Origin of the sequence: Paenibacillus monticola (assembly GCF_009664975.1) — a bacterium.
In the GTDB taxonomy this organism is placed as follows: domain Bacteria; phylum Bacillota; class Bacilli; order Paenibacillales; family Paenibacillaceae; genus Paenibacillus_AQ; species Paenibacillus_AQ monticola.
The window spans coordinates 288,357-346,027 of sequence record NZ_WJXB01000007.1; the positions used below are offsets into that span (position 1 = coordinate 288,357).

Annotated in this window: 56 protein-coding genes (2 of these 56 cut by a window edge); 11 read left to right on the top strand and 45 right to left on the bottom strand. The window is 45.6% G+C overall.

Annotated elements, in window-relative coordinates:
• A protein-coding gene (locus tag GJB61_RS19120) for an SDR family oxidoreductase (RefSeq protein ID WP_154120615.1) crosses the window boundary here: on the top strand, nt 1-392 show its 3' end. 463 nt of this gene lie to the left of the window's left edge; the window shows 392 of its 855 coding nt (coding positions 464-855); its start codon lies off the left edge, out of view; its stop codon occupies nt 390-392.
• A gap of 10 nt (nt 393-402) precedes the next feature.
• Here the strand turns inward: GJB61_RS19120 and GJB61_RS19125 are convergent, their stop codons facing one another.
• Nucleotides 403-1,296 (bottom strand): hypothetical protein, encoded by an 894-nt coding sequence (locus GJB61_RS19125; RefSeq protein ID WP_154120616.1) that lies wholly within the window; start codon nt 1,294-1,296, stop codon nt 403-405.
• Between the two features lie 111 nt (nt 1,297-1,407).
• A complete protein-coding gene (locus GJB61_RS19130; protein WP_420819758.1) occupies nt 1,408-2,442 on the bottom strand; it encodes a YeiH family protein in 1,035 nt (344 codons plus the stop codon).
• Between the two features lie 200 nt (nt 2,443-2,642).
• Between GJB61_RS19130 and GJB61_RS19135 the strand changes: the two genes are divergently transcribed.
• The gene (locus GJB61_RS19135; RefSeq protein WP_154120618.1) at nt 2,643-3,542 is read left to right on the top strand and encodes a LysR family transcriptional regulator; all 900 of its coding nucleotides are present in this window, start codon (nt 2,643-2,645) and stop codon (nt 3,540-3,542) included.
• A 14-nt stretch (nt 3,543-3,556) separates the two neighbouring features.
• On the opposite strand, the gene GJB61_RS19140 is transcribed toward GJB61_RS19135, so the two are convergent.
• On the bottom strand, nt 3,557-4,255 hold the full coding sequence (locus tag GJB61_RS19140) for an ABC transporter ATP-binding protein (RefSeq protein ID WP_154120619.1): 699 nt from the start codon (nt 4,253-4,255) through the stop codon (nt 3,557-3,559).
• Nucleotides 4,252-5,370: an ABC transporter permease gene (locus GJB61_RS19145; protein ID WP_154120620.1), complete on the bottom strand. Its 1,119-nt coding sequence runs from the start codon at nt 5,368-5,370 to the stop codon at nt 4,252-4,254. Before GJB61_RS19145 ends, GJB61_RS19140 begins: the two co-directional genes overlap by 4 nt.
• A gap of 238 nt (nt 5,371-5,608) precedes the next feature.
• Here GJB61_RS19145 and GJB61_RS19150 point away from each other — a divergent pair, with 238 nt between their 5' ends.
• Both GJB61_RS19150 and GJB61_RS19155 read left to right on the top strand, forming a co-directional pair.
• On the top strand, nt 5,609-8,338 hold the full coding sequence (locus tag GJB61_RS19150) for a response regulator (protein ID WP_154120621.1): 2,730 nt from the start codon (nt 5,609-5,611) through the stop codon (nt 8,336-8,338).
• Nucleotides 8,320-9,150: a CheR family methyltransferase gene (locus tag GJB61_RS19155; RefSeq protein ID WP_154120622.1), complete on the top strand. Its 831-nt coding sequence runs from the start codon at nt 8,320-8,322 to the stop codon at nt 9,148-9,150. The genes GJB61_RS19150 and GJB61_RS19155 overlap by 19 nt, the downstream gene beginning before the upstream one ends.
• Here the strand turns inward: GJB61_RS19155 and GJB61_RS19160 are convergent, their stop codons facing one another.
• The 17 genes from GJB61_RS19160 to GJB61_RS31275 all read right to left on the bottom strand — a co-directional run bounded on the left by GJB61_RS19160 (nt 9,151) and on the right by GJB61_RS31275 (nt 23,460).
• Complete coding sequence (locus tag GJB61_RS19160) at nt 9,151-10,527, bottom strand: sensor histidine kinase (RefSeq protein ID WP_154120623.1); 1,377 nt, start codon at nt 10,525-10,527, stop codon at nt 9,151-9,153.
• Complete coding sequence (locus GJB61_RS19165; protein WP_154120624.1) at nt 10,524-11,201, bottom strand: response regulator transcription factor; 678 nt, start codon at nt 11,199-11,201, stop codon at nt 10,524-10,526. The genes GJB61_RS19160 and GJB61_RS19165 overlap by 4 nt, the downstream gene beginning before the upstream one ends.
• Nucleotides 11,202-11,213: 12 nt before the next feature.
• Nucleotides 11,214-11,597 carry a MerR family transcriptional regulator gene (locus GJB61_RS19170; RefSeq protein ID WP_154120625.1) on the bottom strand — a complete coding sequence of 128 codons (384 nt, stop codon included), beginning with the start codon at nt 11,595-11,597 and terminating at the stop codon, nt 11,214-11,216.
• A gap of 40 nt (nt 11,598-11,637) precedes the next feature.
• The gene (locus GJB61_RS19175) at nt 11,638-12,483 is read right to left on the bottom strand and encodes an SDR family NAD(P)-dependent oxidoreductase (RefSeq protein WP_154120626.1); all 846 of its coding nucleotides are present in this window, start codon (nt 12,481-12,483) and stop codon (nt 11,638-11,640) included.
• A gap of 90 nt (nt 12,484-12,573) precedes the next feature.
• Nucleotides 12,574-13,392 carry an SDR family oxidoreductase gene (locus GJB61_RS19180; RefSeq protein ID WP_154120627.1) on the bottom strand — a complete coding sequence of 273 codons (819 nt, stop codon included), beginning with the start codon at nt 13,390-13,392 and terminating at the stop codon, nt 12,574-12,576.
• A gap of 87 nt (nt 13,393-13,479) precedes the next feature.
• A complete protein-coding gene (locus GJB61_RS19185) occupies nt 13,480-13,926 on the bottom strand; it encodes a MarR family winged helix-turn-helix transcriptional regulator (protein WP_154120628.1) in 447 nt (148 codons plus the stop codon).
• A gap of 124 nt (nt 13,927-14,050) precedes the next feature.
• A complete protein-coding gene (locus tag GJB61_RS19190) occupies nt 14,051-14,548 on the bottom strand; it encodes a GNAT family N-acetyltransferase (RefSeq protein WP_154120629.1) in 498 nt (165 codons plus the stop codon).
• 331 nt (nt 14,549-14,879) lie between these two features.
• Nucleotides 14,880-16,073 carry a metallophosphoesterase gene (locus GJB61_RS19195; protein ID WP_154120630.1) on the bottom strand — a complete coding sequence of 398 codons (1,194 nt, stop codon included), beginning with the start codon at nt 16,071-16,073 and terminating at the stop codon, nt 14,880-14,882.
• 213 nt (nt 16,074-16,286) lie between these two features.
• A complete protein-coding gene (locus GJB61_RS19200; RefSeq protein WP_154120631.1) occupies nt 16,287-17,147 on the bottom strand; it encodes a hypothetical protein in 861 nt (286 codons plus the stop codon).
• Between the two features lie 179 nt (nt 17,148-17,326).
• Nucleotides 17,327-17,737, bottom strand: coding sequence for a bacteriohemerythrin (locus GJB61_RS19205; RefSeq protein WP_154120632.1), 411 nt, complete (start codon nt 17,735-17,737; stop codon nt 17,327-17,329).
• 121 nt (nt 17,738-17,858) lie between these two features.
• A complete protein-coding gene (locus tag GJB61_RS19210; RefSeq protein WP_154120633.1) occupies nt 17,859-18,338 on the bottom strand; it encodes an NADAR family protein in 480 nt (159 codons plus the stop codon).
• 21 nt (nt 18,339-18,359) lie between these two features.
• Nucleotides 18,360-19,271, bottom strand: a complete 912-nt coding sequence (locus GJB61_RS19215) for an NUDIX hydrolase (protein WP_154120634.1) — start codon at nt 19,269-19,271, stop codon at nt 18,360-18,362.
• A gap of 192 nt (nt 19,272-19,463) precedes the next feature.
• Nucleotides 19,464-20,726, bottom strand: a complete 1,263-nt coding sequence (locus tag GJB61_RS19220) for an MFS transporter (RefSeq protein WP_154120635.1) — start codon at nt 20,724-20,726, stop codon at nt 19,464-19,466.
• Nucleotides 20,727-20,883: 157 nt separating this feature from the next.
• Nucleotides 20,884-21,468: a TetR/AcrR family transcriptional regulator gene (locus GJB61_RS19225; protein ID WP_154120636.1), complete on the bottom strand. Its 585-nt coding sequence runs from the start codon at nt 21,466-21,468 to the stop codon at nt 20,884-20,886.
• 44 nt (nt 21,469-21,512) lie between these two features.
• On the bottom strand, nt 21,513-22,376 hold the full coding sequence (locus GJB61_RS19230; protein ID WP_154120637.1) for a cation diffusion facilitator family transporter: 864 nt from the start codon (nt 22,374-22,376) through the stop codon (nt 21,513-21,515).
• Nucleotides 22,377-22,677: 301 nt separating this feature from the next.
• On the bottom strand, nt 22,678-23,181 hold the full coding sequence (locus tag GJB61_RS19235) for a ferritin (protein WP_154120638.1): 504 nt from the start codon (nt 23,179-23,181) through the stop codon (nt 22,678-22,680).
• 111 nt (nt 23,182-23,292) lie between these two features.
• Nucleotides 23,293-23,460, bottom strand: a complete 168-nt coding sequence (locus tag GJB61_RS31275; protein WP_195724398.1) for a hypothetical protein — start codon at nt 23,458-23,460, stop codon at nt 23,293-23,295.
• A gap of 208 nt (nt 23,461-23,668) precedes the next feature.
• Between GJB61_RS31275 and nagZ the strand changes: the two genes are divergently transcribed.
• Nucleotides 23,669-25,012, top strand: coding sequence for a beta-N-acetylhexosaminidase (nagZ, locus tag GJB61_RS19240; RefSeq protein ID WP_154120639.1), 1,344 nt, complete (start codon nt 23,669-23,671; stop codon nt 25,010-25,012).
• Nucleotides 25,013-25,058: 46 nt separating this feature from the next.
• On the opposite strand, the gene GJB61_RS19245 is transcribed toward nagZ, so the two are convergent.
• From GJB61_RS19245 to GJB61_RS19265, 5 genes are all read right to left on the bottom strand, one after another.
• Entirely contained in the window at nt 25,059-26,147 is a 1,089-nt protein-coding gene (locus tag GJB61_RS19245; RefSeq protein ID WP_154120640.1) for an efflux RND transporter periplasmic adaptor subunit, read from the bottom strand.
• A 30-nt stretch (nt 26,148-26,177) separates the two neighbouring features.
• Nucleotides 26,178-27,560 carry an ABC transporter permease gene (locus GJB61_RS19250; RefSeq protein ID WP_338115950.1) on the bottom strand — a complete coding sequence of 461 codons (1,383 nt, stop codon included), beginning with the start codon at nt 27,558-27,560 and terminating at the stop codon, nt 26,178-26,180.
• On the bottom strand, nt 27,557-28,270 hold the full coding sequence (locus GJB61_RS19255) for an ABC transporter ATP-binding protein (protein ID WP_154120641.1): 714 nt from the start codon (nt 28,268-28,270) through the stop codon (nt 27,557-27,559). The genes GJB61_RS19250 and GJB61_RS19255 overlap by 4 nt, the downstream gene beginning before the upstream one ends.
• 37 nt (nt 28,271-28,307) lie before the next feature.
• Nucleotides 28,308-30,926, bottom strand: coding sequence for a hypothetical protein (locus GJB61_RS19260; RefSeq protein ID WP_154120642.1), 2,619 nt, complete (start codon nt 30,924-30,926; stop codon nt 28,308-28,310).
• Between the two features lie 146 nt (nt 30,927-31,072).
• Complete coding sequence (locus tag GJB61_RS19265; protein ID WP_154120643.1) at nt 31,073-31,909, bottom strand: helix-turn-helix transcriptional regulator; 837 nt, start codon at nt 31,907-31,909, stop codon at nt 31,073-31,075.
• A gap of 144 nt (nt 31,910-32,053) precedes the next feature.
• Here GJB61_RS19265 and GJB61_RS19270 point away from each other — a divergent pair, with 144 nt between their 5' ends.
• The 3 genes from GJB61_RS19270 to GJB61_RS19280 all read left to right on the top strand — a co-directional run bounded on the left by GJB61_RS19270 (nt 32,054) and on the right by GJB61_RS19280 (nt 35,341).
• Nucleotides 32,054-34,108, top strand: a complete 2,055-nt coding sequence (locus GJB61_RS19270; RefSeq protein ID WP_154120644.1) for a beta-galactosidase — start codon at nt 32,054-32,056, stop codon at nt 34,106-34,108.
• A gap of 241 nt (nt 34,109-34,349) precedes the next feature.
• On the top strand, nt 34,350-35,024 hold the full coding sequence (locus GJB61_RS19275) for an AzlC family ABC transporter permease (protein ID WP_154120767.1): 675 nt from the start codon (nt 34,350-34,352) through the stop codon (nt 35,022-35,024).
• A complete protein-coding gene (locus GJB61_RS19280) occupies nt 35,015-35,341 on the top strand; it encodes an AzlD domain-containing protein (RefSeq protein WP_154120645.1) in 327 nt (108 codons plus the stop codon). Before GJB61_RS19275 ends, GJB61_RS19280 begins: the two co-directional genes overlap by 10 nt.
• A 10-nt stretch (nt 35,342-35,351) precedes the next feature.
• On the opposite strand, the gene GJB61_RS19285 is transcribed toward GJB61_RS19280, so the two are convergent.
• The 8 genes from GJB61_RS19285 to GJB61_RS19320 all read right to left on the bottom strand — a co-directional run bounded on the left by GJB61_RS19285 (nt 35,352) and on the right by GJB61_RS19320 (nt 44,644).
• Nucleotides 35,352-36,683 (bottom strand): hypothetical protein, encoded by a 1,332-nt coding sequence (locus GJB61_RS19285; RefSeq protein ID WP_154120646.1) that lies wholly within the window; start codon nt 36,681-36,683, stop codon nt 35,352-35,354.
• Nucleotides 36,680-37,768, bottom strand: coding sequence for a DUF58 domain-containing protein (locus GJB61_RS19290; protein WP_154120647.1), 1,089 nt, complete (start codon nt 37,766-37,768; stop codon nt 36,680-36,682). Before GJB61_RS19290 ends, GJB61_RS19285 begins: the two co-directional genes overlap by 4 nt.
• A 3-nt stretch (nt 37,769-37,771) precedes the next feature.
• Nucleotides 37,772-38,749, bottom strand: coding sequence for an AAA family ATPase (locus GJB61_RS19295; RefSeq protein ID WP_154120648.1), 978 nt, complete (start codon nt 38,747-38,749; stop codon nt 37,772-37,774).
• 104 nt (nt 38,750-38,853) lie between these two features.
• Nucleotides 38,854-39,951, bottom strand: coding sequence for a GerAB/ArcD/ProY family transporter (locus tag GJB61_RS19300; protein WP_154120649.1), 1,098 nt, complete (start codon nt 39,949-39,951; stop codon nt 38,854-38,856).
• Nucleotides 39,952-39,972: 21 nt separating this feature from the next.
• The gene (locus tag GJB61_RS19305) at nt 39,973-41,121 is read right to left on the bottom strand and encodes a Ger(x)C family spore germination protein (RefSeq protein WP_154120650.1); all 1,149 of its coding nucleotides are present in this window, start codon (nt 41,119-41,121) and stop codon (nt 39,973-39,975) included.
• Nucleotides 41,118-42,563 (bottom strand): spore germination protein, encoded by a 1,446-nt coding sequence (locus GJB61_RS19310; protein WP_154120651.1) that lies wholly within the window; start codon nt 42,561-42,563, stop codon nt 41,118-41,120. The genes GJB61_RS19305 and GJB61_RS19310 overlap by 4 nt, the downstream gene beginning before the upstream one ends.
• A 146-nt stretch (nt 42,564-42,709) precedes the next feature.
• Complete coding sequence (locus GJB61_RS19315; RefSeq protein WP_338115952.1) at nt 42,710-43,693, bottom strand: aldo/keto reductase; 984 nt, start codon at nt 43,691-43,693, stop codon at nt 42,710-42,712.
• Between the two features lie 90 nt (nt 43,694-43,783).
• Nucleotides 43,784-44,644 carry a DUF421 domain-containing protein gene (locus GJB61_RS19320; RefSeq protein WP_154120653.1) on the bottom strand — a complete coding sequence of 287 codons (861 nt, stop codon included), beginning with the start codon at nt 44,642-44,644 and terminating at the stop codon, nt 43,784-43,786.
• A 208-nt stretch (nt 44,645-44,852) separates the two neighbouring features.
• On the opposite strand from GJB61_RS19320, the gene GJB61_RS19325 reads away from it, so the two are divergent.
• Nucleotides 44,853-45,059 (top strand): DUF1657 domain-containing protein, encoded by a 207-nt coding sequence (locus GJB61_RS19325; RefSeq protein WP_154120654.1) that lies wholly within the window; start codon nt 44,853-44,855, stop codon nt 45,057-45,059.
• 49 nt (nt 45,060-45,108) lie between these two features.
• Here GJB61_RS19325 and GJB61_RS19330 read toward each other — a convergent pair whose 3' ends face one another.
• From GJB61_RS19330 to GJB61_RS19355, 6 genes are all read right to left on the bottom strand, one after another.
• Entirely contained in the window at nt 45,109-46,902 is a 1,794-nt protein-coding gene (locus GJB61_RS19330) for an ABC transporter ATP-binding protein (RefSeq protein WP_229522016.1), read from the bottom strand.
• 4 nt (nt 46,903-46,906) lie between these two features.
• Nucleotides 46,907-48,637, bottom strand: coding sequence for an ABC transporter ATP-binding protein (locus GJB61_RS19335; protein WP_338115953.1), 1,731 nt, complete (start codon nt 48,635-48,637; stop codon nt 46,907-46,909).
• A 15-nt stretch (nt 48,638-48,652) separates the two neighbouring features.
• Entirely contained in the window at nt 48,653-49,018 is a 366-nt protein-coding gene (locus tag GJB61_RS19340; protein ID WP_154120655.1) for a DMT family transporter, read from the bottom strand.
• Nucleotides 49,018-49,572 (bottom strand): TetR/AcrR family transcriptional regulator, encoded by a 555-nt coding sequence (locus GJB61_RS19345; protein ID WP_154120656.1) that lies wholly within the window; start codon nt 49,570-49,572, stop codon nt 49,018-49,020. Before GJB61_RS19345 ends, GJB61_RS19340 begins: the two co-directional genes overlap by 1 nt.
• 152 nt (nt 49,573-49,724) lie before the next feature.
• The gene (locus GJB61_RS19350; RefSeq protein WP_154120657.1) at nt 49,725-50,792 is read right to left on the bottom strand and encodes a Gfo/Idh/MocA family protein; all 1,068 of its coding nucleotides are present in this window, start codon (nt 50,790-50,792) and stop codon (nt 49,725-49,727) included.
• A 21-nt stretch (nt 50,793-50,813) separates the two neighbouring features.
• Entirely contained in the window at nt 50,814-51,701 is an 888-nt protein-coding gene (locus GJB61_RS19355; RefSeq protein WP_154120658.1) for a sugar phosphate isomerase/epimerase family protein, read from the bottom strand.
• 123 nt (nt 51,702-51,824) lie between these two features.
• On the opposite strand from GJB61_RS19355, the gene GJB61_RS19360 reads away from it, so the two are divergent.
• Nucleotides 51,825-52,709: a helix-turn-helix domain-containing protein gene (locus tag GJB61_RS19360; RefSeq protein ID WP_338115954.1), complete on the top strand. Its 885-nt coding sequence runs from the start codon at nt 51,825-51,827 to the stop codon at nt 52,707-52,709.
• Between the two features lie 454 nt (nt 52,710-53,163).
• Here GJB61_RS19360 and GJB61_RS19365 read toward each other — a convergent pair whose 3' ends face one another.
• From GJB61_RS19365 to GJB61_RS19380, 4 genes are read right to left on the bottom strand one after another with little or no spacing between them, the layout of a single operon-like run.
• Nucleotides 53,164-54,267 carry a Gfo/Idh/MocA family protein gene (locus GJB61_RS19365; RefSeq protein WP_154120660.1) on the bottom strand — a complete coding sequence of 368 codons (1,104 nt, stop codon included), beginning with the start codon at nt 54,265-54,267 and terminating at the stop codon, nt 53,164-53,166.
• A 21-nt stretch (nt 54,268-54,288) separates the two neighbouring features.
• On the bottom strand, nt 54,289-55,020 hold the full coding sequence (locus GJB61_RS19370) for a ThuA domain-containing protein (protein ID WP_154120661.1): 732 nt from the start codon (nt 55,018-55,020) through the stop codon (nt 54,289-54,291).
• Nucleotides 55,021-55,045: 25 nt separating this feature from the next.
• Nucleotides 55,046-56,206, bottom strand: coding sequence for a Gfo/Idh/MocA family protein (locus GJB61_RS19375; protein WP_154120662.1), 1,161 nt, complete (start codon nt 56,204-56,206; stop codon nt 55,046-55,048).
• Nucleotides 56,207-57,250 carry a LacI family DNA-binding transcriptional regulator gene (locus GJB61_RS19380; protein WP_338115972.1) on the bottom strand — a complete coding sequence of 348 codons (1,044 nt, stop codon included), beginning with the start codon at nt 57,248-57,250 and terminating at the stop codon, nt 56,207-56,209.
• Between the two features lie 178 nt (nt 57,251-57,428).
• Between GJB61_RS19380 and GJB61_RS19385 the strand changes: the two genes are divergently transcribed.
• Entirely contained in the window at nt 57,429-57,599 is a 171-nt protein-coding gene (locus GJB61_RS19385; protein ID WP_154120664.1) for a hypothetical protein, read from the top strand.
• Nucleotides 57,600-57,655: 56 nt separating this feature from the next.
• Here the strand turns inward: GJB61_RS19385 and GJB61_RS19390 are convergent, their stop codons facing one another.
• Nucleotides 57,656-57,671: the final stretch of a hypothetical protein gene (locus tag GJB61_RS19390; RefSeq protein ID WP_154120665.1), read on the bottom strand. Its footprint extends 794 nt past the window's final position; 16 of the gene's 810 nt are visible here — the last part of the coding sequence; its start codon lies beyond the right edge, outside the window; the stop codon is at nt 57,656-57,658.

The following is a 57,671-nucleotide window of genomic DNA, read 5'->3' on the forward strand; positions in this document are numbered from 1 at the left end:
TGGGACGCATGGGTACCTCTGTGATCAATATTTCCTCCATGAGTGCAGTCTCGCCGCTGACTAAAGTCCCTGCATACAGCGCCGCGAAAGCAGGTGTAAATAACTTTACACAGTGGTTGGCTGTCCATCTGGCAGAAGCCGATATTCGTGTAAACGCAATTGCCCCTGGATTTTTTCTGACCAAACAAAATGAGAAACTATTGATTCGTGAAGATGGTGAACTGTCGGACCGCTCCCACAAAATTATTTCACAAACCCCAATGCACCGCTTCGGTAAGCCTGAAGATCTGCTCGGCACCTTGCTCTGGTTGGCGGACGAGAGTATGTCCAGCTTCGTTACAGGGATCACGATTCCGGTCGATGGCGGGTTTATGGCCTATTCGGGGGTTTGACACAATATTCCTAGTTACTTAATCTTTGCTGCAGCATCGCTGTTAGCTCCTCGGCGTTCTCCCATACTAGTGGACGGATATCACCTGTCTGCACTTTCAGCTTATCTGCATCGCAGCTTCTTACGGTCCAGATTACCGGAATGTCCCTGCCAAGCGCATAACCCGCTGCAAAATATACCTCAGGTTCCTGACCTGTTAAATCAGCAATCACCAGTTTACTTGCAGAGACAAGCTCTAAGGAGGACAGTTTAACGCTATCTATGTTCCGCAGATTTAACAGCTGGGGAACGTAGCCGTACTGTTCGATCTTTGGCAACACTTTGTCCAGCCATTCCCCACCCATAGCTTCTTCATCTGAGATTAGGACACAACAAGGCTTCAGCTTTCTCCCCCCTGCGCTAAGCGCAGCTTCGCTCCATCCTTTTGTGGTAAGCCTAAAGGTCATGCCCTCTCTGATCATAAACTGTTCTGTCGCTAGCTTATCGATAATAAATACAAGCTCCTGCAGATTGGGTGAATACGTCAAGTTATAGCTGCGCGACAGCGGCTGAATGACCACAGGTTCTTCGGCAGCATCAGAATGCCGGTACAAATATTGTAATAACCGGTTTCCCTTCTCTTCAATGGTCACCGGAATCTTAGGCGAATTAGCAATGGTACTCATATCATCGATCGATAGAGCAACCAAGTCATCACAATCGGTCCGTTCCCGGATATAGGCCGATACTACAGGAAATATATGGCGTTTCTCTTGATAGGATAATGAATTAATAGGTTCGTAGCTTTCGCTTAAGAGACTATAGAATCCATCTGGTGAACAGGCACAACTCATATATTTATCGTAATCCCCTGCGGACTCGATGGGCACGATTTCATCACAGAACAAACAATGTTTTTTTACCATAATCGTTTATCACCTCTACGCTTTTTATTTACATGTTCTCTACACTACCAAATTTTATCTAAAAAGTAGATGAGTAGATATTTCCAGCAAGGTGAATATTTGATCTATTGTCTAAGCTAACCCAAAGGCATGCACCAGCAGGAAACCCAGAACTGAAAGCAATACAGAGCCGATGAGCCCCGCCAGAAAGGGCTTTTTGCCCAGTCGACGGAAAGTAGCAATGTCCACACCGAGTCCAAGTCCCGCCATAGCTATTGCTAGTAGAAAATATGCCAGGACTATGACCCCTTCTGTTACTGGTGCCGGCACTAGCCCTAATGTATTCACGCCGCTCATGAACAGAAATCCGAGAATAAACCAGGGTACCGGAATCTCTCTCCACTTTACTCCTGTAGACTGCCCCGCTTCCTTACGCTGCTTATACCCATGCCAGATTCCGATCACCAGTGCAATCGGAACAAGCATAGCCACGCGCGTCAGTTTAACAATAACCGCCAAATCAACAGCTTGTTGGCCACCTGGAGCAGCCGCAGCAATTACATGCGCGATCTCATGCAAAGTTCCACCGGCAAAGATTCCATATCCCGCAGCACTTAAACCTAAGATTGGATACAGCATGGTGTATATAAGTGTAAATATCGTCCCCAAAATCGCAACAGTAGCCGCACCTACCGCCGTTTCAGCATCACTCGCCTTGATCTGCGGGGAAATCGCCACCACCGCGGCAGCGCCGCAGATCGCTGTTCCGCAAGCTGTTAGCACTCCCAGCTTCTTATCAATCTTAAGCCAGCGGCTTAGTCCATATACTGTGACCAGTGTGAATACAATATTAGTTACCGCAATTGCAAATACCTTAGGTCCTGCCTGAGCGATATCGAATATGTTAAGTTTCATGCCCAGTAGAATAATCCCAAATCTCAATAGCCGTTTACTGGAAAAACTGATGCCTACCCTGGTATATTGAGGCACTCCAATAAATGCCCTAAACAGAATCCCCAGCAGAATCGCCAGTACAAGCTGACCCATAATACTTAGAAAAGGCAGTAGTGCCAGATATTTCGCTGCTATTGCGAGAAGTAAGGTCAAACCTACTCCTTGTCCAAAGCCAATGTTCTTTTGACGATTACTTACGGTTTCAAGTTGAATTCCCATCCTTCTCACTCCTCATCGCTATGCATAACTCGCGTTATTTATAGCTTCACTATAAGAGAAAAAGAGGAGGAAGTGAAATACGACTTCGCTATCTTTATCATTACAAATACTTATGATTAATCATATAAGTATGCTAAAATAACATCATACAGGTCGTATTATAACATAATATCAACTAATAATGAGGGATACTGATGATAGTGGATGCATTGCGAGTGTTCGTTACGGTGGCGGAGCAGCGGCATTTCTCCAAAGCGGGGGTGCTTTTGAATCTGTCTCAACCGGGGGTTAGTCTGCATATTAGAAATCTCGAGCATGAGCTTGGTGCAAAATTGCTGCATCGTTCTCCCAAACAAGTGCGCCTGACTGAAGCCGGAGATATCTTGTACAAACATGCCAAACAAATATTGGCTCATTACCAAGAAGCAAGCCAGGAAATTCAGATGCTGCAGGATGAAGTTACGGGCAGTATACATATTGGAGCCAGCTTTACCATCGGGGAATATATTTTGCCAGGGAAGCTTGCGGAGTTTGCCGGGCAATTTCCGCAAGTTGACCTACAGGTTACTATTGGCAACACTGAAGAGATCATTGCAGCAGTCCGTTCTAACCAACTGGATATCGGGTTTATTGAAGGGGAGACACAGGATGCTGAGCTGAGTGTAATCCCTTATATGAAGGATGAGCTGATCATCGTCGCCCCTTCTAATCATCCGCTGTCGGAGAACGTCGTTGTAGAACAAGAGTTGCTACAGAATCAGATTTGGGTACTGCGGGAGCATGGTTCAGGAACCCGCGCCTTTAGCGATCATTTTATGCAGGCGGCCGGTATTTCCAGCAAACGCTCTTATGTCTTTAACAGCAGCCAAGGCGTCAAAGAAGCGGTAGCTGCTGGTCTTGGTATAGCCATGCTCTCCAGATGGATTGTCCGCAAAGAACTGGCGAGCGGTGAGATTCTTGAGCTGCGGATCAGACACCGCCATCTGGAACGAAACTTTTCCATGATCCGTCATAAAGAAAGTTCATCTTCAATGGCGCTAACTGTATTTATCCAAAAACTGTTTACCCAACCTTCTATTGAGCGTAATAAATGAGGCATGGTTTGGGACTAATGTACAGTTACCAAACTTTTTTTCTCGATTAAGTGACCCTCTTCCAGATATAGCACCCGATCACACCACTCTAACATGCGTTCGTCATGGGTCACCATAACCGCAGCCTTGCCTTCACTTTTCACTTCGTCAGCGATCATGCGTACTACCTCTCGGCCGCGATTGAAATCCAAGCTTGCAGTTGGCTCATCGGCGAATAGAATAGCTGGTTTATTCATCCAAGCTCTGGCGATCGCTACACGCTGTTTCTCGCCACCGGACAGCTGTTCTGGATAACGATCACGCCGCTCCCAAATCTCTAGCCGTTTCAATAAATAAGCAGCCCGCTGCTTGGCTTCCCTCGTATCCAGCTTCGCAAGTCTGGCTACATAGAGCAGCTGTTCTTCTACCTTTAGGTAGGGAAGTAGTTGCGCGCTTTGGAACATAAACCCAATCTTCTCTAGCCGCAGCTTGGTCAACTCACCCTTATCTTTATTCGTTAGCGATTCGCCATCAATGAAAATTTCGCCGCTAGTCGGCGTGAGCAGCGCACCTGCTGCTGACAGAAACGTGCTTTTCCCCGATCCCGAGGGACCCAGAACAGCGACAAATTCGCCTTCATTCACTTGCAGATTCAGGTTACTCAATACAGATAGCGTTGAATCCCCATCACCGTAGGTTTTGGTCACTTGTTTCATTAATAGTTTCGCACTCATGCGCCAGTCCTCCCAATTGCTTCTAATGCATCTACTTTAGCCACTTTGGCAACCGAGATCAGTGCGCCTAGCAGTGACATGGCTACGAACAAACAGCTAGTCAATATAATCGTCGAGGCATCCAGCTGGAACGGCATAGATTCCGGAAGAGCCCTATTCATCCCAAAGGTTAGCAGCAAGCTGATACACAGACTGGCAACAGACAAAATCATAACCTGCCCCACTACGCTCCAGGCCAGATATGACATCTTGGTCCCCATCGCCTTCAGAATCCCGAATTGGCTAGTCTTTTGAATCGTAATGACGTAGAAGAAGACGGCCAATACAAATGCGGCAATTACAAACAGGAACACGATCATCATCAGCAATGAATTCTGCTCTGCCGAATAACCGGGGATACTGGAAATGGCTTGTTTTTGCGTAATCACTTCTACATTATCCAATTGTCCGGTAATCTCCTTCACCTGACCGGTATCAGCATGGAGTGCTATCACATTATAGGGAACAGACTGCGCTTCAGCAGCGCCTTGGCCTACTCCCTGTTTCATTTCCTGCCAGTCTCTGTTATTAATAAACACCACGGGTGTATGGCTGTAGGAGCTATCCTGAACAAAACCAGCAACCTTCCAGCTCATTCCGGAGGCCTGATCACGAATTGTGCTGCCTATAGTAATCCCCGATTGCTCCAGTTTCTGGTCAACGATGACACTGCCTTGCGATTCATTGGAAATCCCTTCACCCTGGATCACTTTAGGCGCCAGCATGCCGTCCATATCGACTGCAAAAAAAGTGATGTCAGCCTTCACATCAGCATCGGCCGCAGTAATTGTGCTCATCTGTACCGCGAGTGGGGTTGCATTCTTATCACCAACGACCGCGCGAGCAGCCTTGAGCTCCGCATCATTTAGCTGGGAACGTCTGAAGGTATGATCCGCATCTCCCTGCACCACATAATAATTCGAGGGCATATTCTCGATGGCTGAGATATTAGCATAGGCTAATCCCCTAGCCAGCCCTGTTACAAACAGGACCAGAAATGAGACCAAGAGCAAAATGACCAGTATCAGCATATATCTCGCTTTGGAATGTCTGATCTCCCTTAAAGCTAAAAACATAAAACCACTCCTCCAAATTTCTGTATAACCATAGTTTAGAGAGCGAACATGAACGGAGTATGAATAATGAATTACAAAAGTTAACTCCTTTTAAATTCATCAATGTTATACTAGTAGTTAAACGGAACATTAGAGAACATTCAGTGTTCGATAATCTAATTCATGCCCGCTAATACTTCGATTAGCGGGCATTTTATGTTGTTACTTTTTAATATTTGTAATCATAGGAGGAAATCAGTTGCCCCGATATAATGCTTGGAGTATTCAGACTAAAATCATTTCCGGATTTCTTATTATTATTGGTTGTCTGGCCATATATACAATGGTTGTACATAGCCAAATATACTCCAAGCAAAATGAAGTAAACGTTATTACGATTCATGACCGTGAGGTTACAAGTCTTACCAACCAGATCGAAAAAAGTGTTCTGGACATGGAGGACGGGGTACGAGGCTATGTGATTACGGGTGATCTACTCTATCTTGAACCGTATACCCGCGGTAAGACACAGTGGCAGGAATACTTTAATCAGTTATATGAAGTCATAGCTACAGATTCATTCGGAATTCAAAGACTGCAAGCGGTTAAACTTAATATAGAAAACTGGATCGCGCAAAATGTTGATCCTATCATTCTGTTAAAAAAAAATAATGATGAGGTAGGGATTGCCAAATCCTTCAGTAACGGCGCGGGTATACAACAGGTCGATCAAATTCGCCAGCAGTTTGACACGTTTAGGCAAGATGAGAATCAATCTACAGACAATCGCATCACAGCGCAGAAGAAAAGCAATAATACTTTAATCGCCTTTTTATATATATTTGCTCTAGTTGTTGCGAGTATTGCCATTCTTATCTCAATAGTTCTTTCTCGTACCATTCTGAATACGCTGCGGAAAGCAACTTCTACGATAAACGGGATAGCCTTATCCAATGACAATTTGGAAGAAAGAATTATTGTGACTACAAAGGACGAAATCGGGGATTTGGCCCATGCGACCAATCTGCTTCTGGATAGTCATCAGCATCAGTATTGGATACAGACACAGACCTCTGAATTTGCCGAGATGTACCAAGGAATTGAGGATACCGTTGAATTGGCCGATCGTTTCCTAACGAAAGTATCCGCTATCTTAAACGGGCAATACGGGGCCATCTATCTTTTTCAGGATAACAAAAGCATATTGATCAAAGCGGCTTCCTATGCGGGTGACGGATCAAATATCGGTAAACAAAGCTTTCGGGTGGGAGACGGCCTGGTTGGACAATGCGCTAAGGAAAAGAAAATCATCCATATCAATCAAATTCCTGAAGAGTATATCAAAATCGAATCTGGACTAGGTGAGTCCAAACCTAGACATATTCTGTTAGTACCTGTAGTACATCAGGGTAACCTACAGGCTGTGCTCGAAATCGCTTCCATGGAAGAGTTCACTGTGCATCAGCTTCGACTGCTTGATAATCTCCTCTTGCCTTTCGCGGCGGCGGCTGAAGTCGTAAGATCCCGCATGGAAATTGACCGTTTATACTCGGAATCCCAAATTCTTAATAATGAATTGCAACTGCATGCCAAAGAAACACAGGAACAAGCAGAAGAACTCCAAGTTCAGTCAGAAGAGCTTAGATTGAAGTCGGAAGAACTCCAGTCTATTAATAGTCAAATGCAAGAGCAACGCAATCATGCTCAAGCGAAGACTGCAGAAGCTGAAGAAGCAAGGGCAGAAATGCAGCTATATGCAGAACAACTTAAGGTCAGCTCCCAATATAAATCTGAATTTCTGGCGAATATGTCGCATGAGTTGCGTACACCACTCAATAGTATGCTCGTCTTCTCTCAATTCCTGAAAGAAAACAACAATCACACCTTAACCGATGATGAATTGCTATATGCAGGATATATCCAGAATTCAGGAAATGATCTATTGTCATTGATTAACGACATTCTTGACCTATCCAAAGTAGAGTCTGGAAAAATGGAGCCTAATATTGACGCTATTAACTTATCTGAAATGCCACAGATCATGGAACAACACTTCTCCGAGCTGGCCGCCCGCAAAGGACTTGAGTTTGCTGTTATCCTCCACCCGGATACACCCAACCTAATGTTTACAGATGAACAGCGCTTGCAGCAAATTCTGAAGAACTTAATCTCTAACGCTATTAAGTTCACAACCATAGGTAAAGTGGAAATAACGATTCGTAAAGCCGTTTTGTCTGCTGAGCATTTGGAGATGCAAATTGACAATTCCAATGAAGTCATTAGTTTTGCCGTGCGGGATACTGGACTCGGAATTCCTAAGGATAAATATGAGCTGATCTTTGAATCTTTTCAACAGGCAGATGGAACCATTGAGCGTAATTACGGAGGAACCGGACTTGGGTTATCCATATCCAACCAATTAACAACTCTATTGGGAGGTTCTCTCCTACTCGAAAGTGAATTAGGCGTTGGGAGTATCTTTACTTTGTATCTTCCTTCCTTATCCAGCGACTTCGAGCCTTTCGAGGCAGCTCCAACGGTGGAGATTTTAAGTTCACCCGTGACTGTGCAACAAGAGATTCAGGAGTTACTCCCTTCCGAAGGAAGCGAAGTATTTCAAGGAAAAAGAGTCCTTATTGTCGATGATGACAAACGTAATGCTATTGCTTTAACGGTGCCTTTGACGCAAAGAGGAATGAAAGTATTTGTCGCCGATTCAGGAAAGGCATGCATCAACATTCTCGAACAGGAAAAAATGGACATTGTCCTTATGGACATCATGATGCCGGAGATGAATGGATATCAAGTGATGGACTGGATTCGCAATACTCTGCAGGATGCGAATCTGCCTATTATTGCTGTCACTGCAAAAGCGATGAATCAGGATAGGGAAAAGAGTCTGGCCGCAGGCGCCTCTGACTATCTAAGTAAGCCGATTCAGATGAATCAACTCTTCTCACTTATGCGTGTATGGTTAAACAAATCATGATTGATCTTATCCTTGAAACGATTCATCGGTTAAGCGGATTTGATTATAGCAACTATAACCGCAATCATATTGAGAGACGTCTGAATTTACGAATGAGTCTGGAAGGATTCACTGATCTTACTGTATTACTAAATGAAATAAACCTTAACCCTCTGCTGTTGAATACAATTTTGAATGATTTTTCGATTCAAGTCACTACCATGTTCAGAGATCCTTTGTTTTTTCTTGATTTCCGTAGAAATGTAATCCCTATATTGAAGCTTTTTCCAGAAATCTACGTGTGGCATGCGGGTTGTTCAACAGGGGAAGAGGCGTATTCCATGGCCATTTTGCTTAAAGAAGAAGGTTTACTGGAGAGAGCCAGAATTTATGCCACAGATATCAGTGAAGAGGCGATTAGCAAAGCCCGAATGGGTAAATTCTCTCTCTATCGCATGAAAAATTACAGCAAAAACTATTCTGCTGCAGGTGGAGAAATAGATTTTTCAGAATACTATAGTACGGATGATAAGTATGCTTATTTCGATCCATCTATAACTAACTCTATTTACTTTCATCAACATAATCTCGTGGTAGATGGTTCAATTAATGAATTCCATGTCATACTGTGCCGAAATGTTTGTATCTACTTTAATTCATCTTTACAAAAGCATGTTCATCAATTATTTCATGCCAGCTTGCACAATGAAGGATTCTTATGTTTGGGTGATCAAGAATCCATAATCTCATTGGAAAGTAAAAAATACTTTCAGGAATTCGACGCTAAGCGCAAAATCTATAAGAAAAATGATCACTTCAGATCTGGTTCATGATTACAACATGGCAAGTGTGACCGTAAAGCTTGTACCTAGTCCCATCGTGCTTGAGACTTCAATGGAGCCATTATGTGCTTCAACGATTTTCTGGGCAATAGCAAGCCCCAGGCCACTGCTGTTACTATCGCTTGTACGCGCCCGGTCGACTTTGTAGAATCGGTCAAAAATCATCGGTAACTCTTCTGCAGGAATGCCTTCACCATCGTCTGTTACCGTTACCACACAGTTCCCATTCGCAAGAATGGAAGTTACAACAATAGATCCGCCAGCAGGCGTATATTTAATAGCATTGGACAATAGATTCATCCACACTTGATACAGCAAATTGGAGTCCCCTTGAAGCGTAAGATCTGTTAGGTTTAAGCGTACGGCCAACTGCTTTTCCGTAAGTCTCCACTCCATAATCTGCACAACCTGGCGCAGCTGTGCCCGCAAATCAAAAGTCTGCTTCTGCAGAGCATTCGCATCATAATCAAGGGATGACAACGTAAGGAGCTGTTTACTAAGCATCGACAGGCGATGGCTTTCCTCGTCAATAATGGAGAGGTATTGCAGCCGCTGCGCTTCAGGTAAATCAGCTTCCTTAAGTGCATGGGCAAAGCCTTGGATAGAGGTGAGCGGAGATTCGATTTCATGAGATACATTGGCAACAAAATCCTGCCGTGCCCGATTCGTCCGTTCCAGCTCCTGACCCATAATCATAAAGTGTGTAGCCAGCTGACCAATCTCATCACTCCGCCGCGTGTTCAGCTTAATATCATATCTACCTTTGGAGATCCGCTTGGTAGCCGCAGTAAGTCTGGTTATCGGTCTAACCACATGCAATACAGCGATCATCACAAAACCTAAGCTGAACAATATAGTAAAACCGATAATTACCGCAAAAAAGACCCGCAATTCACCAAACTGTACCTCAGCATCCGGACGCATAAATAAGGCATAGGTTTGGTTATTAAGATAGATAGGCACACCTATCGTATTGCTCAATTGATTGTCAAAAAAACCGGTGACAAAGGCTTTGCTCGGAAATTCACCAACCCCATGATATACTTCTCCGCTCAGTACCTTTTGCAATTGCAAAGTACTCAAATCCTTTTCACGAAAAGGCATTCCATAGAAACTTTCAATCCCTTGGTCATTTGTTAAATATATCTTGTAGCCCAGCGAAGCTACACTCAATAGATATTCATTCATTGCGTCTGGATGGGCTTCGATAAAGTGCTGCAGCTCTATGGCCATTCCGGTAAGCTTTGCATCGTTCTTAGGCTTGATTTGAGCTTGATAATTCAGGTTGGCTACCAAAAATCCCAGCATGCTGCTGATTATAATCACTGAACAAAAGACAAGACACATTCTTACATATAAGGACTTCATAAGTTGCTCAGCTCTACTTTATAGCCAATCCCCCGAACTGTACGGATCATAAAATCATCCTGGTAATCCAAAAAACGTTGGCGCAAGCGCTTAATATGTACATCAACGGTTCGCTCATCCCCCTCATAATCCGCTCCCCACACCAGTTCAATCAGTTCGCTGCGTGAAAATAGCCGTCCTGGGTATTGGGCCAGCTGGGCCAGCAGTTCAAATTCCTTCACCGGCAGCAGCAGAATTTCGTTACCAACGTTTATCTCATAATTTTTCCGATCAATCACAAGAGATTTCAGTCGGATTTTGTCATTGGAAGCTATGGAGTAACGCCGAAATAAGGCTTTAATGCGGAACAGAAGCTCCTCCGGTTCGAAGGGCTTCGTCAGATAGTCATCCGTTCCTCGCAAGTAGCCTTGTTCTTTATCACTAAGCTGCTGCCGTGCGGTTAAGAGAATAATCGGGATATCATACGTTTCACGAATGTATTGGCACAGCTCCAGACCATCTACATGCGGCATCATTACATCAACTACGGCCAAATCCACTGTGTTTTCCTTCAGCTTATGTATGGCCTCCTGCCCGTCAGCAGCTTCAATGACAAGATATCCATCTCTTGTAAGTACATGCTTTAACAATGTGCGAATATGGGCATCATCATCCGTAATTAGTATGTTTTTCAACAGTTCACACTCCTAGTTATACTCGCCCATTTTTTTACCGCTCTGAAGCTTATGATTAATGAAATCCAGAATTGTTTGCAAATGGATCATTTGCTGCTCGATCTTCTGCTTATGGTCCTTCAGTATTTCATCCCGTTCCGTCACTGTGTTGATATCATCAGCATTCGTCCTCAGAACATACAGTTTCATCTCATCTAGGGACATGCCCGTTTTCTTCAAGCAAGAGATCAGGACCATCCTATTGATATCCTCGGCATCATATATACGATGTCTATTATCCTTACGTTTTACCTCCTGGAGCAAGCCAATCTTCTCATAATAACGGATGGCATCCTCTGTGAAGCCGGTTCGTTCTGAAAATTGTTTGATGGAATAAACCTCACTTGCGACATTCATGGTCACTCTCTCTCCCTATGATTGAATCTTTAAGCTCCGCTTATATAGCAAGGAATTCTTGCTTATAGATAGTATCTATTTTAGCGAATACATTAGAGGTGTGCTGAGAAAATTTCAACGGTGCAGCTTTTCCTTTATGAATAAAGATACCTCCCGTCCCTTTATATTCTCCAAAAGCTGCCTCGTATAAGCGGGCTGCCCCTGCACTGGGATGCTTGAACAACAGATGCCGCACGGGTATCAGCCATTTCGGCATGCCGGAACCGGCTGTTATTGTTGTTTTATTAGGACCTGGGCAAACACTTCGTATTTCGATGCCTTCTTTGACCGCTGCTGCCGAAACCTCCTGTGTCCACATGGAGAGGGCCATTTTGGAAGTGGCATATGAGCCGAATAGTTTTTTGAATTTGGCCGCTTTGCCTAATAGATCAGGCTCAAACTGCTTCAAGGTTAACAAGGAATTAGAAGAGGTGTTGATAACGGTCTTTAACTCCCCCTTAGTGAGTAGATCCTTAAGCTCCATATAGATAATATAAGGGACTACGGCATTCATTTCAAAATCCAGCTCACGCCCTTGAGGTGAATATCGCAGTTCTCCGGTGGAAACGCCAGCATTATTGAATAGCACATCAAGGTGAGGTTCCTGTGCCTTAATAGTCATTAACGCCTTATTCAGGCTATGAAAATCGCTTAGATCAGCTTTATAAACTCTAAGTTGGCCTGCTCGCTGTGATTCCATGATCTGAGATTCACTTTGCGGAAGGTCTGAACGAATGAGGGCGATAACCTGCCAATTCTCAGACAGTAGTTTCTTGGTCAGCTCCAGCCCAACCCCTGAATTTGCGCCGGTAATCAATGCCATTTTGTGTTTTTTGTGTGTAACCATGTTATTACCTCCCCTATTTAGATCAGATCATTCTCATCTGAATAAGGTTATGCTACAACTTGGTGTCAACACCAGGTCAAGGAGTTATTCCTATTTTACTGGATTGATAAAAGGAAGAATGCTGTCCTTCAGCGGAGTAATGGGACATCCCATGAATCTTTCCAGATCCTCCGAGGTTGAAACCGTATCAATCTTGGATAGAAACGCATAGATCCAGTTCTGAATACTGGAATCCTCGCGATGTACAACTGGCTTGCCGGCAAGCTCTGACAGTATAGCAGACAGTTCACTAAAGTCCCAGGGACGCGGGGCAGTCAGTTCATAGATTTGATTCACATGCCCAGAGGTTGTAAGTATCTGTGCGGTGCCAATAGCAAGATCCTGCCGTGTAACGGTGTTGAATTGCCAATTACCCGGATAAGTTATAAACTTCCCGCTGTCTATCGCTTCATTTAGGCCCAATACACCAACAAAGTCTGTATACAGCGCATTTCGCAGAATTGTATAGTCTAGTCCTGATTCAAAGATAACCTGTTCCGTCAGTCTATGCACATGATTAGTTGGAATGGGTCCTTGTCGTGGAAAGGCAAAACTGGTGTAAAGCAATTGCTTCACCCCTGCCTTTTTTGCTGCTGCGATCACATTGCTATGTTGAACAAGACGGACACTGTCATCAGTATGTGAACTGGAGATGAGCAACAATTGGGTGATTCCGCTAAACGCCATTTCAATGGACTCCAGTTGGTCATAATCCCCAAATCGCACTTCAATACCAAGCTTGATATAATGTTCAGCCTTCTCCGTATGCCGGACACAAGCGATAATCTGGCTGGACGGAACCTTTTGCAGAAGCTGCTCAATAATCAAGCTCCCTAATTTCCCTGTAGCACCTGTAATTAGAATTGACATCTTTTTGTTCCTCTCTTTTATAGGGAATAGTTAAGCTATTAACTATATTCTCAAAAAAAACATGTACTCCGGATATTTATACTTCTGTTAACCTCTGTTTAGCTTCTGTAACAACGAAATTAATAGCTGCAGCTCTTGCACATTCAGTCCTTTCATCCCCTCTGCAACGGTCTGCCGATTATTCGGAAGATGCTCCATTAGCAGCTGTTGACCTGCACTAGTGATAGAAATCACGGATTTTCTACCATCCAAAGTGTCGCTAGCCCGGATAATATATCCGTCCTTCTCCAACGGCGTGAGCAATAGACTAATATTTGCTTTGGTAACGCCAATTTTATGAGCCAGAACCGAAGGAAGGATCGTCCCACCCTGCTTCGCGATTTCAACCAGGACTCGAATTCGGGCTCCACTTATCCCTTTCGACTGCCAATATTTCTCGGAAATGGCCACTAAATTCGCAGTTGCTTCAACCAAGGTGAAAAAAGCCTGTGTATGCAGTGGCTGGTCCAATACATATTGTTGCAAATCATCCATAGTTGCGAATCAACTCCAATTAGTTAAGTACTTAACTATATTCAAGATACAATACTTCATCGCACTTGTCAAAGTCTCTCTTGGCTAGGAACCAGTTTAAGCTTTAAAGTCAATATCCGAGACTTTACGTTGTTATGAGATAAGCACATTTCCCATTTTCTGTTTTTTGAAGCCGACCCGAATTTGCTTCAATAACCTTTCTTGACGGCAAATTTAACTCATCACAGGTTAAAAGCAACACACTTATGTCCTTCTGTTTTGCCGCCTTAATTAATTCACTCAGTATCAAACTACCATAACCTTTGCCTCGCTCACTTGGTCTAATGGCATAGCCAATATGTCCGCCTGATTTGCTTAAACTTTCATTTAAAAAGTGACGAAGCTTACCAATTCCAACTGGTTTGGAATCTATCAGTAACCAATAAGTTGTTTGAGGAACATAGTGGGCTGAAAGGTTTACGCCCTCAGCCATATCCATTCTTTCCCTAATGAAACTAGGGAAATGAGCATAGTCAATATCGAAACCAGAGTTCACATAACCGTTCTCACCTGGTCCAATCTCGACAATCATTTCATAAATATCCCTGCCATCATTTTCATTTGCTGGACGCAGCTCAATCATTAATTCCACCTCTTTGTTCGCTAATCTGACACTCAACAGAAACATGCCGTTCGTCTCTCTCACAGTATATGGACAAGAGGTGACCAACATATTCTTCTTATTCGACGTTGTGTTCTCATACTCCTTGCTGTGAGCGCCGATTCCTTCATCCAACTTCGTTGTACAGATGCAACTCCGAATTATAATGTTGCCTAATTATAGAACGACAGCCCGGAACATCAAATATCAAGTATTGGATTTAACATAGCCATCTTTTAACAAAAGGAGTGTCCCCACAGCCAACTATATGGCCTTGGGAACACTCCTCAAGAACGAAAAGAGCTTGATTGAATTAGATCAGCACCGTTTGGGCTGTTAATATCTCATCACTGTATTTCTTGCTGCCTTCCAGCATAACCTCCAGCTTAATAAGCTCCGAGCGGCTGGCCCAGCGTATGGGGGGGCCCCAGGTTCCGTAGCCCGAGGAGACAATGACATGCAGCTTATCCTTGCGAAGATAGCCCCAGTCCAGCTCAAACAGCCGCTTGGTGATCCAGTGATTGGGAGCAATCTGTCCACGGTGCGTATGCCCGGAGAGCAGAATATCTACTCCCGCTTGTGCAGCGGCATCAAAGCCGGTTGGCTGATGATCCATCATAATTACAGGACGCGAAAGATCAAGGCCTTCCAATAAGGATGCGACACTTTTTCTTCCCCCTGCTTCCATGGACTCTGCAGTTTTGTCCTTGCGACCCACAATATAGGTGCCAGCCACTTCCAGCACTTCATCCTGAAGGACTTTGATCCCAATACTGCTCATTAGTTCGGTATATTGACTAATCGATCCTCCATAATACTCATGATTGCCCAAGACAGCATACACACCGTGCCGTGCCTTTAACTGTTTCATCTGATCACTCATATGATTGCGGATAAAGGGCTCAATACTGTCATCCAACACATCACCGGCTAACAGGATCACATCTGGGTGCATGTTGTTGATTTCCTTGACCATTTTTCGAAGATGCCGGTTGCCAACGATATTTCCCAAATGTAGATCAGAAGCTACAGCGATGGTCAGCGGAGTGCTGGTTCCAATCGACTTATCGATGGGTATCGGATGAGTGCGCACGATCGTGCTCCAAGCATTACGCGAACCCCAAATGAGGAATACAGCCAACATTAGCAGCAGTGTAACACCCGCTTCGGAGGTGAACAGGGTCAGGCTATAACCCATTAGTTTCAGCACCCAGTGCAACAGGTCTGTCAAAGGCAGAAAGATTATGGCAAACTCCATACAAGCCAAATAATAAGAACCGATGACTTTGAAGAATCGGGCAACTGGCTTCACTGACTGTGGCCATGGGATCATGGCGATCATATAAGCAAAAGCCACAATGATGAATACAGGCCAGAAGACAGCAGCGGGTACACCCGGCAACCAATCCTGAACCAAAACCCAAGTGTGAAGACCGATGTAGAAGTTAACAAGGACCAAAACCAGCAGCATAATGGACGCTGAAGCTATCATTCGAAGTTTTTTCATGGTTTCTCCCCCTTTACCAAGACGAATTATCTACGTGATCTAATTCAAATCATAACACAAACCATTAGCCCAGTATAAATTGCAGTAACGAGAGAGATCAAATCCCTATATAACCTAAAAAAATCACTCTTTAGTAAAATGGAGATTTTACTCAACCATTTCAAAAAGAGTGATTTCTTTGAACATCCAGAACCCCATTATCCAAAGGAACTATTACTTGGTACTAGTTGCGCCGGAGGTTCCATCCACTGTGGCTCTGCCACCGGCCCCCTTTTTGTCATGATCGCCTTGGTGACCCGATTCACCCTTGCCTCCACCCGCTTCTTTTCCTGTAAAGGTACCGTTCACGAACTCTGTAGCTTTTGTGGAGATTGTTGCTTTTTGCTCATCATATTTCGCTTGGGTAAGCGTGCCGTCAGCTAGCTTCTTATCCAGTTCAGCAGTCAAAGTAGCTGTAACCTGATCAATCACGGTCTGCACAGTGATCCCTTTTTCGCTTGCCAGAGTTGCTAGTGATTTACCCGATTGCACTGCCGTTTCCAACTCATCCGTCGTTTCTCCCAATACTGCAGCCAGAGCCGTATCCTTCAGGATACCGGCATGTCCGAAATCACCCGTTAGTTTGTTGCCTTTTTCAACTTTAGCCTCATTCTTCCCTAGAGATGCTGTATTGATCTGCTCCGTTACTCTCGTAACGAGGGAAGCCCTCTGAGTATCATACTGGGCTTGCGTTATTTTTCCATTAGCTAGTTGTTTATCCAGAGCTGTAGTTGCTGCAGTAACCTCAAGGTCAATAACCTTTTGTACATCTACGCTTTGCTCTGCGGCAATAGTTGCTAATGATTTTCCGGCTTTACGTTCCGTTTTGAGTTCATCGGCTGTAAGACCCAGCAAAGTAGCTAATTCAGTATTATCTATCATGGAATGAAACTCGTTCATCCCTCCAGCATGTCCGATATTCTTCTGCACTGTGGTAGCTGCGGCATTAACACTCCCTGAGCTAAGCACTCCACTGCCTGCAGTAACGGCAAGAGCTAATACACTGGCAACCAGTAATCTTCTATTCATTCTCATTCTTATTCCTCCTAAAGGTTTGTTAGCAGATGTGTCTGTGGGTACGAGTTCATCGTATAGGAGTTGTCTGAAACCCCGCTGAGTTCCAGCTGAGAATTACCTGAGTATTCCAGTGCCAAATGTAGAAATGGGCAAAAAAAAAGAAAATGCCCCGCGGCATCTTCACAATAATTATGTATTTATACGGCCTTGTCACGCTTGGCAATACATTCACCAATCAGTTTGTCACATTTATTAATATGGTTCAGCAGCCAATCTGTGAGTGTGCGGTTTAGCTTGATGGTAGATAGGACGGATACTCCTTTGGTATTAAGAGTTTCCTCTAATTCAAGGACGGTCTGAACGAATTCAGCATGAATCTTCTGGTGCTCCGTCAATTCCGGGAAATCAATATCCTTCATCAATTGCTCTTCGCTGCCAAAATGCTCTAAAGTATACTCCTTCAGGAATTTCAGTGTTTCCCCAATCTTCTCTTTCCCCTGCTGTTTCGTGCAAGCTTCAAAAAACTCATTTAGCTTCGCTAACAACTCTCTGTGCTGGCAGTCGATCTTCTCTACACCAATATCATAAGAATCTTTCCAAGCGATCATGGGCTTATACCTTCTTCCTTCCAGAATTTTCATAATGGGAAATATAATTTATTCTCCACCATTACGCCCAAAAGGTCAGTTAATAACATCACACGACAAAGTTTTACTTGGCGATATTCTTCTAATTTCTCAGTATAAGATTATCCCGCAGTTCCGTCAAAATCTCTCCAAGCCAGTTCGTTCCACGCCAAGTGGCTCGATTGAGAATACGTGGATCATCCTCTGTCAGACCCGCGCCCCAGATCCGGTCTGTTGGACTCGCCTCCACCAGCGAGGTTCCCTTAGTATCAAGCAGAATCTGCAACAGATCTTTATTCTGACTAAACTTTTCATAGTTGCCTTCATATACGAAGGCTTTACAATTTCTCTCCCAAATGGCTTTATCGAATCCACGAATCTTGCGTCCTAACTCTTTCTGCTCTCTGGGCGTCTGCGTCCGTAAGATGAGCTGGCTCGATGTGATGTCTTTAAACAATACGGCTTTACAATACATCATGTATTGCTCTGCACAATTAAATTGATGACCATCAATGTAAAAGTTCGCTGGGTACCACTGTGAAAAGGGCGACTCACTCCGATAGAAATAGGTAAACTTTTCCATAACAACTCCGCTCGCCTTCTGTTAGATTGAATTCCGGTTCATATTATATCGGTAAAGCTTGGATGGACGATGTCCTGCATCCTTAGTGTATTCATCCGTCTCTGTAACCGCATCCGCTATCTTGCGGCGGAAAGCAGCTGCCAACAGGTCTTTGCCAAGAATAATCTCATAAACTCTTTGCAGCTCAGACAAGGTGAACGTCTCTGGCATCAGATTTATAATAATATCTGTGTACTCAACTTTGTTACGTAAGCGCTCAATCGCATACTGGACCATGGTGACGTGATCAAAGGCAATACCGCTGCTTTGGAGTATTTCACGTGTCAGCTTTCTAACATGACCCTGTACGGTCTCGACAATCCTGACTATACCGGACAACGTCTCATTCTTAATCTCATTGTGGAGGATGATACTTATCAGTCTGCTAGCTTCGCAGCCCTGAGCACGTTCTTCACGATTCTCTTCTAGTACTTCATAAGTTAACTCAAACCAGGCCGCATCATCGGCGTCTTCACCAGCCTGAACATGGAGGTGAGTACGGTCAACTAAGGCCATATAAGAACAGCTAATGACACGCGTGCGCGGATCACGCCCCAAATCTCCCCAGGTATAGAGCTGCTCCATATAAATGTTGGCTATGTTTGTTTCACTAAACAGTTCTCTTCGGGCGGCATCTTCAATACTCTCATCTACAGATACGAAACCTCCTGGCAGTGCCCATTGCCCCAGATAGGGATGCTCCCCCCGCTTGATTAACAGCAATTGCAGAGATTTCTCCGGCAGTTTCCGATAATTGCCCTGCTCCCTATCCATGACGGTAAAGATAAGCATATCGACCGTAACCGATGGGTGCTCATACATGTTGGTATCGTAAGCTTCCAGAAATTGTTCTTCAGTCATGCCGTTGCGGTCAGTTATGGGTTGATTAGACATGTGAAAGCTCCTTTATAAACATTAATGTTCAATTAATATCAATGTGTTATTATCATATTGTTATTATATGCATACCTGACATCTAAAAGTCAACCTCAGACCTTCGCCCTATAAATAAAACAGGACCCGTCAGAGCGATGGCTCTGCACGAATCCTGTTAGATGACGGCTTTTAAACATTAAGCCTGATTACTCAGGCTTTTGCTTCTATCACCCGGGCATGTTTCCCAGATTTCACAATTCTAATGGCCATTAGAGAAGCGAATAGGCAGAGAAATCCTGCTGTTACAAAAGGCACACTGTAGCTGCCCATCCACTCCCTCATAATTCCAGCGCCGTAAGCTGCCGTTGATGCGCCGATCTGGTGAGCGACCATAATCCAGCCAAACACCATCCCCGCCTTTTCTTTGCCAAATACATCTGAGGTGATTTTGACGGTCGGAGGTACCGTAGCAATCCAGTCCAACCCATAGAATACGGAGAATACGAGCAACAATGTATAACCACCATTTAAGGCATAAGGCAGGAATATAAGAGACAGACCCCGCAGACCATAATACCAGAATAGTAGCCACCTGCTGTCAAAACGATCCGACAACCAGCCGGATAACGTGGTCCCCACCATATCGAACATCCCCATAAGCGCAAGCAAGCCTGCTGCCATTACCAGCGGTATATTGAAATCGCCACAAGCTGGAATTAGATGTGTTCCAATCAAACCATTGGTAGAGAAGCCACAGAGGAAAAAGGTCGCTGCCAGCAGCCAAAAGGTACTATTCTTAACCGCAGAACCTAACACAAGTAGCGGCATCAGAAACAGATTTCCAGTGAATGGCTGCGGTGGCACTACCTCTATTTCACCCAATGGGGCCACCCCCTTATCATATGGGTGATTCCTCATCCAGATAGCCACTACAGGAATCAGGAGCAGCAGAACCACGATGGTTGTATAGATCGCGTACCGCCAGCCTAAGGTCACTGTGATACGTGCCAACAAGGGCAGAAAGAGTAATTGTCCGGTAGCAGCGCTAGCGGTAAGCAGTCCAACAACCAGTCCTTTATGCTTCACGAACCAACGGTTCGCTACCGTTACACCCAATACATTCGCCAACGCACCTGAGCCAAGACCCATAATCACACCCCACAGCACTACAAAATGCCAGAGTTGGGTCATAAACGGGGTTAACACCAAACCAGTGATTAATAAGGCCATGGAGGATAACATCATTCGGCGAACACCGAAACGCGCCATGAGTGACGCGGAGAAAGGCCCCATTAACCCGTACAGAAATATTCTCATCGACAATGCACCTGATACAGCTGCACGGCTCCAGCCGAATTCATCTTCGAATTGCAACATCAGAACACTGGGTATCGAGCTGATCCCGGCAGCAACCAATAATACTAGGAACACTATGGAGACAACAACCCATCCGTAATATGGTTTTTTTACCAAGGCAATGCCTTATCCAGGTGAAAAAATCCACCATTAGGCCCATCATCGGGAATGGTTAAACCCCGGTTGGCACCTGTAACTAGCGCTATTTTCTTTGACATTTGAATTTCCTCCTCATTAATTCAAGAATGAACATTCTTTAATTGAGCAAAAAAAATCACATGAAGAATGACATAGCTATCTTATAAATGTCCTGCAATGTTGCACGGTCAGTCGCTGTCTTGGACATGACATGCATGCCCTGTTTGATCCCCATCAGAAATCTGGACAGCTCGCGCAAGTTATAGTTACTCTTCAGCTTTCCTTCTTGTTGTGCCCGCAGCAGAAAAGTATAAAACATATTCTCCATATCCAGTAAATTCGCTTCGACACGGCTGGCAACCTTGACGTCAAAAGCTGCTAAATCCATAGCGGTATTGGCAATAAAGCAACCTCTTCGTTGCTTCCCTGTATCCAGAGCACCGTCAATAATATTTTCAAAAAAAGTTATAAGTAGCTCCTTTGGGTCGCCTGGTTGCTCCAGTACGAGAAATAATCTTTCTTTGGAAAGGCGGCGATAACGGTCCAGACTAGCCAGAAACAGCTCATTCTTATCCCCGAATGTATCGTACATACTGCCTCTATGCACTCCTGTGTACTGGCACAGATCTTGAATCGAGGTTCGCTCGAATCCTTTAGTCCAGAATAGCTCCATCGCTTTATCCAATACTTCTTCTTCGTCGAATTCTCGCGGTCTGGCCAAGTTGCAGTTCTCCTTTCCTGATCTATAGTTTCTAATTCAATGTGCTAATTGGGTTCGATATGTACAAGAACATTGGAAACCTGATGCCGCTCTTTCAATTGCTCTTCAATTTCTTCTGTAATATCATGGCTCTGGACTACATTCAGTTGGGCATCTACCAGCACCGTAGTATCCACAAGCACATTGTTCCCATGGATGCGGGCTTTAATATCTTTGATCGATTGCACACCCTTAATATCAGCCACGGTCACCTTCATCAGTTCAAGCTCTGCAGCGTCAAACCCGTCCGTTAAATCATGTGATGCTTTACGAAAAATATCCCAAGCAGTCTTACAGATCATAAGTCCAACTAGTGTAGCTGTTAGCGGATCTAGCCAAGGAATGCCAAACTGGGAGCCAATGATCCCGATTAAAGCCCCCACGCTTACCAGGGCATCGGAACGGTTATCCTGTGCAACTGCCCGCATAGCATTACTATTAATGGCGCGGGCAAGTTTAATATTGTACCCATATACAGCCATCATAACCAGAGCACCACCTGCTGCGGTCCAAGCCGCGAGAAGATCCGGAGTTTCATGTATAGGCTGAATAAATTTGTTCACGCCTTGAAATAGGACTTGGAGGCCTACAGCCATCATAATAAAAGATGCGATTAATGCCGCAACCGTTTCTGCTCGGAAATGTCCATAGCTATGATTGGAGTCAGGAGGTCTTCGGGAAATTTTGAGGCCGGTCAGTACAGCTATCGAAGCAATAATATCCGTGCTATTATTCAGTCCGTCTGCAAGCAGCGCCTGTGATCCTGAAATGGTTCCGATGAATAGTTTGAGAGCAGATAAGAGAATATAGGCTGCTATACTAAGCCATGCACCTTTTTCACCTTGCTTGATGTCATTGTAGTTTTCCAACAGAAAAGACCCTCCAGAGAATAGTATTGTTCCATACTACACGTAGTATGGCGGGTGGGTCTAGAGAAACAGTGTTGCTGTGCGGCGTAATAGTTCCCCTTGCCAAATAGAGTTGCAAGACGGTAATTGTGTTGTACTATGTAACATAGTTTGCCCATGACCAACTCTACGTTCCGTTCGCAGAGCGTCTCTCCGGACACCGACTTATGATTTGCTCAAAAAAACGGGGGTATCCCAGCAGCCATTTGCATGGCTGCTGGGATACCCCCTGTTTGATCGATCTTTTTTTCAAACCGCAATTTTATTCCGCTGGCGGTGTAAATGAACGCGCTGCGAACTCGGCATCCAGCATGTAGAATGCATTGCTATCTTTTTCAATACGTTTAAGCTTATGAATGATGTTGCTGAAGAGAGCTTCTTCTTCTACTTGTTCATCAATGAACCATTTCAGGAAGTAGATGGTCGCATGCTCACGTGCATCAAGCGCCAAATCTGCCAAGTGATAGAATTTCCCCGTATTTTGCTGTTCATGGGCAAAGGCAGTTTCAAAAGCATCCAGCATAGAAGAATACTCGTTCTTCGGCTCCGGCAATGCCGCGAGCGTAGCACGATTATCGCGGTCATTGAGGAATTTGAATATTTTCATGGCATGAAACCGTTCCTCTTCTGCCTGCACCAGAAAGAAATTCGCGAACCCATCCAAACTTTCACCTGAACAGTACGCAGCCATCGCCAGGTAAACATGAGCGGAATAGAACTCAAAGTTCATCTGATCATTAAGTGTTTTCACCAATTCATCCTTCATTAGACCGTCACCTCATCCTTCAAATTTAGTATTATGTAGCTGTTCCGTTTCATCTTAACATCGTGACTGTTAGGCAGCAAGCCCCCTCTCTGATACAACAACACCGCCGATTCAGCTCTCTTCGGCGGTGTGTGCTTGTATGCTGATAGAATCCCAACTGGCCTGAATCACTCTCTCAATAACCTCTTCTGTAAGCTCAACATTGCTCTGGAGATGTCCCTGTACCAAATAAACGATGGAGTATTGCTCGATAAACTGAAAACCTTGCGGAAATTCCATACAGAGCTGAAAGGTATTCCTTCAAGGTAGGCGGATTTGTTTAAATCATCCTAGAACGATCATTCTAATCTTGATTTGCAGTATGCTGCTTGTCAATCTGTCAGCAACAGGTATAGTTGTATGGTAGACTTTACTGCTGGACAAGATATATTGATCTGTTCTCATAATCAGATTAGTAAGGATGAAGATGAAAGGATGATAAATTCCAATGATAAAGTTAAGCCACCAAAATATAAGAAATCCCCTTACAAATTCAGTAATCGTTGCTTCTGTTCTACTTTGTTTACTACTTATTAGTGGCTGTAGTGGCAGCAATGCGCAAGCTGGCACAACGGCTGCTCCAACTACTACTTTGACGGTTACGCCGGAGCAAACGGTAGCTTCATCAGCCACACCTGCACCAACCCAGTCGCCCACTAGTGCTGCTGCACCCGTTCCCTCCCAGGAGAACGATTCAGTAACACAAACGATTGCCGGGATGACTTTGGAAGAAAAGATCGGACAAATGCTACTTGTGGGTATTGATGGCACAGTCCTTGATGCTAACGCAAAGAAGATGATCACCCAAGACAACGTTGGTGGAATCATCCTCTATGCGGCCAATATTAAGGACCTGAAGGGTATGGTCAGTCTAGTAAATTCCTTGAAAAAGAGCAATTCCACGAATCCGGTGCCGCTCTTCATGAGTGTTGATCAGGAAGGTGGCAAAGTCAGCCGGATGCCTGCAGAATTTGCCAAGATCCCTTCAAACGGTATTGTAGGTGACTCTAATAATGCCGCTACAGCCAAGACAATGGGCACCCTGCTCGCCAGAGAAATACTTGCCGCTGGCTTTAATATGAATTTTGCCCCCGTGTTAGATATTAATAGCAATCCTGACAATCCCGTCATTGGGGATCGCTCGTTCGGAAGCTCGGCCAGCAAGGTCATCAAGCTAGGGATTGCCGAAATGCAAGGCATCGAGAGCGAAGGCATTGTACCAGTTATAAAGCATTTCCCTGGACATGGAGATACTTCTGTCGATTCTCATCTTGAATTGCCTGTGGTAAACAAAACGGCAGCCCAATTAGCGAAGCTGGAGTGGCTCCCTTTTCAAGCCGCCATTAAGGCAAATGCTGACGCAGTAATGGTTGCCCATATTTTGTTCCCCAAGCTTGATCCGAACAAACCAGCTTCGTTATCCGACATTATTATCGGGAAGCAGCTACGTGGAGATATGGGCTTCAAGGGTGTCGTAATTACGGACGATCTGACCATGGGGGCAATCACCAAACACTTTAATCTGGGCAATGCAGCAATCGATACCGTTAAAGCAGGCAGCGACATTCTGCTCATCGCACACGAATATGAGAATGAGCAGATCGTCCTTAAAGCACTGCTGCAAAGCGTGAAGAAAGGTGAGATCACAGAAGCACGGATCGATGAGAGCGTCCACCGGATTCTAGCGTTGAAGAACAAATACCAAATTTCTGATGACGCGGTACCTATTCCTGATCTTTCCGAACTTAACACGGCAATTACATCATGGCGTAACAAAATGTCCAAAAATTAAGAGCGGCTGAAAGACTTAGACTTTACTAAATAAATGAACTGGTTGCTTACTGGAGCACCACGGTGTCGCCAGGCTTCAGACCGGACATCACCTCAACCTTATCCGTTGTTTCGAGTCCGGTTTTGATTTCTCTCCGTTCTGTTTGTCCGTTGCCTTTGTCCAACATCACGTAAGAGAGTTCCCCTTCATGGATGACAGCAATGTTGGATACCGCAGTGACATTTTCTTTGCGTAAGGTCTCAATCTCTCCAGATAAGCTAAGGCCTCCGATTAAAAGCTCATTGGGCTGGAGCGAAATGATTACTTCGAACTGTGGAGCCTGGGTGGTAGTCGTATCCTTGCCCGATGCAGTCGTTGCGAATTTGGATACCTTTTTCACTTCTCCACTCAGCAACACATCTTTGGAAGCTGTCATTTTGACCTTCACTTTCATTCCTGCCTTGATGCTGAACACGTCCTGTTCACCCACTAGAGCGATAAATTCCAATTTGCTCAAATCCACAATTTTGCCGATGTACTGGTTGTCGGTTACCATTTGTGGGATTTCACTGGAATTGTCGAATAAGAATATCCCTGAGGAAGGAGCCCGATAGCTGGCGGATTGAATCTTATCTTTCTTATCCGCAATCTCACGCGCTTGAATATCTGCATTTACTTTGTTCAAATCATCGCTGATTCTTGCGGTTTCCTGTGTCGCCAGCGTCTTTAGTCGTTCGGCTTCAGTGGTGCCAACAGCGGCACTATCATCGTTCTGCTGGCTGACAAATTTATTCAGTTCAGCTTCCAGTTCACCCTTACGAATTGTTGCTTCCTGGGTAGCAATTTCATTCTTGAGTGTAGTAGTATCCAGCGTATACATGACTTCCCCTTTTTTCACTTGTCCACCGTTTTCAACTTTCCAGTCTGTTACTTTGGAAGCAAACGGGGCATATACAAGGGTTTCATACTCATACTTTGATGTGCCTTTAATCTGGATGGATTTGGTCATCGTTTCTTTGGTTACCGGGAAGCTAATGACCTGTACCTCTTCTACAGGTGCAAGCTGCTCTTTGGGCTTAATCATTTTGTCATAGATAAAATAACCTGCGACCACCACTATCACCACTATTACAATCCACTTTATAATCCTCTTCATCACTTCGGCTTCCTTTCAACTTGAAAATGACTAATCCCGTCTAATCGCTGTGAGCGCATTAGTTCTTGATGCACTGATTGCTGGGTAAATCCCGGATATTACCCCCGTCATAATGGCAAAAATAATCCCCACCGGAATTGTAGATAAGGGAATGGAAATAACGAGACTTTGTCCAGTTCCCATTCCTCCGCCTGCTGCGCTGCCGACAAGCTTGTTAATACCTGTTACAATCAGATACGAGAATCCAATCCCCAACATACCTCCAAGCAAACCTAACAAAGCGGACTCCATAATAAACATTATCCGAATTTGACTCATGTTCGCACCCAGTACCTTCATAATCCCGATCTGGCGTCTACGCTGATGTGTGGACATGGTCATCGCCACAATAATCGAGATGGAAGCGATAATCAGGATAAACACCCCGACCCCTAACGCCACCCGCTTGATCATAGCAAAAGTGGAATTCAACGATTCCAGTTGATACAGATTGGTACTTGTATTTAACGTTAATTTCTTAATCAGTGCCTCAATCTGGAGCAGATTCTCCTGCTTATCCACTTTAATGATGGCGGAGTTGTAGGTGACCGTCTCGGAAGAATTTTTATTCAAGTTAAATTCCTCGCTCAGTTTAGCGAAAGTTTCACGTGATATATAAGCCTTCTTATCGTACATTGCCATTTGGGGATCAACCCCCTTCATTACCTTCAATACACCAGCAACTTGAAGCGGAGAACTGAGGTAGCTATTCTTGCTGGATGAAGGATCGTAGTTGACATACCTAAATTGAACCCGTTGCTGATACATCTCCGAGGGCAAGCTGGTGAGTTCCTGATATTGCTGGGATACCTCAGCATTATATGGATCTGCGGTCAACTTTTCTATTAGCCCATCCCTAGTTGCTGTGTCCAGCAACCCAATAGTAGCCCCATAGTTAAGAACTACACTTCCAGCTTGTTCACTGGGCGCTCCCTGTTGAAAGGAAAAGTCGTATTTAGTCAACAGGCTGAGGTCTGTGGCAATGATATTCAAATCCCCCACCTTATTGTCAACAGTTTCCATTTGAACATACCCCATATCTTGAAAGGGTGCGGCAGCGATAACATGCTTGAAGTTCTTAATAATATCCAGCTTCTGGTCAGTCAGCTTTCCGACATTAGAGTTTGCGCCAGTCTTGGTGGCCCCTTCACCACCTCCCTGTGATACCCCTTCATTAGGAGTCACAGTAATTTCATCCATTTTGAACTGGGCATTGACTTCATTGTTTGCATAACTTTGTGCAGAGTCCCCAAGACTCAATGCTACGACAATAGCAGCACAGCCGATAGAGATTCCCAGCATACAAAGGCCAGTTACTACCTTTCTGCGCTTGATCTGGCCCCAAGCCAATCTTGAAACATCGCTAATTCTCACTGCTGGCCCCCCTCTTCGGGTCCTACTTCTGCGACACCATGTTTTTCCGTTATCATGAATCCGTCACGAAGCGTAAAAATACGCTGCATTTGTTCTGCCACTTCAAGTTCATGCGTGACAACAATAAAGGTAGTCTTCATTTTTTTGTTCAAATTAAGCAATATATTGATAATTTCTTCTTCTGTCTTTGTATCGAGATTACCGGTAGGCTCATCCGCAAAAATAACAGACGGCTCCGTAATCAGTGAACGGGCAATACTGACACGCTGCTGCTGGCCCCCCGACAATTGAGACGGGAACAACTCCGCTTTATCCAGGATGCCAACCCCTTCCAGCAATGCGAGCGATTTTTGTTTGCGGACTGACGGGGACACGGATTGGAACACAAGCGGCAGCTCCACATTCTCACGAACCGTCAGGCTGCTGATCAATTCGTAGGCTTGGAAGATGAATCCAATATTTTTCCGCCGGAATTCCGCCAGCTTGTTCTCGCCCATCTTCACAATATCTTGATCGGCAATGAATATATGCCCTTCCGTAGGCTTCATCAGACCTGCCATCAAATTCAACATTGTGGATTTACCTGACCCTGAACTGCCCAGCAAGGCGACCATTTCGCCCTGTTGCACTTCAAAATTGATGTTATGCAGCACCGGTGTCATCTCACCACCGCTCTTAAACGTATGTGATATATTCTCCACTCGCAACATAAGCTGCTCCTCTTTGTACTTTGATATCAATACTTTCCTACTTTTCAGTTACTGGGGTTCTCTCAACTAACAAGGTATAGACCTGGCTGGCCAGCTCGATTCGTTCACCTTGGAATTCATCATACAATTCGATCCGGTATGTACCTCCGGATAGCTTCTTATACATATTGTTGCTGAAGGATACAGCATACGAGTTGTTGTTCCCTTCTGTCAGCTCGGTACCTATCGTTAAGCTCTTCTCCTGCGACTGGCCATATGGATCGGTCATTCTAAGCACAAGCTTGTGATTGAAAGTACCCACCTCATAGCTGAGATCACGCAGCAGATTATAGTTCATCGCAATGCTGATCGTGTCGCTGCCATACGTAATCCGGCCATCCGAGTTCAGAACAGACAATGTGTATGGATAGAGGGTCACTTTGGATAAATTATTGTTCGGCGTAATTACTTGCGGGTTCAGATCCATAGAAGCGATGTTGATGAAACCGTTCGCCTCCTGGCCCGGCTCCGTCAACTTGTTCCCGGTAATGCCAGGTCCAAGATAAAGCCTAACATTTGCTGTTCCTACTGATTTGGGCAACTTAGCCCAGAAAGTAATCAACTGCTTGCCACCAGGAGTGGCCGCCATGTCCGGCTGGATAGATGTGGCCTCGTAGAGCTGGCCATCTTCGGTTTTGTAGTAGGCCTGAAGCCGGGCCATCTTGCTTTGTCTCTTTTCCTCACTATTCAGGAATAATTCGGTATAGACAATATTAGTATTAACCCCTTCGTAAATCGTCGTTTTATTCTCCTGCACTTTTGCATTTTTACCTTTGCCGACAATGGAATAGCTTCCACCAAGTTCAATCTTGTTCACGGCATCCATCACACTGCTTGTGCTCAATGAAAGGAATGGCACATTCTCTTCCTTCACAACGGAATAGAGATTAACTCGCATCGTTCTGAAATCCGTTGTGTAGGGCACTTTGCTGAGCACATAAATTTCCGCACTTTCCCCCGGAGCAATAATGGAGTGTTCCTTATCCATAAACAGTTCCGTAGAAGTCGTCAAATCATCGTTATCTACTTTTAGAGCTCCCTTTAGGTCAGGCAGCGTAAGGTTAACTGATTGTGTGTTGATGATATTCACCTTGGCGATAAGAATGTCATCGTCTTTCCAAGGAAAACGTTGTAGTGACAGCAGGCTATAGCCAAAGGTACCATATTGGTTTGTCATCCAGTAATTCAACCCTTTTTGTGTATCAGCACGCAGTGTATATGGAATAGCAAAATATGCGACGGGAACAGATAACTTGGCCGTAGCACCAGAAGAAACTGCTGACCCGGCAGAGCTTGAACCAGCTGCATTAACAGCCCCAGGGCTTTCCCCATCAGCTGAAGCGGCAGGAGCGCTAGAAATATCCGAGCTGACCGCCTCAATCATTTGCAGCTTCAGTGTGTTCTGTTCCACCTCAAGTGGAACCTGTGCGGTAAGCTGTACTACTTTTTCCTCCAACGGTTTCAGACTGGCTCCGCTGACACCTTTGGCGCTAATCGGGAAGGTAGTGCCTCCTGCAGTTCTGACCGAAAGCTCATAAGAAGGCAGAACAACTGCAGTTTTCCCAGCATTTTTGAGCCGAAACTGAAAGGTCCATATCCCTGTGTTATCTTCTGGATAGACATTAGCAGAAGTTAGTTGCAGTTCAATTGTGTTGTTATTGACACCGATCTTTTTGACCACACCTTTGCCTACATTCAAATCAGGGGTCGTCGCTGCAGGAAGCTTGTACGAGGACATGGGAAGATCCAGCTTTAGCGTCTCATCCTTCTGCACGTATTGCACTTTCATATTCTCAATCTTGAGGTAAGGCGGAATCTCGGTCAGGTAATAAATTGTTTTCTTCTCTTGCGGTTGTATCTTGTATCCTGCCTGTGAGTTATCGAGCGCAAGCTCAAACGCGGTTCCGCTGGCAGACATCAGGTATGCGGTATAGCCGGGGTCGACGAGCACTTTGTTTCCCTGGTTGCTGAAGTTGATGCCAACCTTTGCGTATACTTTGCCACCATACTTGTAGATCTGCATGGATTCGGACGCTGCGGCGACAGGAATATTATTAATGGAGATATTCTCTCTTTGGCCGCTGGCGGCAGACGGCGAATAGTTTGCCGGAAGACTGATCGTCCCGGCATGTCTCAGGTAACCCTTGCTTTTGGCATCCCAAATATACATTGTAATTTTAAGACCCTTGAGTGAATTGACTTTTCCGATGTTTACGTAATATGTAACTCGTTCGGTTTGTTTGGAAACCACCTTATTCTTAAGCGCATCGGCAGTAACCGGGTTACCTGGAATGACGGAGCCTCCGGATGTAACCACTCTAGAAAAATAATGGATGAGATTAGCATTGCTTCCTCCGGCGTTGGAATAATTCAGTGTGTAGGTAAGAATATTCCCGCCTGCTTGCGGCCAGATATTAACATTCTCTACCGTAGCCTGGACACCTGCACCAAGCGGGATAGTACCCAGATTCTTCGGTGTGGCGCTTGTTACTGCAGATATCGTAGAACCGGCATTACCGGCAGCTGCCGGAGCAGCAAAGGCAGGATAAACGGACAGCTGGCTGATAACAAAGGTGCTTAGCAGTAGAGCGACATATGTATTTCTATACTTTCTCATTCATTTCTCCCCCAAATGTATTTACTAGAATAATTATAGTAGCAGACGAGAAAGAATTTGTATCCATGTTGTAACTCTTATGAGGCTCTTGTAACCTATTTGTTCCATTTAAAGCGAAAAAACAGCACATTCGATGCTGTTTAGAGTTAAGAACCGAACGCCATCCGGTACTGCTTAGGCGGTAGCCCTTCATTTTGCTTAAATACCTTAATAAAATAGCTCGCTTGGGTGAAGCCTGCCTGAGTAGCGACTTGAGCAACGGACAGCTCTGTAGATACAAGCAGAAGTTTAGCTCTGGCTAACCGACAATCCGTTAAATAGCGGTTCGGCGTTTTGCCCATAACTACCCGGAACAGGCGCAGAAAGTGGTAACTGCTGTAGCCCGACAGTCGGGCCATCGATTCCAATGTCCAAGGCTTGCCACACTCTCCGTGTATGATATCTGCTGCGCTGCGGATCGAATGTCTGATCTCCAGAGGAACAGAACCGTGAAGTGGTTCGGAATTCTGTAATAGATTTACAAGAATTTCGTATAGCAGAGCAGATAGCCGCGGTTCGCTGCGGGTCTCATAGGAAGCGCTTAGCTGGTACATTTCATCGAATAAAGACTCCAGACCACTCCCCAGATCAAAGGTGAAAAAGTATCCGCGTGTCCCATCTGCCTCCTCCAGCAAAGGTAAGGGAAGCTCCGTTCCAAAGTGCACCCATCTCACATCCCAAGGCTGACTGAGATCAGAGCCGTACTGCTGGTGAGCCCCTCTCGGAAAAAGAAATCCCTTACCTCTCCCCATCGGTATCCGTTCTCCTTCATGAAATACATAACCCTCTCCACCAAACACCAAATGGAGGTTATAACTGCCTAAGAACCCTTCGCCCCTTCTCTCTGCATGCTGCGGGAAATCAGTGTAATGTCCCAGCATTTCTGGATAACATACGTATTTGGTGAACGCCGGTGTTGGCAAATACCATTGAATTTTCATCATAAACAGCTCCCAATTCTGTAGTGAGGCAAGCACGCAATATAATACTATAATAGCAATATTCTGTTATATAAAACTCCTTACTACTGATACTACAATAGATGAGTATAGGAAATAAAGCATATATTTAATACTTTGGAGGTCACTATGAATAAACTTGTCGCTAAGGAACAATTCGAGCTTGGTGTCTGTTATTACCCGGAGCATTGGCCTGAAAGCATGTGGGCTGATGATTACCGCCGCATGGTAGAAATGGGCTTTACAATCATTCGTATGGGCGAATTCGCCTGGTCTATTTTTGAACCGCAGGAGGGCAACTTTCAATTTGGTTTGTTTGACCGTGCCATCGATCTGGCTCACAGTTATGGACTTAAGGTTGTACTGGGAACACCGACAGCTACTCCTCCCGCTTGGCTTACGGAGAAGTATCCCGAAGTGCTGAATGTAACCTATGAAGGAGTAACCCTGCAGCATGGTATGCGGCGCCATTATAACTACAGCAGTCCCAAATACCACCAGCTTTGTGCAGAGATTGCGGGTCAGTTAGCAGATCATTATGGCAATCACCCGGGTGTGGTCGGCTGGCAGATAGATAACGAACTTAACTGCGAAATCAGTGAATTCTACTCCGAGAGTGATCACACGGCTTTCAGAAAATGGCTGCAGCACAAATACGAGTCGCTGGATAAGCTGAACGAAGCCTGGGGTGCCGTATTCTGGAATCAGAGTTACAGTGACTGGTCACAGGTCTATTTGCCGCGGCCAACCCCATCCCCCAAACAACCCAATCCGCATCAGGCGTTGGACGAGAAGCGTTTTATTTCCGACAACACCATAGCCTTCGCCAAAATACAAGCGGATATCATCCGCGCCAAAGCACCCCAGCAATGGGTGACCACCAATGGTTTATTCGGGCATCTCGACAGCCATGAGCTGAACGATCAGTTGCTGGATTTCTTCAGCTATGATTCGTATCCGCAGTTCTCCAGCATTTATTATGATGCTGCTGAAGTGAATCCACTTCGGGATCGCGGCTGGGGCCTCTCATTGTCGGCGGTGCGCTCAATCTCGCCTAATTTCTGTATTATGGAACAGCAATCCGGTCCTGGAGGTTGGGTGAACCGGATGGATATGCCTTCACCAAAACCGGGGCAGATGCGTTTATGGACCTATCAATCTATCGCACACGGTGCTGATATGGTGCTCTATTTCCGCTGGCGGACGGCTACGATGGGGAATGAAATCTATTGGCACGGAATTAATGATTACCATAACCAGCCCAACCGTAGAGTGCGGGAAGCGGCACAGATCGGCCAAGAGCTAGTAGCATCAGGTCAAGCAATTGTCGGAACAGTTACCCAAGCTAAGGTAGCGATTGTCCGTGATTATGATAACGAGTGGGACGGAGAATACGATGTATGGCATGGTCCTTTTATGTGGCAGAGCAACAAGGAATGGTTTAAGGCGCTGCAACACAAGCATATTCCGAATGACGTACTCTACTTACGTAGCAAGACTACACTTGAGGAACTTACCCGTTACGAAGTGTTGATCTATCCGCATCCAGCCATCCTAGCTGACGAGACGGCCGCTTTATTGGATGCCTATGTTCTCCAAGGTGGCAAGCTGATCTTTGGCTGCAGAACGGGTTATAAGGATAAGCGCGGCCAATGTTATATGCGTCCTTTTCCTGGAGCAGCCCAGTCACTCTGCGGCATTACAGTGGAGGAATTTACAATGGTGAAGGGAACACGCCTTCCTACCTTCATAAGCTGGGCAGATGAACCGGAATTGCTTACCGGGGCAGATTCTTTTAATGAAATTCTACAAGTAGTAGAAGACTCCGTTGAGGTCATGGGCAGCTATGCCAGTGATTATTATGCTGGCAAACCGGCCGTGACGCGGAACCAACGTGGCAAAGGCGAAGTTTGGTATTATGGGGCTGTATTCAACGAGGACGCGGCAGTTCAAATCATCAACCACTTGGGACTTCAGTCTCCTGCAGCAGCATGGCTTGAGCTTCCTACAGATGTAGAGTTGCAAATCCGTGAGAGCGATTCCTCCAGTTATACCTTCTTGCTTAACTATAGTAAAGAACCTATGGCTATCCTGCTGAAAGAAGAAAAAAGAGATTTGTTAACCGACCAACTGATAGTAGGAACACATACGTTAGAAGGTTTCGGAGTGTTAGTGTTGTATTGATATATAAAGCAGTGCAAGAAGAAGCCCTTGTCTATAACGACGAGGGCTTCTTTGTTCATAATAACAATCCAATCCGCTGTGAATTGACAGATATCTGAATTGCTTTTATAGTGTAATGAACTTTGGTAGTTTACAGTTATACATAGCCTAATAAATTTTTTTCAGTGAGGTGAACATACAAGTGAAGCTGGAAACCGCTCTATTAGAGTCACACGCGGTCCCGGAAAGTGAAGCCAGCTTTATGCAGGGAGTCAAAGATTGCCTTCCTACTTTGCTGGGATATTTAAGCATCGGCTTTGCGGCTGGCGTTGTTGAGAAAACAGCGGGGCTTTCCGTAGCTGAAATTGCGATGATGTCTATCATTCTATATGCTGGCTCCGCCCAGTTTATAGCGGCCGGGATGATCGCTGCTGGAAGTACTGCAACCAGCATTGTAATTACTATATTATTTGTGAATCTTCGACATCTACTGCTCAGTGCAGCTTTGTCGCCTTATTTCCGGCACCTGACGCCCCTGCGCAATATGCTGATAGGTTCATTGCTCACCGATGAAACCTTTGGGGTAGCGATTAATGAGAGCGCGAAGAAACATAAGATCAGTGAACGATGGATGCACGGTTTAAATATCACCGCTTATCTCAACTGGTTCATAGCGAATATAGCTGGAGCTCTTTTGGGACAATGGATCTCGAATCCAGAATCATTGGGTCTTGATTTTGCATTGCCTGCAATGTTCATTGGACTGCTAGTACTTACATTGCTAAGTAGAAGCAAATTTGCTGTTGATATCGTAGTCGCGCTAATAGCTGTGCTGATAGCTGTTGGTGTTTCTCTTTTGTGGTCACCAAGCATAGGTGTTATTGCTGCAACGCTTGTCGCTTCAACGATTGGAATGGTGATTGATAAATGGAGATAAGCGCGGATAACTTCTTCATTATTATCGGTGCAGCCCTGGTAACCTTTATTCCACGGGTTCTGCCACTCATGCTGCTGAGCCGGATTACCATCCCCGCCTGGGGGATGCGTTGGCTAAATTTTGTTCCGATTGCCGTCATGTCTGCTTTGATTGCTCAAGAGCTGTTCATACAGGATGGAGAGTTGATGCTTTCTTCAAATAATCTGGAGATTATTGCCGCTCTACCCACGTTTTGGATAGCCATCAAAACACGCAGCCTGCTCGGAACAGTAGTGACTGGAATCATTTCGTTAATGCTATTGCGCTATTTTTGGTAATTGAGACTCCTTACAACTTTAATTCTTTTTTCAATGCAGTCACATCAGCTTCGGAAGGTTCCTGTTCACCGTATCTGACTTCCTCATACAGCTTAAGCAGATTATCCGGCGTTGTTACGGAGTCTTTATCCCCTTTATGCGTACGGTTCTTGAGATCAGACCACTTCAGGATATCTGTTCTTGTCTCCAGTGGAGTGAGGTACTGCTTCACTTCATAACCGCTTTCGCTCTTTGAGCCTAACCAGTGCCGGTATAACCATCTGACGCGCTCACGATTCCCCTTCATCTGCTCCCAACGATCCTGGCGTCCGCCTAGGTTCAGCTTGGTGCTCCAGTAATCCTTCAGGCCTTGCACTGTCTTTTCCCAGGTGAATATATTCTTCTCCTCATCAAGAAAAGCGTCATTTGCCGTCGGGATTCGTTCCTTACGCAGCATAGACAGCAGGCGATCTATTGCTCTTCGCCAGATCCCGCTCGTATTTCTGTACAGATAGCGGAGAGCAAAGTAGGCTAAAGCTCCAATGGCTAATGCAGCTAAGATATAAAAAGAGATATTAAGGATTGCAGCCAATAGGCCAGGTTCGTTAGCCGGACCCTGTGGAAGCACAGGGGGAGTTGCGACTGGCGCACTTTGTGGGGGCGGAGGTGTTTCCGAGCCAGCAAACAAACGACTGACCCACCCAAGGATCATTCGAACGGTATTCCAGAGCAGAACACCAATGAATCTCCCAGCGCCAGCAGCCAGCACTGCGCCAGCAATTACAATGGCAATTACAAACAGTCGGTTATGCCGCAGCAGTCCTTTTGGCAACCTTGTGGATTCCCTGGAGAAGGAGCTGTACCGTAAGTAATTACTATTGGACATGAATAAGGCCAGGACAAGACATAGACTGCCGCTCCAGTTTAATAACGTACTGCTGTCCTGCAAGGCAGGAATTCTATGAAAGACAATCGTAGCGATAAAATAGAGAACTATACCCGCCCAATAGATTTTGAAACGGTCAGGGCGTGAATCTGCAGTCATACCCTGGTAGGTACAGATGAAACCAGCGACTATCATCGGAATTCCTGTAATAGAAATACCGCTAGAAATAACTCCAAGAACAAGTCCTAGCCCCAGTGCAACTACTAGCTGTTTCCACTTGAGATTACAGTAATCTCGCAGAAATACACCAACCAAAGATAGAAGTGGAAGTATGTAGACCCATGGCAGGCCAGCCTGCTCAGGAAGTAAATAGACCTGAAGCAGAACCAAAAGCGGCATATATAATAGCAGCTCTATTAAACAGGATAACCAGAGCTTTAAGGATTGTCTTAGAAAATTTGTCTCTGGCTGCTTCATGCGCTATCTCTCCCCTGCTCTGGAATATTCAGCCATTCCACGCCATTTCCCAGCTGACTCAGCTGTCCGGCAGCCATCTGCAGCTCTGCTCCCTGATGACAACTGATAATTAGAAAATCTGTGTCTCGGACCCCCGACTCCGCCTGCAGCTCCAGCAGCCTGTTCATAGGCAAAGTTCTGTCCAGATTCAGCTTAGCCAGCAGCACCAGAATATCCTCCAACTGAGACATCGGCTCTGCTTGAATGGGCTCTCTAGCTCCCCCATCATCGAGTCTTCCATTACTGATGAAGCCTGTCTCAATTCCATGCTGCAGTGCATATTCAGCTATCGTAGCCACATACCGAATGCCCAGTTCGATTCGTTCGATATCCGTTACGGTCCTCCACATAGAATCGCTTATCTCCACGTTTAAGCAAATCACCAGCCGTGAATCGGCTGTGTAATCTTTCTTATGCACCTGCATGCTGCCCGAACGGGCCGTAGCCTTCCAGTTCACCAAGCCCATGGAGTCCCCTGAGCTGTACTCGCGGATGCCCGCGGTCAGGAAAGGGTCCTCTACGATCCATCTTTTCACGGGTAGCTCACCTAACCAGCTATGAATGGGCAAAGGCAGCTCCTCTAAATCCATGAGCACTGGGTAGACCAACAGTTCGAGCTGCAATGGGAAGGTCTGTGCCATACGGATTAACCCAAAAAGATCACCGGTGGTCATGGTGACCGACTCCAGATGGTACAAGCCACGCCGCTGACAGGTCACGAGATGGCGACGTTTAATATGACGGTAAGCTCGAAGATAAAATAAGCTAATATGATTCTGATAGATCTCCCCGGTGCTAATCCCCAGATTCTCCTGTCTTCCGAATTCCAGCCCGCGGGCAATACTAGATTCCAGCCGCAGCCAAGGTAAAGGCAACAGCTTCGCATTGACGATCTCTTCGACCATTTCGATGTCTTCACCTTCATAAGCGGCCCTCGTTGAGAAATAGCGGGAATAGCTGACCGCCTTCAACGCATTTCGTTGGTACACTCCTGAGATGAGCAACAACAGCACAATTATGGAGACGATAAACCAGGGCAAAGCCATAGCTTAGATCCCCCTTCCGCCTCTGAGGAGGGTTGAGGGTTCAGCCGGCACCTCCACCTCGCGAAGCACTTGCAGCACAATTGCTGCGCCCTGATCCTCACGTGATTTTAGTCCATGCTGCAAAAGAATACGATGGGCAAGTACAGCTACGGCCACTGCTTTGATATCATCCGGTGTTACATATGCTCTTCCTTGGAGCAGTGCATAACTTTGCGCAGATCTAAGCAAGGCTCCGCTGGCGCGGGGACTTGCCCCTAATTTCACTGCTGTAGACTTCCGGGTAGCTTCTGTAATTCGGATAATATAGGCCAGCAAATCATCACTAATACTGACAGAAGCTGCGAAACGTTGCGCCTCCTGGATGTCTCGTCCATTTGCGACAGCAACCATATCATCGAGCGGATTGTTCTGGCGGAACCGCTGCAGAATGTGGATGCCTTCCTCGAACGACGGATAACCTGACGTAATGCGCATCAGGAAACGGTCAAGCTGTGCCTCCGGCAGCGGAAAGGTGCCCTGATTATCTATCGGATTCTGTGTGGCAATAACCAGAAACGGCGCTTCCAGTCCGTGCGTAACCCCATCAATGGTGATCTGCCGCTCTTCCATGCTCTCCAGCAATGCTGATTGTGTCCGCGGTGTTGCACGGTTGATCTCATCCGCAAGTAATAGATTGGCAAAAACGGGACCCGGGCGGAATTGGAACTCACCTGACTTCTGATTATAGTAGTTAATTCCGCTTAAATCGGAAGGAAGCAAATCCGGCGTAAATTGAATACGCTTGAAGGAGCAATCCAGCGAGCGGGCGAGCGCCTTGGCCAGCAGTGTTTTGCCCGTGCCGGGCACATCTTCTAATAGAACATGACCGTTTGCAAGGAGCGCAGTTAATAGCAGATCCACTCCATCTTTTTTACCGACAATGACTTTGGCCAGATTGGCCCTGATAGATTCAATAAGTTCTGTTACCTCTTGAAGATTCATTAAGAAGAACACCGTCCGTTTCTGAAGAAAGGATATGTATATAATAGTATAATCATAACAGAAAGCGCATCCAAAATATAATTCCCCAAAATACCATTGCTTCTTCAGCGTGTTACTTTATTCTCTTTCTTTCGAAATCGCAGGAAGGCTATAATCGTGTAATAGACGGGGATGCATTCTATAATGAGCCATAGAATAACAACTGCAAAGGAATTGTACTGTTTGAAATAAGCGGCCAGATTGCGGGAGTAATAAAAAGCGATAGCTATTGAAATCACAGTTAATCCAGGAACCAGGTACTTCTTGCCTCGTCCTTTAGTTAGATAGGAAGCACATCTAGATGCAACATAAATCAGGAAGGAACTGTGAATAAACATGGAGGATGACCATAATCCAATTAAAAGAGGGTCAGAGTTTCCCAGCAGATCATCATACGAGGAACTACGGATCATCTCCAGGAAAGGATATTGCAGATCCTTGCTCAAATGAGGGCCGAAATTAAGCAAGGTCAGCATCCAGCCGATCAAGACGGTTAAGAATACACAGACCCCGGCAAGCATCAATCTCTTCAGCATTTTAATTTCTATTTTCAAATCAGGAGCCACAAATAAAAACACAACCCATTCGGCAAACCATGTCATCACCATAATGGAGTCTTTGATAGCAAGTCCCGGATCATGGTAATGCAGGAACGCCGGCAGCATATTAAAGTCAGCATCAGGGATGAACAAATAGAACGTAAAGGTAATCGCAACTACAAATATCAAGAAAATTCCATCTGACATATACACTATCGTAGAAAACCCAAGACTTGCTGTATACATAATTACTACCCCAATAACACATTGAATGAATAAAGGTGGAGTACCTCTTAAGTAATTCGAACCGAAAAATAAGACAAAATTCTCGATATCAAAGGAGGCATAGTATACACACCAGCTTAGTAGCAAGATAAGCATAAACTTATGCACCCATTTGCCGACAATATCTTTACCAAAGTTCACCCATGCCTGATTCTGTTTTATCTTTCCTAAGTGGATAGTAAACCATAACACAATCAAACTTAATCCACAGCCAACAAATAAGGAAATCCAACCTTGATACGAAGAGCTTGTGATAATGGTTGGAATCAGAAAAATATTAGTTTGTGAACTGAAATAGACTATAGCAAAGCGAAATAATTGCCATTTCGAGGTACGCATAAGTTCTCCCTTCTTCTGAGGTTATTTCTCTGTTCCAAAATCATCGATTTGAAAATCCGCTGTAACTTGTATATCAGCGTCATGTGCATAATAATCATTCCACTGCTCACGGAGCTTTTCCCATTTCTTCGGATAATTCCACTCCATTAACATGCCAAGCTGTAGAACATCAGTGCCCGCTTCCTGAGTTTTCTGAATTGCTTTTGCTACATCTTCGGTTACTATATTCTGAAGTTTAGTCACGATTAAGTGTTCCACTTTGTCCAAGGTTCTGTTCTTTGTGTCTTTCATAAAAATGATACTCATCCTTCCCTTTAACTGCACCTTGAAGACAGGTCTATTCTTGAACATAGTTACTGCCTTTGAGGATTTGGAGCTAATGAATATTGCTGTTGCAGTACTCTTACCATCATCCCAGGTTATTGAATAGTGGGGGAATCTCAGATGACCTCCAGCCCAAGACAATGCCTTGCTCTTTTTAACCTTGAGCGTCCCTTCCATCTTTCCGTCTTGAAATAGCATTGCTCCTTGAATTCCCGCCCAATACTCCGGCTTTCCTTGCTCAGTAGTCTCAGACTTCATGCCAAAGGAAAGATAGTTCATGACAAATCCCATTCCGTTGGCCTCTGCTAATAAGCAGTCTTTTACTGTGGTATCAAACATAAATCTCTCTGCAGCGAATTCCATCAGCACTTGAGAGGGCTGCTGTTCGAAAATAGGTGTCAAGTGGGTGATTTCCTTTGCGCTCCCTGGACTTGCCATGATAAAGGTTCCCAGAGGGAACCCTGGGTCTCTTTTGAACCACTCCAGTAACTCACTAATTCCCTGCTTCGCATACTCTTTCCCTATCACAACTACCTTGATATGAGCGAGATTCAACTGACGGGTCAGATCCTTTTGTATTGAGCTTATGGCCTCAGGCAATGTAGCGGCTGTCTTCGAAACGGTGGTATAGGTTTTTCCGTCCCCACTACCACTTCCAGACTGCTGTCCGGACATCAGGCGATTGGGCAATGGCGCGCTAATCGTAACCTCGACCGTTCCCGGCTCCTTACCAGAATCAATATATAAACCATAAATAAAGATTAATTCATCAAGCTCTACCTTGGACCAGCATCCAGTGAGATTTATCAGCAGCAATAGAATAAGTCCTAGCTTCAGAGTTCTCATTTTTGGCCCTTTCTCTTTAAATTCCTATTGGTATAGGCCGAGCTGCGTTTGCTCATATGCGTGGTTGGAACGCGAAACAAGGTATCCTTCCAATCCTGAAAAATGAGCGGAGCAACTGGTTGTAAATACGGAGTACCGAACGATTTGAGATTAGCCAAATGACCATAAATAACAAAAGCGGCAATAAACACACCTATTAAACCCATAGTTCCACCCAACAACAACAACACAAAACGGAGTAGTCTTAAGGTCAAACCCAGCTCAAGATGCGGAATGATGTAGGAAGCAATTCCAGTAATGGAAACTACAATAACCATTGGGGCGGAGACAATTCCGGCCTGCACAGCGGTTTGGCCAATGACGATACCGCCAATAATGGAGACGGTCTGTCCAACAGGTTTGGGTATTCGGGTCCCCGCTTCTCTCAGGGCTTCAAAGGTAAGCTCCATGATAATAGCTTCCGTCAAAGCTGAGAAGGGTATATTCTCCCTAGCCGAAGCAATAGTTATCAACAAGTTGGAGGGAATAATCTCGGGATGAAAGGTTGTAATAGCCACATAAAGTGAAGGAAGAATCATCGATATAATGGAGAAAAATAAACGGACCAGCCGAATCCAGCTTCCTGCATAGAAGCTTTGATAATAATCCTCAGAGGACTGCAGCAGTGTGAAAAAAGTAGTTGGCATAAGCAAAGCAGAGGGCGTACCATCCTGTAGGATTCCGATTCGTCCTTCCATTAAGGATGCAGCGACAGAATCGGGACGTTCCGTATATTGATATATAGGAAACGGGGAGAAGTTGTTATGCCGCAAATACTCCGCCAAATAGCTGATACCCATAATACCGTCAGTGCTGATTCCTTGCAGCGTCTCTTCAATTTCGGCTAGTATTTCAGGCTTATATAAACCCTCTATGTAAACCACATAAACATCTGTTTTCGTATATTTCCCGATACTATAATGCTTTGTCTTTAAATCAGGGTGTTTGATTCTATGCCGAAGCAGAGACAGGTTGCTCTCAATATCCTCGATAAAAGCCTCTTGCGGACCAATAACCACCAGCTCATTCTGTGATTGAGAGACAGCTCTTTTCTGATATTGGCTTATTTCAAAATAATAAACGAAGGGGAGTTCTTCGATACATAACAGCGCATTACCAGCAACAATAAGGTCGGCTGCTTCATGTGGATCATAAGCTTTGATATAAGGAATGTTAAATGCAAAACCCTGATCCAATCGCTTCATATAGTCTGTCCAATCATTTTCTGCGATGGCCTCTGCTTTTAATGCGGCAGTGATATTCTCCTGCAAACTTCGCGTATCTACGATGGATGGAATGTACATCAGAAGACAAGAATGGTCATGCACCTGAATAGACTGATATACGGCATCACTGCAGCCTGCCAATTGCCTTTTAATAACCTCAAGCATACTTTCCGGCATTCCTGTCACCTCCCTCTATGTACCTCAGCATCTGACTTAGTTTGCCAAAACATTGCCAAAATATACTCTTTAACACCTCTAAATACAGCAACAAGGAACCAGCGCAGGGCCGATTCCTTGTAGGTAAAGAGAATTTTCAATTTCAGTTAATTTAATCCACCCATTACCGGATGCGGTACATAAGGCTCTTCCAAACGTTGAATTTCGACCGTACTAAGCTGGAGATCGACGGCCTCTGCTGCATCCTCAAAATGCTGCATTTTCGTTGCTCCGATAATCGGGGCGGTTACAGGCTGCTTTTGCAAGACCCATGCCAAGGCAATCTGTGCGCGTGGAACGCCACGTTCCTCAGCGATTTCCTTCACTCTCAGTGCAACGATACGATCTGCTTCATCTGTTCTGGAATAGAGTATTTTGCCGAACTCATCCGTTTCGGAGCGGGCGCTCGTCACTTCCCAATCCCTAGTCAGCCGACCACGTGCAAGTGGACTCCAAGGAATAACTCCAATACCTTCGGCTGCACACAGTGGCAGCATTTCACGTTCTTCTTCACGATACAGCAGGTTCACATAGTTCTGCATAGAGACAAATCGAGTCCAGCCATTTCGTTCTGCTGTATGTAGCGCCTTAAGAAATTGCCAGGCATACATGGAGGAGGCCCCAATATAACGAGCCTTGCCGGACTTAACAACATCATGCAAGGCCTCCATCGTTTCTTCAATCGGGGTTTCATTGTCCCAGCGGTGGATCTGATACAGATCTACATAATCAGTTCCTAAACGTTTAAGACTATGGTCAATTTCGCTTAAGATCACCTTGCGTGACAATCCTCCACCGTTAGGGCCTGGACGCATACGGCCGTGCACCTTGGTAGCAATAACTACCTCATCCCTTGTAGCCAAATCCTTCAGGGCGCGGCCGACTATCTCTTCGCTAGTCCCGTCGGAATAAACATTGGCTGTATCAAAAAAATTAATGCCCAGTTCAAGCGCTTTTTGAATAAAAGGCCGGCTCAGTTCTTCCTTCAATGTCCAGGCGTGTGCTCCACGTTCAGGAATGCCATAGCTCATACAGCCAAGGCATATCCGAGATACATCCAGACCGGTTGATCCCAGTTTCACATATTTCACGATTAACAGCATCCTCTCTATAAACGAAAGTTAAAATAACATTCTTTTATAGTATAGCGCCGTTGCAGCGGAATTAAAAATAGGAGGTAACTAACTCTGTATCAATGGCTTTAGAGTCACTAGTATCGCCTGCAATTGCTCAGAACACTGCTCATACATTTGCTTGGCCGCTTTATTTTCCGTAGACAGACTGAACATTTCCAGATCCGCTTCACATTTTTTTAGCAAAGCATATAATTGGGGTTTCTCTTGTGGCTGAGGAACCTCCACCTTGTCTGCATATAAGTCTACAGTCAGTTCACCGTAAGAATCGACTTGGCCCAGAAATACATTCTCGACGGTAAAGCCGAGTTTATCCAGCTGCCCCTGCAGCCAGCCACGAGTAAGGCCCAAAGTATCCAGAGGTTCATCTAGAACCTTACCGTCCATAATGACAGCCTGCGTCTCCCGCTCCGGTGCTACCTTAACGCCAAGATGTTTTGGTGTCAGTGGTTGATTTTCCCGCGTTAGCAGCACGTTGATGGCTCCGTCTGACTCCATGATCGCAAACTCGACATCAGCTACTTTGAACACATCCTTCTTGCGCAGCTCCTCCAGCAATTCATCGGTAGTTAGACGCTCCTTCTTCATATTATCTTCTAGGATCTTTCCGTCTTTAATCAATACTGTGGCCTTGAAGTCAATAAAATCCCGTGCTTTTTTACTTTTGATCTGTAAATATTCAATTCCATAGGAGAACACCACCCAGACAAGCAGTGCAATGACCCCCAAATGCCAAGTCTTATCCGTATCCAGAGACACATATGCGGCTATACTTCCGAGGGTAATCCCTGTAATATACTCAAAGAACGAAAGCTGCGAAACCTGTCGTTTACCCAGCAATTTCGTTAAAAAGAAAAGTGCAACCACCGCGAAAATCGTTCGCAAAATAACCTCTATCCATTCTGGCATTCCAATAAACCTCCTTTTATTAATCCTGCATATCAGTAACACTCATTATTTGTCAAAGAAGATCCGATCAACCTACAATTTCACTTCTTATTTATGGAAAAATTCATGAAGCTGAGGATAGGGAGATATTACCTGATTGACAGCCATAGCTCAGGTAGATAATAGTAAGCGTTCATAGTAGATCTACCAAAAAAGGAGGAAAACTTAAATGACCGTATCTTCACAAGTGAAGACCTGCGTCTCTTCATTAAAAAGTGCACAAGCCAGTCTTGAGCAATTTGCCATGGAAACTCAGAATCAGGATGCCAAAAACCTGTTCACCAATGCTGCTCAGCAAACGCAGCAAATTGTTCAACAGGTTGAGAGCCGTGTAACTGAATTGGAAAATGAAGAACCTCAATATAAAGGGTTCTAAATAGAATAAAAATGCCTATCCATTATACAGAAATGGGCTGGGCATTTTTCTATTTCACATATGAAGGAGGAAGTAATTCTAATTCATCCATCTTGCCAGACTCTTCCTCTTCCTCAAAACCCTTCCCACTGCCATGCAGCTCGTAATATAGACCTTCTCTAAGCAGGAGCTCCTCATGATTCCCTTGTTCAACAATCTGCCCGTCCTTAATGACCAGAATGGTATCTGCATGGCGAATTGTGCTCAGACGATGGGCAATGATGAAGCTGGTTCTGCCTGCAATCACCTGCTTGATTGCCTTCTGGATCTGAATTTCTGCCAGCGTATCGACACTGCTGGTTGCTTCATCGAGAATCAGCAAAGCCCGATCGGCGAGAATCGCTCGTGCGATCGTGATCAGTTGTCTTTGTCCCTGACTAATATTCCCGCCTTCAGCGGAGAGTTCGGTTAGATAGCCTTGAGCTAAGCGGGAAATAAACAGATGGGCATGAGCTTGCACTGCCGCTTCTTCCACTTCTTCATCCGTAGCTTCAAGCCGTCCGTAGCGAATATTGTCACGTATTGTCCCTGAGAAAAGATGCGCATCCTGCAACACGATGCTAAGTTGAGCTCGCAGACTGTTCTTGCTCACGGTACTTATATCTGTGCCATCAATCAAAATTGAACCTTCGTTAATCTCAAAAAAACGCCCCAATAGATTCACAATCGTCGTCTTCCCAGCACCTGTTGGTCCTACTAAAGCTATCGTCTCTCCAGGGTTGGCAGTAAAGGTGATTTCCTTTAAAATCTCTTTGCCAGTATCATACTGGAAGCTGACGCCCTTGAACTCAACCTTGCCAGTGATCGGCTTCAAATGTCCAAGCGAAGCCTCATCCTCATATTCAGAAGGAATATCGAGAATTTCAAAGACTCGTTCTGCTCCGGCCACTCCAGCTTGTATCATATTGTACTGGTTAGCTACCTCATTCAGCGGACCACTGAATTGTCGTGAATAGCCCAGAAAACTGACGATAATACCAACCGTTGTTAGATCCCTTACAGCCAGCCAGCCGCCCACAGCTGCGATAAGCAGGTAGGTGGTATGACCGAACAGGTTCATGAACGGCCCCATAACCCCGGAGAAAATTTGTGCTCGAATCCCGACCTTCTTCAGTCTCTCATTGGTTTCGTTAAACTCCGCAGCGATCCGCGACTCTTGGTGGAACAAGTGTACGACCTTATGCCCAGACACGGTTTCTTCAATGAAACCATTCATTTGACCCAGCTCCTGCTGCTGGCCTTTGAATTGAACCTGTGTTCTACGGGAAATCCATTTGGCAAAGAACGTAATTAAAGGAGCTGTTACAAGTGCAATAAGCGTCAGCCATATATTTAAAAAGAGCATCATCGTCAAGGAGCCAATCAGCATAATCACACTGGATATCAGTTGCACCAGACTTTGATTCAACGTATTCGATACGTTATCAATATCATTGGTCGTGCGGCTCATGAGCTCGCCATGGCTTTTTCCGGCAAAGAAAGGAATGGGCAGTTGCTGCAGATGCTGAAAAAGATCCCGGCGCAGACTCCAGACGGTTCGCTGCGACACCTCAGCTAAGATAATGCTCTGCAACCAGGACACCAGACTGCTTAATATAGCTACAGCGATTAGCAGGATACAAAGTTCCAGAAAACCTTCGTAACGCCCGGGAATAATATACCGGTCCAGAGCTGCGCCTGTTAGATAAGGACCGAGTAAGGTTAGGCCTGCAGCCATTAGGGTTAATAAGAAAACCAAAATCAGACGCACAGGATACTTCAGCAGGTATTGCCCCAGTCTTTTTAAAGTAGCAGTAGTTGACATAAGATTAAGCTCCTTGCTGGGATATGGCGATATCCCGGTAGAGATGACTGGTCTGAAGCAGTACATTGTGAGTGCCGCTAGCGGTGATCCGTCCATTTTCGAGCACCAGAATGAGATCGGCATGTTCGATGGACGCTATTCTTTGACCAATAATAATACAGGTGCTATTCTTCATTACGCTTTGCAGGGATTGCCGGATAAGCAGGTCTGTATTCAGATCTACTGCACTTGTACAGTCATCTAAAATAATGATTTGCGGTTTCAAGAGCAAGGTTCTCGCTATCGAAATCCGTTGTTTCTGTCCCCCCGACAGATTCACACCACGCTGACCAAGAATCGTATCATAGCCCTCCGGCAACCCCATAATGAAATCATGTGCCTGAGCTAGCTGAGTTGCTACTTCCACTTCTTCGCGTGTAGCTTCAGGTTTGCCGTAACGCAGATTCTCCATAATCGTTCCGCTAAAAAGCATAGCCTGCTGAAGTACCATGCCTACTTCCTGATGTAACCGCTCGGGCTCAAGTTCATTGATGTTGTGCGAATCAATCCGAATTGCCCCATGGGTCACTTCATAGAGACGTGGGATTAAACTGACCAACGTGGATTTGCCAGAGCCGTTGACGCCGATGATCCCCACAGTCTGTCCTGCTTCCACGCTAAAATGAATATCACTCAGCACCGCGTGCTCCGGATTACCATCGTAGCTAAAGGACACATGTTGAAATTCCAACCGCCCCTTCAGTTGCACAACAGGCTTAGTCAGATTTACCTCCGCCTTATCTGCTGCCTCAGAAGGGGTTTCCAACAACACTTCATTTACTCGATCGGCCGAAGCTTTGGCCCTTGAAAGTATCATAATCTGGTTGCCAATCCCAAGGGTGGCGAACAGTAATTGCGAGATGTAAGTCAGAAACGCGGCCAGATCACCTACCGAGAGTGTCCCCTCACGCGAAAGCACACCTCCATACCATAAGGCAGCGACTACGCTGAAGTTAAGAATAAGCGACATCAGAGGATTATTCATAGCGACTGCCTTGGCCGCCTTTAGACTAGCCATTAAGTAATTAGTATTGCTGGTACCAAAACCTTTCTCTTCATGCTCATTGCGCACAAAAGCCTTCACGACGCGAATTCCTGCCAAGTTCTCCTGCATCTTCGTATTCACGCGATCCAGCCGCTCCTGCACGCTTCCATATAGCGGAATCATCAGGCGTGTAGTGACAACGAGCAGCAGCACTAATACCGGAAGCATCGCCAATAGAATTAGAGACAAACGTGGGCTAATAATGAAGGCCATAATCAAACTGCCTGCGAACTGGAAGGCTTGTCTGGCAAACATCCTCAACACCATCAGCACTAAATTCTGCAATTGAACGATGTCTCCGGTAAGCCTTGTGACAAGAGAACCTGAACCCAAACGATCCAGGCTGCGGATGGACAATGTCTGGACTTTTTGAAAGAGCTCCTGACGTAAATCGGCACCAAACTTTTGGGAGGCAATCGTGGAATAGACCGTGCAGCCAACCCCTCCGATCAGACCCACTAATGCAGCGCCTAACATGAGTACTCCTGTATATGTAATATGATTCTGATTGCCAGCAATGACCCCTTGATTCACAATACTGGCCATTAATTTAGGCTGAAGTAGATCCATAGACACCTCAAGCAGCATGAAGAGCGGCCCGAGGAAAGCTACGAACCAATAGGGCTTGATAAATCGGGTAAGCTTAGACACTAGTAGACACCTCAATCACTGTGAGAGTTGTTCTGTCTTGGCTGCCTCCGGCGAATCGCTATGTCCGGGGCCAAAGAAATTTAATACGACAACACCAATTACAATTAAAGCTATACCGATCAAGCTGCCAAGGGAGATTTTTTCTTTCCAGATCAGTACCGATATAATGACCGTGGCGACTGATCCTATACCAGACCAGATGGCATAGGCTGTATTTAGCGGGATTGATTTCAAGGTTATGGATAGAAAGAAAAATGAAAATAGAAAGCCAACAATAACCCCTACGGCCGGAAGCGGTCGTGTAAAACCTTGTGAAGCTTTGAGCATGGAGGTGCCAAACAGTTCACCTGCAATAGAAAGCATCAAATAGAAATAAGCCATTAGTGCCGTTCCTCCTTAGTCCAAGATATCAGCTCGTGATATACTTTGTTCCTCAAATCCGTATCGAGCGGTGCCAATCCGAACATCTCAGCGAACCACAGTCCATCGGCAGCAAGTCTAGCAATTGTGGCCTGAACACTATCTGTTCCGTCATTTTCGATATGGCTCTGCCAGACCTTATATTGCGCCTGCATGCCTTCAAGTAGCTTCGGATTGGCAAAGGCAGCAGCGAATAACGCCGAACTCATATCTACCCCACAATCCAGCTCGTTAAAAGTAGCTTCAACATAGGCCCGGCTCCAAGCGCCATGACTCTGCTGATCCTCCTCTGCCTTGCGCTGGATTTCAGCTCCATAACTCTCATTCAGCTTATCCATCATCCCTTTTATCAAAGCTTCCTTACTTGAAAAATGGTACAACAGTCCTCCTTTGCTAATTCCGGCTTCCTTCGCCAAGGCTTCCAGCGTCAGTTGAGCCACACCATCCCTTTGGACAATATTGGAGGCGGCTTTAAGGATTAAATCCTGTTTAATAAAACTCTTGTCACCTTTCATACTTAGCCGTCTCCTTATATATATTCTAGATTTACTATACCGTCTGGACGGTTTTTAATCAACGAATTTTCAAGGGATTTTACAGACAAAAACCAGTCAAACACGCTAATGTTTAGACTGGTTTGTATGAACTTGGTCACATCATATTAGGTTTAGTCCCTGTATGATTTTTCTCTTAGATGGCTGCTCATGAAATCGGCAAGTTCAATCTTTCTACCTTGCTTGGCGCTTTCCAAAGCTCCGAGCACCATAGCCATGCTGTATCGATTATCGCGGCAATCCGTTTCAGCCGGACGTTGCTCTGCCAGTGATAGGAACATCTCATCCAGACAACCATGATGGAACGTACTGTTCATCTCTACGGTCTGACCCTCGATACGCTCATAATCACGAACGAACTTGCCCGATTGATCTCCAGCCGCAACCACCTCGGCATACGGTATACCCAATCCATCCCAAATGGCCGTACCTTTCTCTCCGGTGATTCGCCAGGATGCTTCCCATGAAGTGGGTGCACCTTCAGCACACCAGGAGCCTTGATAGCAGAACACAGAGCCGTCTGACATTTCAAATATACAGATCGCTGCCGCATTCCCCTCATACCAAGAGCCTGGAGGATTAAATTCCTGACAGTAAACGGTTACAGGATTAGCTCCGCTAATGAAGCGAGCTTGATCAAAGGTGTGGATAGCCATATCCAGCAGTAAAGGGCTGTTCATAACCTCGCGGAAGCCTCCGAAATGCGGAGCTAGAAAAAAGTTAGCCCCGATATATCCCGTTCTGCCGATCGTGTCCGATGTGATAAGGTTCCGTAAAGAGCGGATTCTTGGTTCATAACGACGGTTTTGCATCACTGCATGTGTATTCCCGGTACGTTCTGCTAACGCAACAATCTGATTGCACTGTTCCATCGTTTCTGCTAGCGGCTTCTCACCGAACACATCACAGTCTAGCTCTAAGGCAGTCGTGGCAATCGTGAAATGGCTTGCGGGAATGGTCACATCAAATACGAGATTGGCAGCGGTTTCCTGAATCGCCTGCTTGAGATCCGTAAATTTCAAGCAGGAAATTCCATGCTTCTCGGCCATAACCTCTGCTGACTCCAGCCTAATATCGACCAGTGCTACGATTTCAATATCTTGGCGCTTCAGAGCGTATTCAATCCATTCATTCGCCATTCCGCCGCATCCGGCAATAGCTACACGGTATTGTGCTGTCATCTTGCTCCCCCTCTCAAAAGCTTAAGCCGGATTCGGCACGAAGCTGCCACCGCGGCATTGCTTCAAATAATTCAGCGCATGGACTTGCCCGGTCATCTCCAGCTCATCCCGATAGACAGGGTCATGCCAGCCTTCGATATCAATGGTGCCTTTATAACCTGCCTGACGCAAAATAGTAATTACATCTGACCAGTTCGTATCTCCAAAACCTGGTGTCCGGTGCCACACATAAGGTTTAGGGCCATGGATACCGTATTCTTTTATAATATCCCAAGCTATGGTGGCATCTTTGCCATGAACATGGAACACTTTATCCATCCATTTGCGCAACTGCGGGATCGGATCAATCAGTGCAACCATCTGATGGCAGGGTTCCCACTCCAGTCCGAGGTTTTCGGCGGGTACAGCGTTGAACATTTTTTCCCAAGCCATCGGATTGTGTGCAATATTCCAGTCTCCGGTTTGCCAGTTTCCGTCCATAGAGCAATTCTCGAAGGCGATGCGCAGTCCGCGATCTGCAGCTCTTTTGGTAAGCTCACCAAATACCTCTGTGAACTTTGGAATCGACTCATCGATGGACACCCCAGGAATCCGACCGGTAAAGCCTGACACCATATCTGTGCCAAATAAATGGGCATGATCAATCAAACGCTCCCAGCTAGCTAGCGTATCCGAATTGTCACCAGTATTCGTGAGCGGATTGCCGAAGATCCCGACGGAAGAAATAATAAAATCATGTTCTGCTGCTAGTTCCGAGACACGTTTAGCCGTTTCAACTAAGTCTGTCTTCTCTGTAGTTTGCCAAAAGGTTAAGCTAAAAGATTCAAACCCATGACCAATAATCTGCGGGATAACTCTGACTGCATCCCCGCCCCCTACTAACGTACCGATCCGCAATGTATCCTTCATCTTGTGACCACTCCAATATTGGTTTATATTAAGTTCAGCTACCTAAGTATATTCGTCATTTCTAGTCAAATCTCTGCTTATCTTGTGTAGTTATAGCTGAATCTTGTGGGAGTTGAAGCAATAGTGACTTATCCGAAAGAGCTTAAAGAATATCCTCAACTGGAGGAGAAAACGTATCCGTTTCGCTTATTTTTCAATGATTCCAAGGAGGTAAAAGCCGCTCAGAATATCCTATTTCTGCACTGGCATGAGCATTTTGAGATTATAGTCATGCAGCAGGGCAGCGCAATATTCCATGTGGACAGTCAACCGTATGAGGCGAACCCCGGAGATGTGATCTTCGTGCCATCGGGCGGATTGCATGTTGGCTACAGCCTGCGGGACGAGAATGTCCGATACGTATCGATCGTGTTCCATGCTTCTTTGTTCAAGGATTGGAATCAGGACCCTCAACATGAGCAATTCGTTGCACCCTATCTAGACAACCGTTATCAGTTCCCGGTCAAGCCGGCAGAACAAGTACCCGCCTGCTCCACCTATTATTCACTCCTGTACACCATAATAGAGGAAGTACATACCAAAAGTCCCGCCTTTCAGCTGGTGATCAAGAATCAACTACATTTGCTCTTCACGCTGCTGTCCAGAACTTTTTTGCCGCAGCAGTTATCAACTAAAGCTAATGAACGTCAATCGTTCAATCGCGAGCGCTTCAAGCCGCTATTGGAGTATTTGGATGAGCATTTTGAAGATAAAATGACGATCGAGAATGCTGCGAAATCCGTCAATCTCAATCCATACCACTTTTGCAAAACCTTCAAAAAGCTGACCGGACGCACCTTCATCGATTATGTAAACCTATGCCGAGTCAATGAAGCCGAACGGCTGCTGCTGGAGACTGACTTCACCGTGACGGAAATTGCCGGCAGAGTGGGCTGTGATAACCCCAACTACTTCACCAAGCTGTTCAAGCAATATAAAGGGCTAACTCCCTCCAGTTTACGTAAATAGTTGTTAACTCTAAGTGAGAAAAACCCACGAGCTGTTCTCTCGTCTTTATTGGGAGAGGAGTCGAAAGGGATAGACCTCTGAGAGATATAGGAGGAATAATGGACTGGGAGCAGCGGATTTCGGCTAAATGTTGTATTTTTTGCAACATACCTCTCGAAAATAGCCGCTTATTATTAAATTGTTGGATGGAATACAACAATTTAATTCAAAACAGACTCTACAATTAGTGAATGTTGGATTTCATCCAACAATTCCTACTTGTGGAATAGATATAACAAATATTGTTGTATTTCATCCAATATTTTCACTGGAGAGCTAGTGGTTGCGAGCATCAACATCCTTTTCGGGAATCAGAGAATCCCCTTCTATTTTCCCCGAAAATCAGATGAATTCTTATCTTTCGAAAAAAAAGGACTCCAGTAGATAAGCTACTGGAGTCCGGTTACTGCAGTTATTAGTCCAATGTATACGGCTGCAGTCCTAACGGGAGCGCAGTCGGGCGTTCGCAGGTGCTCTCCATCTCATAGAAACTGCGAGAATCGGAAGAGTCATGAAAGGCCCACATCGCTTCCAGCACATGATAAGCAAGTTCACCGCTAGCGCGGTGCTTGCGTCCAGTACGAATAGCATAAGCCATATCAGCGGGTCCAATACCTCGTGTGTTCTGGTCGTAACCAGGCACCAGCGGCTCTTCCGTCCAGTCTTGTTCACCGATGCGCCGATATTTCACAGGTCCGCCAAAGGTGTTCGGATCGGGAACTTGGATTGTTCCTTCAGTACCGTAAATTTCTATAGGTGGCAAATCGCTGCCCCCAAAGACATCAAAGCTGGTAATCAGCGTTGCAATCGCCCCACTGTGGAATTGCAGTGTTCCGGCAACGTGGGTCGGGATATCGACCGGAATCTTTTGGCCAGACTTCTTCTCGCTCGTAATCGTTCGCTCTTGCAGTGCTTTACCAGTCATTCCGGTTACCGTATGAATAGGACCCAGCAGCTGCACCAGCGCTGTCAGATAATAGGGGCCCATATCGAACATCGGGCCACCTCCTGCAGCATAGTAGAATTCCGGATCGGGATGCCAATGCTCATGGCCGCGTCCCAGCATAAATGAGGTTGCTGCGACAGGTCTGCCAATAACGCCTTCATCAATCAGCTTCAGCACCGTCTGAATACCCGCGCCTAGGAAGGTTTCCGGAGCACTGCCCACAAGCAGCCCTTTTTCCTTGGCCACTGCGAGCACCTTGCGTCCTTCTTCTCTTGTCACAGCTAGCGGCTTCTCCACATATACATGCTTGCCAGCTTCAAGTGCACGCAGGGTAACCTCGGCATGTGCTGCTGGAATCGTTAAATTGATCACAATCTCGATCTCTGGATCATTCAATAATTGCTCCGTAGTATAAACGTGCGGAATATTGTATAGATCTGCCTGCTCCTGTGCTCTCGTCAGATCCATGTCTGCACAAGCGATAAGCTCCAAGACTGCGAACTTCTGACAGTTCTCCATATAGATACTGCTGATCTTACCACAGCCTATGATGCCAACTTTTACTTTGTCCATTGATAGATCGCTCCCAACAATTTATTGACTATCTGCCATGCCGCTATAGCTGTTGCCAATCGTCGATACATCTTTCTGATTCAACGTAGCATTCTGTTTGCCTTCAGCAGCCCAGAGCAGTCCTCTACGCATCATTTCCTTCACCTGAGGCTTCTCAACAATGTCGGCATGATGTCCAAGCGAATTGTAATACACTCGGCCCACGCCCCAGCGTTTGGTCCAAGCTACAGGCATATCCACTGCTTTGTTGAGCGAATGAGGTCCATCTACTACCGGAAAACGGGTGGTTGCAAGCACTTCTACCGCAGGATCAACATGCAGATAATATTGCTCAGACGAAACATTGAAATCCTCCATGCCGGCTACCAGCGGACTGGAGCTCTGAGGAAATTGTATCGTGTAGTTCACTCCATCATTGCCAGGATGTGCTACCCATTGTCCACCCGTCATAAACTGCCAGTCCGTATTCTTGCGGAACGAGTCACACATCCCGCCATGACAACCCGCAAGCCCGGTTCCATTCTGCACAGCAGTGGATACGTTATCTACAAACTGCTGAGAGATTTCACCCATCGTCCAGACGGGAACAATTAGGTCCAGACCGAGCAGCTTATCAGCATCTGCAAAAGCCTCCAGCGTATTAGACACCTCAACTTCAAACTGCTCTTCCCGCAACAGCTCAGCGAATACTCCGGCGACCTGCTCCGGTTCATGTCCGTCCCAGCCACCCCATACGATCAATGCTTTTCTCATATTCAACACTCCTTTTATTAGATGTTTACATCTCGGACAATTCGACCCAGCGGCGTTCATCAATTGAACGTTCTACTGCTTCCAGTACGGCTTGGCATTTCACACCATCATGGAAATTTGGCACCGGCTGACGCCCTTCTTCTATCGCTGAAGACAGCTCCAGCATTTCGTGAATAAATGTATGCTCGAAGCCAATTGTATGACCTGGCGGCCACCACGCTTCTGCATATTCATGAGCAGGATCAGTAGCAAGCACCCGGCGAAAGCCCTGGACATCCTCAGCATCAGAGGTTAGATATACCTCCAGTTCATTCATCCGTTCGAAATCGAACTTCACACTACCCAAGCTGCCATTGATCTCAAAAGAATTCGTAGAGCGATGACCGGCTGCGAACCGCGTAGCCTCAAAGCTGCCGATGGCACCGTTTACAAAACGAGCCAAAAATAATGTGGCATCATCTACAGTCACAGCTCCCTTAGGAGCATTCGTATCGCCTTTGGCACTTAACCCAGTCATTTCAGTGGCGAGCGGACGCTCCTTGATGAAGGTTTCACTCATACCAATAACTTCCTGCATATCACCCACCAGGAAATGGGCCAGATCAATCAGATGCGCGCCAAGATCTCCGTGTGAGCCTGAACCGGCAATTTCCTTTTGTAATCTCCACACTAATGGGAATTCAGGGTCCAAGATCCAATCCTGGAGAAAGCAGGCGCGAAAATGATAGATCTTGCCAAGCCGCCCGCTCTCCACCAGCTTCTTCGCCAGCCTGACTGCTGGAGAGAACCGGTAGTTGAATCCCACCATGTGAGCGACGCCAGCTTCTTCTGCAGCCTGCAGCATTTCGCGGGAGTCTGCCAAGTTTAATGCTAACGGCTTCTCGCAGAAAATATGTTTGCCAGCCTTCACAGCTGCCAGCGCTATTTCTTTATGCGCATTGCTTGGCGCATTAATATCAATAAGATCAATATCCTCGCGGGATATCAAATCCTTCCAATCCGTTACACTCTCTGCCCAGCCAAACTGATCTCTTGCCTTGTCCAAATCCTCGGCATTACGCCCGCAAATCACGGACATTTCCGGTTTCAAGGCTTTAGGGAAGAACATGGGCAGACTTCGGTAGGCATTGCTATGAGCTTTGCCCATAAATTTGTAACCAATCATTCCAATGCGCAGCTGTTTCATTTAATTCCTCCTCGATTTCTTGATCTGGGATGAAGCACGAATGATAAGCTCAGTGGGAAGTTTAATCCGAACTTTCTGGACAGATGCCTCCGGACCGCCGTCCGGCATTTCCAGCACCTTGGCAGCAGCCAGCTCACCTAGCCGATAAAAGGGAACCCGTACACTGCTGAGCGCAGGGGTTGTGAGTTCAGCCGCATCCGAATCGTCATATCCAACGATAGCAGGCATACGTTCAGCCGTGACGCCTAACTCCCGCAAACCTTGCTGTAGGCCAATGGCCATTCGATCATTGGCGGCAACAATGGCGTCTATCTGTTCGAGACGTGTAACCATCTCTTTAGCAACAGCTACTCCACTCCTGCGGCTGAAATTGCCTTCGAACTGCAGCGTTGGGTCAAGAGCAATTCCCGCCTCGGTTAATGCACGAGTATATCCTCGCATACGATCACGACTGTTCGAGTAAGCTTCAGGGCCATTGAGAAAAGCAATTCGCGTGCAGCCCTGTTCCAACAAATGAGTTACGGCTTGCCAGCTGCCTTCCACATGATCCGCATCTACCTCATGAAAGGACTCTCCCTCGAAATGCTGGTTGATCAGGCAAAAAGCATGCCCTTCCTCCTTCAGCAGACGTAAAGCTGCCAGCTCGCCGGGCTCTTCTTTTGCTCCCAGTACAATACATGCATCTACCTTACGCATCCGAAACAGTCCGCAGTAGTCCATCGGCTCATTGGCATCACGAAATAGCATTAGCAGATCATAGCCCTCTTCCCGTGCTTTACTCCCGATTCCGCTTAAGATTTCTGAGAAATAATAAGCAGAGAACAGCCGTGCTTTCGGCAGATAAGGCATAACCACGCCCAAGTTCCCGCTACGTCTAAGTGCAAAGCTACGGGCTATGGAGCTAGGTGTGTAGCCAAGCTTAGTTGCTGCCGCCAGCACACGCAGTTTCGTCTCTTCCTTCAGCGGACCAACATTGTTGAGCACGCGGGATACTGTGGCTTCTGAGACGCCCGCCAGCTCAGCAACCTCTTTTCGGCTGGTGATAAGAAATCCTCCTCTTAAAAAATAACATCAATGTACACGCGTACATTTTCTCACGAAGTTTGCTTAAGGTCAATCCCTATTAGACATAAATCGAAGGGGATAGTTATAATTCAGAATCACTGGGATAAAATGCAAACCACTATCTAATACTAGATGTATGAAATTGGAGGTGAAGCTAATGCCCAAAAACAGCGCCGATCCCAAAAAGGACCCTGCTGATAATCGCGCAGATCAGAAAAACAATCAACAGAAAAATGGCTATACTAAAGATGAAAAAGAGATGTTGAATATCAATAAAGCTGACGATTATGTCCCAAGTATAAACGGCATTTCCAAAAATAAAATCTAGATAACTTGAAGGCTGCCTACGCGTCTCTATAAGACGAACAAGCAGCCTTTCTAAGATCACCAACCTTCAAGT

Coding starts and splice junctions, on each gene's coding strand:
- GJB61_RS19125 (WP_154120616.1), bottom strand. CDS start 1,296: ATGGTAAAAAAACATTGTTTGTTCTGTGATGAAATCGTGCCCATCGAG.
- GJB61_RS19135 (WP_154120618.1), top strand. CDS start 2,643: ATGATAGTGGATGCATTGCGAGTGTTCGTTACGGTGGCGGAGCAGCGG.
- GJB61_RS19140 (WP_154120619.1), bottom strand. CDS start 4,255: ATGAGTGCGAAACTATTAATGAAACAAGTGACCAAAACCTACGGTGAT.
- GJB61_RS19145 (WP_154120620.1), bottom strand. CDS start 5,370: ATGTTTTTAGCTTTAAGGGAGATCAGACATTCCAAAGCGAGATATATG.
- GJB61_RS19155 (WP_154120622.1), top strand. CDS start 8,320: ATGGTTAAACAAATCATGATTGATCTTATCCTTGAAACGATTCATCGG.
- GJB61_RS19160 (WP_154120623.1), bottom strand. CDS start 10,527: ATGAAGTCCTTATATGTAAGAATGTGTCTTGTCTTTTGTTCAGTGATT.
- GJB61_RS19170 (WP_154120625.1), bottom strand. CDS start 11,597: ATGAATGTCGCAAGTGAGGTTTATTCCATCAAACAATTTTCAGAACGA.
- GJB61_RS19175 (WP_154120626.1), bottom strand. CDS start 12,483: ATGGTTACACACAAAAAACACAAAATGGCATTGATTACCGGCGCAAAT.
- GJB61_RS19180 (WP_154120627.1), bottom strand. CDS start 13,392: ATGTCAATTCTAATTACAGGTGCTACAGGGAAATTAGGGAGCTTGATT.
- GJB61_RS19185 (WP_154120628.1), bottom strand. CDS start 13,926: ATGGATGATTTGCAACAATATGTATTGGACCAGCCACTGCATACACAG.
- GJB61_RS19190 (WP_154120629.1), bottom strand. CDS start 14,548: ATGATTGAGCTGCGTCCAGCAAATGAAAATGATGGCAGGGATATTTAT.
- GJB61_RS19195 (WP_154120630.1), bottom strand. CDS start 16,073: ATGAAAAAACTTCGAATGATAGCTTCAGCGTCCATTATGCTGCTGGTT.
- GJB61_RS19200 (WP_154120631.1), bottom strand. CDS start 17,147: ATGAGAATGAATAGAAGATTACTGGTTGCCAGTGTATTAGCTCTTGCC.
- GJB61_RS19205 (WP_154120632.1), bottom strand. CDS start 17,737: ATGATCGCTTGGAAAGATTCTTATGATATTGGTGTAGAGAAGATCGAC.
- GJB61_RS19210 (WP_154120633.1), bottom strand. CDS start 18,338: ATGGAAAAGTTTACCTATTTCTATCGGAGTGAGTCGCCCTTTTCACAG.
- GJB61_RS19215 (WP_154120634.1), bottom strand. CDS start 19,271: ATGTCTAATCAACCCATAACTGACCGCAACGGCATGACTGAAGAACAA.
- GJB61_RS19235 (WP_154120638.1), bottom strand. CDS start 23,181: ATGAAGGATGAATTGGTGAAAACACTTAATGATCAGATGAACTTTGAG.
- GJB61_RS31275 (WP_195724398.1), bottom strand. CDS start 23,460: ATGGAATTTCCGCAAGGTTTTCAGTTTATCGAGCAATACTCCATCGTT.
- nagZ (WP_154120639.1), top strand. CDS start 23,669: ATGATAAAGTTAAGCCACCAAAATATAAGAAATCCCCTTACAAATTCA.
- GJB61_RS19245 (WP_154120640.1), bottom strand. CDS start 26,147: ATGAAGAGGATTATAAAGTGGATTGTAATAGTGGTGATAGTGGTGGTC.
- GJB61_RS19255 (WP_154120641.1), bottom strand. CDS start 28,270: ATGTTGCGAGTGGAGAATATATCACATACGTTTAAGAGCGGTGGTGAG.
- GJB61_RS19260 (WP_154120642.1), bottom strand. CDS start 30,926: ATGAGAAAGTATAGAAATACATATGTCGCTCTACTGCTAAGCACCTTT.
- GJB61_RS19265 (WP_154120643.1), bottom strand. CDS start 31,909: ATGATGAAAATTCAATGGTATTTGCCAACACCGGCGTTCACCAAATAC.
- GJB61_RS19270 (WP_154120644.1), top strand. CDS start 32,054: ATGAATAAACTTGTCGCTAAGGAACAATTCGAGCTTGGTGTCTGTTAT.
- GJB61_RS19275 (WP_154120767.1), top strand. CDS start 34,350: ATGCAGGGAGTCAAAGATTGCCTTCCTACTTTGCTGGGATATTTAAGC.
- GJB61_RS19280 (WP_154120645.1), top strand. CDS start 35,015: ATGGAGATAAGCGCGGATAACTTCTTCATTATTATCGGTGCAGCCCTG.
- GJB61_RS19285 (WP_154120646.1), bottom strand. CDS start 36,683: ATGAAGCAGCCAGAGACAAATTTTCTAAGACAATCCTTAAAGCTCTGG.
- GJB61_RS19290 (WP_154120647.1), bottom strand. CDS start 37,768: ATGGCTTTGCCCTGGTTTATCGTCTCCATAATTGTGCTGTTGTTGCTC.
- GJB61_RS19295 (WP_154120648.1), bottom strand. CDS start 38,749: ATGAATCTTCAAGAGGTAACAGAACTTATTGAATCTATCAGGGCCAAT.
- GJB61_RS19300 (WP_154120649.1), bottom strand. CDS start 39,951: ATGCGTACCTCGAAATGGCAATTATTTCGCTTTGCTATAGTCTATTTC.
- GJB61_RS19305 (WP_154120650.1), bottom strand. CDS start 41,121: ATGAGAACTCTGAAGCTAGGACTTATTCTATTGCTGCTGATAAATCTC.
- GJB61_RS19310 (WP_154120651.1), bottom strand. CDS start 42,563: ATGCCGGAAAGTATGCTTGAGGTTATTAAAAGGCAATTGGCAGGCTGC.
- GJB61_RS19320 (WP_154120653.1), bottom strand. CDS start 44,644: ATGCCAGAATGGATAGAGGTTATTTTGCGAACGATTTTCGCGGTGGTT.
- GJB61_RS19325 (WP_154120654.1), top strand. CDS start 44,853: ATGACCGTATCTTCACAAGTGAAGACCTGCGTCTCTTCATTAAAAAGT.
- GJB61_RS19330 (WP_229522016.1), bottom strand. CDS start 46,902: ATGTCAACTACTGCTACTTTAAAAAGACTGGGGCAATACCTGCTGAAG.
- GJB61_RS19340 (WP_154120655.1), bottom strand. CDS start 49,018: ATGGCTTATTTCTATTTGATGCTTTCTATTGCAGGTGAACTGTTTGGC.
- GJB61_RS19345 (WP_154120656.1), bottom strand. CDS start 49,572: ATGAAAGGTGACAAGAGTTTTATTAAACAGGATTTAATCCTTAAAGCC.
- GJB61_RS19350 (WP_154120657.1), bottom strand. CDS start 50,792: ATGACAGCACAATACCGTGTAGCTATTGCCGGATGCGGCGGAATGGCG.
- GJB61_RS19355 (WP_154120658.1), bottom strand. CDS start 51,701: ATGAAGGATACATTGCGGATCGGTACGTTAGTAGGGGGCGGGGATGCA.
- GJB61_RS19365 (WP_154120660.1), bottom strand. CDS start 54,267: ATGGACAAAGTAAAAGTTGGCATCATAGGCTGTGGTAAGATCAGCAGT.
- GJB61_RS19370 (WP_154120661.1), bottom strand. CDS start 55,020: ATGAGAAAAGCATTGATCGTATGGGGTGGCTGGGACGGACATGAACCG.
- GJB61_RS19375 (WP_154120662.1), bottom strand. CDS start 56,206: ATGAAACAGCTGCGCATTGGAATGATTGGTTACAAATTTATGGGCAAA.
- GJB61_RS19385 (WP_154120664.1), top strand. CDS start 57,429: ATGCCCAAAAACAGCGCCGATCCCAAAAAGGACCCTGCTGATAATCGC.